Source organism: Nocardia sp. NPDC055029, assembly GCF_053608525.1.
In genome coordinates, this window is record NZ_JBSGVQ010000008.1 from 55,065 (window position 1) to 111,709 (window position 56,645).

Genomic DNA, 56,645 nt, shown 5'->3' on the forward strand with positions numbered 1-56,645 from the left:
ATGAGAGTCGGAATCGGCAGCGACGTGCACCCCATCGAGCCCGGCCGCCCCTGCTGGATGGCGGGCCTGTTGTTTCCCGATGCCGACGGTTGCGCCGGGCACTCCGACGGTGACGTCGCCGCGCACGCCCTCTGCGACGCCCTGCTGTCCGCCGCCGGTCTCGGCGATGTCGGCGCTGTCTTCGGCGTCGGCCGCCCGGAATGGGCCGGTGTCACCGGCGCCGCCATGCTCACCGAGGTCCGCAGGCTGCTGGCCGAGGAGGGCTTCGAGGTTGTCAACGCGGCGGTGCAGGTCATCGGCAATCGTCCGAAGATTGGACCGCGCCGCGTCGAGGCGCAAAAAGTGCTCGGTGAGCTGCTCGACGCCCCGGTCTCGGTTTCCGGCACCACCACGGACGGTCTCGGGTTGACCGGCCGTGGCGAAGGCGTCGCGGCCATCGCCACCTGTCTGATCGCGGCGTGTTCGTAGCCCTCACGGGCCCCGAAAATTTCCTGCCGCACCACGCGTTCTCGCCGCTTCGTTCCGCCGTCGTAGTACCACGGCGAGCCACGAACCGGCCGGTCATCTCCACCACCATCCCACCGACTAGGATCGAATGCCGTGACCTTGCGCCTTTTTGACACCGACACGCGGACCCTGCGGGAATTCACCCCGCTGGTCCCCGGCCGTGCCTCGGTGTATCTGTGTGGGGCCACCGTGCAGGGTCAGCCCCATATCGGGCATGTGCGCAGCGGCGTCGCCTTCGACGTGCTGCGCCGCTGGCTGCTCGCGCACGACTACGACGTGTGGTTCATCCGCAATGTCACCGATATCGACGACAAGATCCTGAACAAGGCGGCCGAGGCGGGCAGGCCGTGGTGGGAGTGGGCCGCCACGCACGAGCGCGCCTTCGACTCCGCCTACGAGGTGCTCGGTGTGCTGCCGCCCTCGGCCGAACCACGCGCCACCGGCCACATCACCCAGATGGTCGGGCTGATGGAGCGGCTGATCGAGCGCGGGCACGCCTATGCCGCCGACGGCGACGTCTACTTCGACGTGCTGAGCTGGCCCAGCTACGGCGAGCTGTCCGGCCACAAACTCGACGACGTGCACCAGGGTGAGACCCCCACCCGCGGCAAGCGCGACCCCCGCGACTTCACGCTGTGGAAGGCCGCCAAGCCGGGTGAGCCGAGCTGGCCGTCACCGTGGGGCCCCGGCCGCCCCGGCTGGCACCTGGAATGCTCCGCGATGGCCGAGTTCTATCTCGGCCCCGAATTCGATATCCACTGCGGTGGAATGGATTTGATTTTCCCGCACCACGAGAACGAGATCGCTCAGTCCAAAGCGTCCGGCGACGGATTCGCGCGTTACTGGCTGCACAACGGCTGGGTGACGATGGGCGGGGAGAAGATGTCGAAGTCGCTCGGCAATGTGCTCTCGGTGCCGAATGTGCTCAGCCGGGTCCGCCCGGTCGAATTGCGTTTCTACTTGGGCAGCGCGCATTACCGTTCGATGCTCGAATATTCCGACAAAGCGCTCGACGACGCGGTCGCCTCGTATCAGCGCATCGAAGCATTCGTCCATCGCGTGCTCGACCGGGTCGGCGAGGTCCCGGTCGGTAAATGGACCGACGGATTCGCCGCCGCGCTCGACGACGATCTGGCGATCCCGAAGGCGCTGGCCGAAATTCACCATGTGGTGCACGAGGGCAATCGCGCGCTGGAGGCGGGCGCGGTCGAGACGGCCGCCGAGCTGGCTGGCCAGGTCCGCGCGATGCTCGGCATCCTCGGCGCCGACCCGCTCGACGCGCACTGGTACACCCCCGCCGACAACTCGGCGGCGCTCGACGCGCTCGATGTGCTGGTCCGCTCCGAGCTGGATCGCCGGGCGAGCGCGCGGGCGGAGAAGAACTGGGCAGAAGCCGATGCCGCACGGGATCGGCTTGTCGCAGCGGGTATCGAGGTCACCGATACCCCGCAGGGGCCGGAATGGTCGCTGGGCGCATCGAGCGGAAAGGCGAACTGATGGCAGGCAATTCACAGCGACGCGGAGCGATCAGGAAGGGCGGCACCAAGAAGGGTGCCGTCGTCGGCTCCGGCGGCAAGCGCCGCCGCGGTCTGGAGGGCAGGGGCGCGACCCCGCCCGCCACGGAGCGCACCAAGCATCCCGCCGCCAAGCGCGCCGCGGCCGCGGCGAAAGCCAAAGCGGCGCAGTCGCGTCCGTCCGGCAAGGCCGGTGTGCCGCGGGTCGGCCGCAAGTCCGACGACGGTCCCGAGCTGGTGCTCGGCCGCAACCCGGTGCTCGAATGCCTGCGCGCCGAGGTCCCCGCGACCGCGCTGTACGTGGCCGTCGGCACCGAGAACGACGACCGGCTCTCCGAGAGCGTGCAGCGCGCCGCCGACCTCGGCATCTCGATCCTGGAGGTGCCGCGCACCGATCTGGATCGGTTGAGCGCCAACGGTTTGCACCAGGGCGTCGCTCTGCAGGTGCCGCCGTACCGCTACGCCCACCCCGACGACCTGATGGACCGGGTGAAGACCTCCGGCGAGCCAGGACTGCTCGTCGCCCTGGACAACATCTCCGATCCGCGTAACCTCGGCGCGGTCATCCGCTCGGTGGCCGCGTTCGGCGGTCAGGGCGTGGTGATTCCGCAGCGTCGCAGTGCCAGCGTGACCGCGGTGGCGTGGCGCACCAGCGCGGGCGCCGCGGCCCGGCTGCCCGTCGCCAGGGCGACCAACCTGACCCGCACGCTCAAGGACTGGGCCGCGCAGGGCTTCCAGATCGTCGGCCTGGACGCCGGTGGCGACACCCCCCTCGACGAATTCGACGGCAGCATGCCGACGGTCGTCGTCGTCGGCTCCGAGGGCAAGGGCCTGTCGCGCCTGGTTCGGGAGAACTGCGACTCGATCCTGAGCATCCCGATGGCCGGTCCGGTCGAGTCGCTCAACGCCTCGGTCGCCGCCGGTGTTGTCCTCGCCGACATCGCGAGACAGCGCCGTCTGGGCTGACTCCGCGCGGTTTCCGGGCAAATCCGCTCTGTCACCGTAGAATTCGGTGCGTGGCGATACCCAACCAGCCGATCGGTGAGACGGTCGAGCACCCGCAGGCGAACCTGATCCTCGTGCTCGGGCTGCTCAGCCCGTTCTGCTGCGGGATCTTCGGGCCGGTCGCGTGGGTGCTCGGCAAGCGGGCGCTCAACGAGATCGACGCGTCCTACGGCGCGCTGTCCGGGCGCTCCCAGGTGACGATCGGGTACATCGCGGGCATCATCGGCACCATCCTGATGGTGCTGTTCGCGTTGCTGTACCTGGCGGGCTCCTGCAACGGTAATTTCTGAGCGTCAGTCCAGGCTGGGACGTTCCGCGGGAACGTCCCAGGCAGGCCATTCGGTGCTGACGCGGCCCGTCCACTTCGGCTGACGCCGTTCCTTGAACGCGGCCATCGCCTCACCGCCGTCGATGCTCTTGGCGACGTGGGTGTTGAGCTCGGTTTCGAGCTGCCCGACGACGGCAGGCGTCATGCCGAGGCTCTCCCACAGCAGCCGCTTGGTCAGCGCGACCGGCAGCGGCGCCGGCCCGTTGGCGATGTCGTTGGCGACCGACAGCGCGGTCGGCAGCACCTCGCCCGCCGGCAGGCTGGCATTGGCCAGACCCATCGACTTGGCCTCGTCGCCGTCGAAGGTGCGCCCGGTCAGCATGATGTCGGCGGCGTTGGCCAGTCCGGCCAGCCGCGGCACCGTCCAGTGCGCGTAGCCGTCGGCGAGCACGCCACGGCGCACCTGGCTGAGCCCGTAGACGGCGTCGTCGGCGAAGTACCGCAGATCGCATTGCAGCGCCAGCGCCAGCCCGATCCCGACCGCGTGGCCGTTGACGGCGGCGATCACCGGCTTGCGGACCTGCCACGGCGGCGGGTCGAGGGTGGCGCTCACCTCGCCGGCCCTGGCCGACAGATCGGCGCCCGCGCAGAAGGCGGGCGCGGTGCCGGTGATGACGATGGCGCGGATCGCGTCCTCGATGTCGCAGCGGTGCAGCGCGGCGCTCAGTTCGGCCGCCATCGTCGGGGTGACGGCGTTCTGCTGCGCGGGACGGTTGAGCGTGAGCACGGCGACCCCGGCAGAGACATCGACGAGCAGTTCCGAACTCATGGGATCGAATGGTACTAGCGGCCGGGCGCCAGCGGCCGGAGACGGTAGCTTGCGTAGCCGCGGAGGCTGCCGACCGGCCGCTGGATCGAACACGGATCTACTCGCGGAGCAAGTGCCGCCCGATGGCGTATTTGTGGACTTCGGTCGGGCCGTCGTAGAGGCGGAACGCGCGCATGTCCCGGAACAGCATCTCCACAACCGTCTCGTCGCTGATCCCGATCCCGCCGAGCACCTGCACACAACGGTCGGTGACCTTGAACAGCTCCTCGGAGACATAGGACTTGGCCATCGACGATTCGTGCCTGGCCTGCTGGCCCTGATCCATCAGCCAGCAGCTGTGCCAGATGGTCAGCCTGCACTGGTGCAGCGCCACCTCGTTGTCGGCGAGCATGAACGACACGCCCTCGTGTTCGCCGATCGGCTTGCCGAAGGCGGTGCGGGTGCGCGCGTAGTCGAGGGCGATGCTCTGGGCGCGTTCGGCCGCGCCGAGCCAGCGCATGCAGTGGGTGAGCCGGGCGGGCGCCAGTCGCAGCTGGGCGTAGCGCAGGGCCTGCCCGGTGCGGCCGAGCACGGCGGACTGCGGCAGCGTGAGGTTCTCGAACCGCACCACCGCGTGCCCGCCGACGTAGTTGCGGTCCATCGTGTTCATGATCCGCTCGATGACGATGCCCTCGGCGTCGCCGTCGGTGAGGAACAGCGTCGGCCCGGCGGGCAGGTGCGGGTTCTCGGCAAGGCGCGCCATGATGATCCAGGTCTTGGCCCCGTCGGCGCCGGTGATCAGCCACTTGCGCCCGTTGACGACGAAGTTCTCCCCGTCGAACACCGCCTCGGTGCTCAGCTGCCCGGGATCCGACCCGGCCCCGCCGGGTTCGGTCATCGCGAACACCGAGCGCTGCTCACTCCGGATCACCGGCATCAGGTACCGGTCGACCTGGTCGGGGTCGGCGATCTTGCCGAGCAGGAACATATTGCCCTCGTCGGGCGCTGCGCAGTTCATCGCGACCGGGCCGAGCGTCGACCAGCCCGCCGCCTCGTAGACGAGCGCCTGCTCGACATGGGACAGCCCGAGACCGCCGTATTCGACCGGCGCCTGCACCGTGAGGAGCTTCTCCGCCCGCGCCAGTTCGACGAGTTCGGCGCGCAGTTCGTCGGTCGGCCCGTGCGCGGTCAGGCGCGGATCGCGTTCGAACGGCACGATCTGCTCGGCGACGAAGGCGCGAACCCGATCCCGCAGCGCGGCCAGATCGTCCGGAACACTGAAGTCGATCATGCTGTGTATTTTGCGCGCGTGCGTGCGTGGGTCGCGGCTCTTTGGGCCTATCGCCGGCGTCGGCCCGGAATCGAGACGCGTGGCGCCCAGCCTGCCGACGCCATGGCAGGGTCAGCGCGCGCCGGCCAGCTGCCGGTTGCGGTGTCCGACGAACCGGCACACCAGGTAGATGGTGAACGAGATCCCGGTGACGAAGGTCGACACCGGCACACCCGGCGCCAGCGACAACAGCAACCCGCCCACCGCGGACACCTCGGCGAAGATCACCGACAACACCGTCGCCCGCAACGGACTCGCGGTCAGCTGCGCGGCAGCGGCCGCCGGGGTGATCAGCAGCGCGAGCACCAGCAGCGCGCCGACGATCTGCACGCCGAACGCGGCGGTGATGCCGAGCAGCACCGCGAACACCACCGACAGCGCCCGCACCGGCACCCCGCGCGCGATCGCGACCTCGGGATCGGAGCTGGCGAACAGCAGCGGCCGGTAGACAACGGCCAGCACCGCGAGCACGGCCGCGGCGCAGGTGACCAGCAGTGCCAGCCCGTCGTAGCCGACGCTGGCGACCTGCCCGGTCAGCAGCGAGAACTTCGACCCGGCCCGGTCGGGCGCGAGCCACAGGAACAGCACCGACAGGCCGAGCCCGAACGAGAGCACCACCGCGATCACCGAATCACGCTCGCGCGCACGGGAGCCCAGCCAGCCGAACAGCACGGCCGCGACCACCGACCCGGCGATCGCGCCGATCCCGACCCCGACACCGGCCAGCAGCGCCGCCGACGCGCCGGTCAGCGAGAGCTCGCTGGTGCCGTGCACGGCGAACGACATCTGCCTGCTGACGATCAGTGGCCCGATCAGTCCGGCGAGCAGACCGAGCAGCGCGCTCGCCAGCAGCGCCTGCTGCACGAAGTCGTAGGTGAGCAGGTCGGCGGTGGTGCCGACGTCGAACATCTGATGCAGGACCTTGGTGAGCTTGTCCATCAGGCGGTACCACCGAGGGCGTCCATGTCGTCGCCGGTCCCGACGACGACCAGCCGGTCGCGCACCCGCAGGACCTCGACCTCGGTGCCGTAGAGCTCCGAGAGCGTCGCCGAGGTCATCACCTCGTCGGGTGCGCCGATCCGGAACTCGCCGTCGACGAGGTAGAGCACCCGGTCGACCAGCGGCAGGATCGGGTTGATCTCGTGGGTGACGAACAGGACCGCCGTGTCGTGCTCGCGGCGGCGCTTGTCGACGAGTTCGGCGACCAGCCGCTGATTGGCCAGGTCAAGGCTCAGCAGCGGCTCGTCGCACAGCAGCACCGACGGATCGCCGACGAGCGCCTGCGCGACCCGCAGCCGCTGCTGTTCACCACCGGAGAGCGTCTCGAGCGGCGCATGCGCGAAACTCTGCGCCCCGACCGCGGCGACGGCGGCCTCGACCTTGCGCGCCCGTTCACCGCGGCCACGCCAGCCAAGTCCCCAGCGATGCCCGTCGACACCGAGCCCGACGAGATCGACCCCGCGCAACTGCACACCGGCGTCGATGGTCTTCTGCTGCGGGACATAGCCGATGCCGGGATTGCCGACATCGGCCCGCTTGCCCGCGACCTCCGCGGTGCCCGCCGTCAGGCCGAGCTTGCCGAGCAGCACTCGCAGCAGCGAGGTCTTGCCGGAACCGTTGGGACCGAGGACGGCGATGAATTCCCCCGGCGCCACATCGAGGTCGAGGTCGCGCCAGAGGGTGCGCCCGCCGAAGGACAGGGTGGCCCCGCGCAGCCGGATGGCCGCGGTGGCGGACACCGCCGGTGCCGTGACGGTCAGCGCTGCTTCCTCGGTCGTGGACATGTCAGGGCCTCAGCGCAACGCCGCCGCGAGCGCCTTGGCGTTCGCGGTCTGCCACTGGACGTAATCCATTCCGGCAGGCAAGGTCTCGGTGACCTCGACCACGGCGATGCCCGCGGTCTGCGCGGTGGCGCGCAGGTCCTGGGTGATCTTGTCCTCGGTCTGGCTGTTGTAGATCAGCGCCTTGACCTGCTTGCCGGTGATCAGGTCGCGGGTGGCGGCGACGGCGGCCGGGGCCGGGTCGGTCTCCTGCTCGATCGCTTCCTGGAACTCGTGCGGGGTCTTGTCCTGCGCGGTCGCGGCCACCAGCAGGTAGTGCGCGAGCGGCTCGGACTGGGCGACCGGCGCGTTCGGATGCTGGGTGGCGATGGTCCCGGTGATGGTGCTGACGCCGATCAGCTGGTTCTTGAAGGTGGTCGCCCGCTCGGTATAGGCGGCGGCGTTGGCGCTGTCGAGCTCGCCGAGCTGGGCGGCGATCCGGTCGGCGACCGCGGCGACGGTGCTGACGTCGTACCAGACATGCTCGTTCTCGTCGCTCTTGTCGGCCCGCTGCTCGAACGCCTCGACAGTCCGCTTGTCCTTGCCGGAGATCGCCTTCTCGATGAACTCGTCGTAGTGCCCGCCGTTGAACACGACCAGATCGGCATCGCTGATCTTGGCGGTATCGGTGGCCGAGGTCTCGAACGAGTGCGGGTCGGCGGCGGGATCGCTGATGATCGAGGTGACCTGGACATCGGGCCCGGCGACAGCGGTCGCGATGGAGCCCCACACATTCGTGGAGGCCACGATCGACAGGCCATCGGAGTCCTTCGCGCCGTCGCCACAGGCGGTGAGCACGACCGCGGCCGCCACTCCCGCCGTGAGACCTGCACACACGCGGGCGAATCGACTGTTCACGCAGTACTCCTGGCCGTGCTCGATCAGGCAGGCTGTGCCCTAGATCATAATGGAAACCGTTACCGTTTTACTTTAGCAGGAACGAGTACCCGGTACGAACCACACCGAAAAGCCGGGCTCGAGTTCGAGCCCGGCTTGTCGTCAAACCGTCAGACCAGTACGTCGGCGGGTTGGCTCAGCAGCTGGGCGCAGCGCAGCAGGCCCAGGTGGCTGTAGGCCTGGGGATGGTTGCCCAGTGAGCGTTCGGCGACGGGGTCGTACTCCTCGCTCAGCAGGCCGGTCGGCCCCGCGGCCGCGACCAGCTGGGCGAACAGTGCCTCGGCGTCCGAGCGCCTGCCGATGAGCAGGTACGCCTCGACCAGCCACGCGGCGCACAGGTGGAACCCGCCCTCGCCGCCGGGCAGGCCGTCGTCGTGGTGGTAGCGGTAGACCGTCGCGCCGCTGCGCAATTCGGCCTCGGTCGCGATGACCGTCGCGGCGAATCGCGGGTCGGCCGGATCGATCAGCCCGCTCAGCCCGATGTGCAGGGTCGCGGCGTCGAGATCGGTGCCGTCGTAGGCGGCGGTGTAGGACTGCACTTCGTCGTTCCAGCCCTTGGCCTTCACCTCGTCGGCGATGGTGTCGCGCAGCAGCGCCCACTCGGGATCGGCCGGGCGGTCGAAGCGCTCGGCCAGGGTCAGCGCGCGATCGATCGTCAGCCAGCCCATCACCTTGGAGTACACGTGGTGACGCGGGTTGCCGCGGATCTCCCAGATGCCGTGGTCGGGCTCGGTCCAGCGCCGCTGCACCGCCGACACCATCGCGTGCACCAGCTCCCAGTCGGGGTCGGGCAGTGCCCTGGCCGGCTCGATGATGCCCTGGCGTTCCCGCTCGTGCGCCATCGACGTGATCAGGTCGACGATCGGCCCGAACACGTCGAGCTGCACCTGCATGTTCGCCGCGTTGCCGACGCGCACCGGCCGCGAGCCCGCGTAACCGGGCAGCAGGTCGATGACGGCTTCCGGCGGCAGCGTCTCGCCGTAGATCGTGTACAGCGGGTGCAGCCGCTCGGGGCCGGGGAGGGTGTCGAGGACCCGGTGCGTCCAGCCGAGGAACTCCTCGGCCTCGGTCAGCGAGCCCAGCGTCACCAGCGCCTGCGCGGTCAGCGACGCGTCGCGCAGCCAGCAGTACCGGTAGTCCCAGTTGCGCACGCCGCCGATGTCCTCTGGCAGCGAGGTCGTTGCCGCGGCCAGGATCGAGCCGGACGGGCGGTGCACGAGCCCGCGCAGGGTCAGCGCGGAGCGCTTCATCAGATCCGGCTTGAGCGGCGGCAGCTGGAGCCCGGCCGCCCACTGCGACCAGTACTGCTCGGCCAGCTGGCGGCGCTGGTGTTCCGGCGTCATCGACGGCGCGAGGTCTGCGGTGCCGCAGCGCAATTCGAGCACAACCGGTGCGCCGGACGGGTCGACCACCGCGCGCGCCTGCTCGTTGGTGCCGTCGGAGAGGATCTCCCACTGCACGCCGGGCGAGCGCAGCACCATCGGATCGTTGGTGCCGCTGACCCGCAGCCCGCTCGGCACGGATTCGATGCGCACCGGCACCTGGCCGAATTCCGGCCGCGGCGCGAAGGTGACGACGGCCTTCGCGTCACCGGTGATCACGCGGGTCAGGTCGGTGCGGTCGGGGGCGACGTCGTGCGGCAGGTAGTCGGTGACTTGCAAACTGGCCCAGCGGGTTTGGACGGTCATCGTGCCGTCCACGTACCGCTGCGACAGCGGCAGTCCCGCCCGCTCCGGCGCCACGGTGAAATGCCCGGCGTTGGCGCCGCCGAGCAGGTGCGCGAACACCGCCGCCGAATCCGGTTCGGGATGGCAGAACCAGGTGACCGTCGCGTCGGGGGTGAGCAGCGCGACCGAGCGCGGGCTCGCCAGCATGGACAGTCGCTCGATGCGCGGCGCGCTGGCGCCGGCCAGCCAGGTGCGGCGTTCCTCCACCAGGAAGGCCAGCGCCCGCGCCACGTCCTCGGTCGAATCGACCCGCAGCTTGGCCAGGCTCTCGCCGTCGCCGACCTTGATCCCGACATCGGGGCCGGACAGCACCCGGAAGGCCTTCTCGTCGGTGACGTCGTCGCCGAAGAACACGGCGGCCGACGAGCTCTCCTGGTGCCGGATGGTGTCGAGCGCGGTGCCCTTGTCGGTGGGGATCACGGCGAGCTCGATCACCGCCTTGCCCTCGGTCACCTGCACGCCGACCCAGCAGGCCGGGCCCTGACGCACGGAATTCAGTGCGCGCCTGCCGATCTCGGGGCTGGCGTTGCGCACGTGCAACGCGGCGCTCGCCGGTTTCATCTCGACGGCGACGCCGGGGTTCTCGGCGGCGATCTGGGCGAATGCGGAGTTGATCTCCGTCAGTAGCTGTTTGGCGTCGTTGTCGATCGCGTGCACGAAGCCGACGTCGAACTCCGAGCCGTGACTGCCGATCAGTTGCACCTCGACCGGCAGGCGCGACAGCGCCGCCAGATCACGTAGTGCCCGACCGGAAATCACCGCCGCCGTCGTGTTCGCCAACCCCGCCAGCGCGCGTAAGGCGCTCACCGATTCCCGTTGGGGAAACGCTTTGGCGGGGTCGGACACGATCGGGGCGATAGTCCCGTCGTAGTCCGAGGCAACCAAGAGCCGTGGCACGCGCGCAACCGACGCCAGTGCACGGCGGACTTCCAAGGGCAGATCCTGTGCGCTCACGCATCCAACCTAGTGATGGGAGGAGTTGATCAGGGGGCGCGAAAAACAATACTGCGTCAATTTTGCCGCGCTGGCGGCGCGGCGGGTTGTGCGCTCGGGTGTCGGCCGGTGACTCGCGACCATGTCGCTAATTCCGGGCCTTTCGCCCATCTGGGCATGCCCTGTTCGCCGAGCTCAGCATGCCCGCGGGCCCGATGGCGACGCCCGCGTGGCTGGTAGATGCATGGTTCCGCATATGCGACGTCGGCTATGCATCTTCCAAGGGGAAGACGCACAGCCGACGCGTGTCAACAGCTGTAGGGGATTTGTCGTCTATCCGCGATCGCCCAGCAACAGGTCGACGGTGAGCTCGAGTCGTTCCGTGACGTCGGTCGCCGACGCGCGCCGGGTGAGCCACGCGACCAGGTTCGACAGCCACACATCGGAGATGACCCTGGCGATGGCGAGCTGACGCTCGTCGGGCTCGCCGTCGCTCATCGCGCGGGCGAAGACGCGGTCCATCACCTTGCCGACGCGATCGACCTCGGCCGCGGCGGAGGCGTCGGCGAACATGAACGCGCGCGTCATGGCCTCGGTGAGCAGCGGGTCGCGCTGCATCATCCGGGTGATCTGGGTCAGCAGGCCGTGCATGCGCTCGGAAGGGCCGTCGCCGGGTAGCGGCCTGCGCTTGCCTTCGAACTGCTCGAATTCCCTGGCCAGCGCCGAGACGAGCAGGTGCACCTTGGACGGGAAGTAGCGGTACAGGGTGCCGACGGCGACATCGGCCCGCTCGGCGACCGCGCGCATCTGGACGGCGTCGTAGCCGCCCTTGGAAGCCAGCGACAGGGTGGCGTCGAGGATCCGCTTGCGGCGCTCCCGCTGAGCGTTGGAGCTCAGTTCGTCCTCCGACAGTGTCGTCACGGTGGGCGTGGGGGCCGGACTGTCCATCGTGGAAACCCTTTCACTGCGTGCGCCTGAAATGTCGGACCAGTGTAGGTCTCTTGACTTACACCCGGCCCGGATATTAGAACATGTTCTAGGAGTGGGAGCCACGCCGGAAGGGCGGTTTTTCTTGTGACCATCGCCACCACTGACGAGCATAAAGCCGCCGCGGAGTCGCTGCGGGGCTGGGCGAGTTCGGTCGCGCCGATTGCAACAATGCGGGCCGGCGGTGCCGGAAGCTGGCACCAGTACTGGCCCGCGCTGACCGAGTTCGGCCTCTTCGAGGTCGCGCTCGACGAGGAGCACGGCGGCTTGGGCGGCACCGTGGCCGACCTGGCCGTGCTGCTGGAACAGACCGCCGACGACCTGGTCGGCGGTCCGGTGCTGGCCACCGCGCTGGCCGGGCTGATCACCCAGGGCGCGGTGACCGGCGGTGCGCCGTGCGGTGTCGCCGTGCCGGGCGAGCGGCCGACCGCGACAGCGGTGGGTTCGGACGCCGACGGCTGGACCGTCACCGGCGCCTGGGAGTACGTCTACGGCGCCGACAAGGACACTCAGGTCCTGGTGCCGGCGAGCACGCCGGACGGCACGCGCTGGTTGCTGCTCTCGCCCACTGTGGTGACGATCACGCCGCTGCCGAACGCCGACCACACCGTGCCGCTGGCCAGGGTGGAGGCCGCCGGGGTCGCGGTGTCGTCGAGCTTCGCGCCCGAGGTCGACGTCACCGACCTGTTCGTCGCCCTCGCGGCGGCCGAGCTGGCGGGCATCGCGGGCTGGTGCCTGCGCACCGCGGTCGACTACGCCAAGGTCCGTGAGCAGTTCGGCAAGCCGATCGGCGGGTTCCAGGCGATCAAGCACATCTGCGCCTGGATGCTGTGCCGCACCGAGCTGATCCGTGCCGTCGCCGCCGACGCGGCCGCCGCCATCGATGAGGGCGGCGCCGAACTGCCGATCGCCGCCGCCGTCGCCGCGGCCGCCGCGCTCGACGCCGCGGTCGACACCGCCAAGGACGCCATCCAGGTGCTCGGTGGCATCGGCTTCACCTGGGAACACGACGCGCACTTCTACCTGCGCCGGGCCAGCTCGCTGCGCCAGCTGCTCGGTGGAACGGCGCGCTGGCGGGCCAGGGTCGCCGAACTCACCAGGGCCGGGCAGCGCCGCACCACCGGCGCCGAGCGCGTCCTCGGTGACGCCGCGGGCGATTCCGCGCTGACCGCCGAGATCGCCGCCATCGCCGCGCTGGCGCCCGCCGAGCAGCAGCGCGCGCTGGTCGAGGGCGGCTTCGTGATGCCGCACTGGCCGAAACCGTATGGGCGCGAAGCCGATCCGATGACCTGCCTGCAGATCGCCGAACAGCTGCGCCGCGCCGACCTGGAGACCCCCGACCTGGCCGTCGCGGGCTGGGCGGTGCCGACCCTGCTGCGCTTCGGCACGCCGGAGCAGATCGAGCGCTTCGTCTGGCCGACCCTGCACGGCGAGGTGACCTGGTGCCAGCTGTTCAGCGAACCGGGCGCAGGCTCGGACCTCGCGGCCCTGCGCACCACGGCCGAGAAGGTCGACGGCGGCTGGGTGCTGCGCGGCCAGAAGGTGTGGACGTCGCTGGGGACGATCGCGAACTGGGGCATCTGCCTGGCTCGCACCGATCCCGCCGCGGCCAAGCACCGCGGGATCAGCTACTTCCTCGTCGACATGCGCGCCGCGGGCGTGCAGGTACGCCCGCTGGTCACGATCACCGGTGAGGAACGCTTCAGCGAGGTCTTCCTCGACGACGTCTTCGTCCCCGACGACGGCCTGGTCGGCGCGCTCAACAACGGCTGGAAGATCGCGCGCACCACCCTGTCGGCCGAGCGGGTCGCCATGGGCGGCGGCGGAATCGGCGGCGCGCTGGAGGCGCTGCTCGACCGTTTCCCGGTCGGCGGATGGGGAACTGAACTGCGTGAGGACCGCTTCGGCGACCTGATCACCTCCTCGATCGCGGGCTCCTTGCTGGAGCAGCGGATCGCGGTGGCGACCATGGCCGGAGTCGACGCGGGCGCCCAAGCCAGCGTCCGCAAACTCGTCGGTGTCCGGCACCGGCAGGACCTGGCGGAGTACGCCCTGGAGCTTTCTGAACAAGAAGGCTCCCTGGAAAACGAAGCCCTGAAAGAATTCTTGCTCACACGCTGTCTCTCCATCGCGGGCGGTACCGAGCAGATCCTGTTGACCGTGGCCGCCGAACGGATTCTCGGCCTGCCGCGCGATGCGGACAGTTAGCTCGATGAGGGAGGACGCCGTGGACTTCACCCGCGACGAAAGCGCCGACGCCGTAGCCGAGGTGGTCGTGAGCCTGCTCGAACGTGAGCAGGCCCGAGATATGGAATTGTGGCCGAGCCTGATCGACTCCGGCCTGCTCGCGGTCGCCGTGCCCGAGCAGTTCGGCGGCGACGGCATGGGCCTGCTGGAGGTGTCGGCTCTGCTCATGGAGCTGGCCACCGACGCGGTGGCGGTGCCCGCGCTGCCGACCTTCGGGTTCGGCGTGCTGCCGCTGCTGCCCTCGCTGTCGGAGGAGCTCGCCGGGCGCGTGGTCGCCGAGGTCGGCAAGGGCACCGTGCTCACCGCCGCGCTCAGCGAGCCGGGTGCGCCGTTCACGACCGCGCCGAGCACCAAGGCGGTCCGCGACGGTGACACCGTGCGGATCACCGGCCGCAAGGTCGGCGTGATCTACGCCGAGCAGGCGCGCTGGATCCTGGTGCCCACCGACGCGGGTGTCGCGCTGGTGGAATCGGTCGCGCCGGGGCTCCGGATCATCCCGGTCGCCGGTTCGGCGGGCATCCCGGAGGCGACGCTGGTCCTCGACGAGGTCGAGATCCCGGCCGATCAGCTGCTGCCCGCCGAGGTGCTGCCCCGGCTGCACCGGCACGCGCTGGCCACCATCGGCGCGGTCGCCGACGGCCTGCTCAAGGGCGCGCTCACGCTGACCGCCGAGCACGTGCGCACGCGTGAGCAGTTCGGCAGGCCGCTGGCCGAGTTCCAGGCCGTGGCCCAGCAGATCGCCGACCTGTACGTGGTCTCGCGGACACTGCACGTGGCCGCCGAATCGGCGTGCTGGGCACTGGCCCAGGACGATTCGTCGCCCGAGCATCAGAGCCGTGTCGACGAGGACCTCGAGGTGCTCGCCTACTGGGCGGCCGCCGAAGTTCCGCGCGCCATGCAGAAATGTCATCACCTGCACGGTGGACTGGGCGTGGATATCACCCACCCGATGCACCGCTACTACTCACAGGCCAAAGACCTCGCCCGTCTGCTCGGCGGCGCGGGCCTGCGCCTCGACCTTCTGGGAGCAAGATGTTCATCGATCTGACCGCCGAGCAGCGGCGGTTGCGCGAAGAATTGCGTTCCTATTTCGCCGATCTCGTCACTCCGGAGGAACACGCCGAGATGGCGGTCAACCGGCACGGCGACGCCTACCGCGAGGTGGTGCGCCGGATGGGCCGCGACGGCTGGCTCGGCGTCGGCTGGCCGAAGGAATTCGGCGGCCAGGGCTTCGGCCCGATGGAACAGCAGATCTTCTTCAACGAGGCGGTGCGCGCCGATGTGCCGCTGCCGCTGGTGACGCTGCTGACCGTCGGCCCGACGCTGCAGAAGTACGGCACCGACGCGCAGAAGCAGAAGTTCCTGCCCGGAATCCTGTCCGGTGACATCCATTTCGCGATCGGCTACTCCGAACCCGAAGCGGGCACCGACCTCGCCGCGCTGCGCACCACCGCGGTGCGCGACGACAGCGGCGACTGGATCGTCAACGGCCAGAAGATCTTCACCACCGGCGCGCACGAGGCCGACTACGTCTGGCTGGCCTGCCGCACCGGTTCGGTGGAGTCGCGGCACCGCGGCATCACCATCCTGATCGTCGACACCAAGGACCCCGGCTACTCCTGGACCCCGATCATCACCTGCGACGGGGCCCACCACACCAACGCCACCTACTTCGACGACGTGCGGGTGCCTGCGGAGATGCTGGTCGGCGAGGAGAACCGCGGCTGGCGCCTGATCACCACCCAGCTCAACCACGAGCGGGTCAGCCTCGGCCCGTCGGGCAAGATCGAGCAGCTCTACGACCGCCTGCACGACTGGTCGGCGCAGCACCAGCTGCTCGGTGAGCCCGAGGTGCGCCGCGCGCTGGGCCGGGTACGCACCATGGTGCGGCTCAACGAGTTGCTGAACTGGCAGGTCGCCGCCGCCGACCCGGCCGCCGCGCAGAACACCGTGATCGCCGACGCCTCGGCCACCAAGATCTTCTCCACCGAATCGCTACAGGAAGCGGGCCGGGTGGTCGAGGAGATCGTCGGCCGCTACGGCGATCCCGCCGAGCCCGGCACCGCCGAACTGCTCGGCTGGCTGGACCGGCGCACCAAGCAGAACCTCGTCGTCACCTTCGGCGGCGGCGTCAACGAGATCATGCGCGAACTGGTCGCCTCCGCCGGCCTGGAACTGCCGCGCGTCCCCCGATGAGCAAGGAGCAGGGCGTGCAGGAAGCACTGTCGAAACTGGCCGCGGCGGGCGAGTCCGCGCCGCGGGCCGGGCGCGACCCGGTGAACCAGCCGATGATCAACAACTGGGTCGAGGCGATCGGCGACACCAACCCGATCTACGTCGACGAGGCCGCCGCCAAGGCCGCCGGTCACCCCGGCATCGTCGCCCCGCCCGCCATGGCCCAGGTGTGGACGATGAACGGTCTGCACGGCGTGCGCACCGCCGACGACCCGCTCGGCCTGGCCACGCAGCTGCTCGACGACGCGGGCTTCACCTCCGTCGTCGGCACCAACTGCGAGCAGACCTACCACCGCTACCTGCGGCCGGGGGAGGAGGTGACCGTCTCCAGCCGGCTCTCGGAGTTCAAGGGCCCCAAGCGCACCGGGCTCGGCGACGGCTGGTTCCTCACCTTCACCACCACCTGGTCGGTCGGTGACGAGGTGGTCACCGAAATGCTGTTCCGCATCCTGAAATTCGTGCCCGCCGCGAAGGAAGCGCCCGAGGCATCCGATATCGCCCTCGCGCCCGCCGACCGCGTCGGCCCGGTCATCTCCAAGGACACCGAATTCTTCTGGGCCGGTACCGAAATCGGTGAGCTGCGCATCCAGCGGCTGCCCGACGGTTCGCTGCGGCATCCACCGATCCCCGCCCTGTGGCAGGACAAAGCCGAGACCACCGATTACGTGGTCGCCGCGGGCACCGGCACGGTGTTCAGCTTCGTCGTGCACCACGCGCCGAAGGTGCCCGGCCGTGAGTTGCCGTTCGTCGTCGCCCTCGTCGAGCTCGACGAAGGGGTGCGCATGCTCGGTGAGCTGCGCGGCATCGATCCGGCCGAGGTCGCTGTCGGCGTGCCCGTCCGGGTCGCCTTCGAAAAGCTCGCCGACGGAACCGTTCTGCCCTACTGGGAGGCCGCGCAGTGACCGCCACGACCGAACCCACCGCCGTCGCGGTGGGCGACACGCTACCCGCGCTGGTGATCCACGCCGATCCCACCTTCGTGATCAGTACGGCCTTGGCCACCAGGGACTTCCAGGACGTACACCACGACCGCGACAAGGCGGTCGAGCGCGGTTCCAGCGACATCTTCGTCAATATCCTCACCGACACCGGCCTGGTGCAGCGCTTCGTCACCGACTGGGCGGGGCCGCGCGCGCTGGTGAAGTCCATCGCCCTGCGCCTCGGTGTGCCGCTGTATGCCGGTGACACGCTGACCCTTTCGGGCACGGTCACCGACGTGTCCGGCGCGCTGGTCACGCTCGATGTGCGCGGTCGCGACAGCCTCGGCGAGCACATCACGGCCACCGCGGTGATCGCCCTTCCTTCTTTGGAGAACTCATGACGGGCCTGTCCGGGCAAGCCGCGATCGTCGGCATCGGCGCCACCGATTTCTCGAAGGACTCCGGCCGCAGCGAATTGCGTTTGGCCGCGGAGGCCGTCAGCGCCGCGCTGGCCGACGCGGGCCTCACCCCCGCCGACGTCGACGGCCTGACCACCTTCACGATGGACACCAATACCCAGGCCGCCGTGGCCAGGGCGGTCGGCATCCCGAGCCTGAAGTTCTTCAGCCACATCGGTTATGGCGGTGGCGCCGCCTGCGCGACCGTGCAGCAGGCCGCCATGGCGGTGGCCACCGGCGTCGCCGACGTGGTGGTCGCCTACCGCGCGTTCAACGAGCGCTCCGGTGCCAGGTTCGGGCAGTTCTCGCCCGCGCTGGCGGCCGCGCCGACGTCATCGGGCATCGACGCGGGCTGGGCCTACCCGCAGGGTCTCGGCACGCCCGCCGCGCAGGTCGCCATGGTCGCGCGCCGGTACATGCACGTCACCGGCGCGACAAGTGCCGACTTCGGCGCCGTCGCGGTGGCCGACCGCAAGCACGCCGCGGTGAACCCGAACGCCTTCTTCTACGGCAAGCCGATCACCCTGGAACAGCACCAGGATTCACGCTGGATCGCCGAACCGCTGCACCTGCTCGACTGCTGCCAGGAGTCCGACGGCGGCGTCGCCATCGTGGTCACCAGCGCCGAACGCGCCCGCGATCTCCCGCAGCGCCCCGCGATCATCGCGGCCGCCGCCCAGGGCAGCGGCGCCGACCAGTACGTGATGACCAGCTACTACCGCGACGCCATGACCGGCCTGCCGGAAATGGGCCTCGTCGGTGACCAGCTGTGGGCCCAGAGCGGCCTGACCGCCGCCGACATGCAGGCCGCGATCCTCTACGACCACTTCACCCCGTTCGTGCTCATGCAGCTCGAGGAGCTGGGTTTCTGTGGTCGTGGCGAGGCCAAGGACTTCATCGCCGACGGCGCCATCGAGATCGGCGGCAGGCTCCCGCTCAACACCCACGGCGGCCAGCTGGGCGAGGCCTACATCCACGGCATGAACGGCATCGCCGAAGCCGTCCGCCAGATCCGCGGCACCTCGGTCAACCAGGTCGACGAGCTCGAACGCATCCTCGTCACCGCCGGTACCGGCGTCCCCACCTCGGGCCTGGTGCTCACCGCCTGAACCGGCTACCAGCTGCGGTGCACGGCGCCTTTGGGGCCGGTCACCAGGCTCGCCGCGGGCACGTCGTCGGCCACGACGGCGCCCGCGGCGATCACGGCGTCGCGTCCGATGCGCACCCCGGGCAGAATCGTCGCGCCCGCGCCGATCCACACGTTCTCCGCGACGTCGATCGGCCCGCCCGTGAGGTACTTGCGCCGCTCCCCTGGGTCGACCGGATGGCTCATGGTGATCAGCGTGGCCTTCGGGCCGATCATCACGCCCCGGCCCAGCCGGATGCCCGCGTAGTCGAGGAACGTGCACCCCTGGTTGACGAACACCCGTTCCGCCAGCTCCAGATTCAGCCCGTGATCGGTGTAGAAGGGTGGGTAGATGGTGACGCCCGCCGGAAGCGGTCGGCCGAGGATCTGCTCGAAGAGCGCGGCCTTCGCCGTCTCGTCCTCGAAGGGCGTGATGTTGAGGCGGGAGGTCAGTGCGGTCACCGCAAGCACCCGCTCGTGCATCGCGGTGAACTCGGCGCCGAGCACCCGTTCGCCACGGGCCAGTCGTTCGGGATCGTGGATCAGCATGAGGTTCTCGCTCGGCATCCACCGATTCTCACCCACCCCGGGCACGCCGGTTTCGTAGGCTCTGCACGGTGATCGCACGCCACCTGGTCGATGTCCACATCCTGCTGATCCGCGACGATCGGATCCTGCTGAGCCTGCGCCGTAGCGGCGACAAGTACGACAACCGCTGGCATCTGCCCTCCGGCAAGCTCGAAGCGGGCGAGTCCGCAGCGGTGGGCGCGGTTCGCGAAGCCATGGAGGAGATCGGGGTCGAGCTGGAGCCCGCCGCTCTTCGGCTCGTCCACGTCGCCCATGTGACCGCCCCTGGGCGCGATTCACGGCTCGGCCTGTTCTTTCGCGCCGAGCGCTGGCGGGGTGAGCCTTTCAATAGGGAACCCGACAAATGCTATGCGCTGCAATGGTTTCCACTGAGTGATCTCCCCGCCGATCTGATCGAATATTCGGCGCTCGGAATTGCCGCGCTCAATTCCGCGGTGCCCTATTCGGAAATGGGCTGGGAATAGTCACAACTCGCGTTCGCCAGAAACTGTGAGAGTGGACGGGCGAGCTGCTCGACGGTCGCGGGCTGATCCGCGCGCGGACCGGCGAAGCGGTCGAAGACCAGCCCCTCCAGCAGGGCGAGGAAGTCTCCTGCCGCGCCGGCGGGGTCGGCGGCGCCGAGTGCGGTGAACAGCTCGGTGGCCCGCTCCAGGGAGAACAAACTGCCCGCCAGGCGGGCGTGCAGGTCGGGGTCGGAGAGCACCTCGATGATCAGGGCGTGCCGGGCGATCAGCTCGTTGCGGCGATGTTTCAGCAGGTGAGCGAGCCAGGCTGCGATGTCGCGGGCAATATCGGCCGTCGGATCGTGCTGTGCGGCGGGGAAGTCGTGCGTGATGTCGGCCGTGCGTTCCGGCGGTCCGGTGGTGACGCCGGGCGTGACGTCGGTCGCGGGGCCCGGCTGTCTGGCGGCGATGGTGAGCGCGACATCAGTCGTGTGTCCGCGCTGTGCTGCGGCGAAGTCGGCGCGGGAGCGGGCGGTGATGCCGTCGGCGACCGCCTCGATCAGGGCGTGCCTGGTGCGGAAGTAGTAGGACGTCGAGCCCGCCGGCAGCTCGAGCCGGGTATCGACCGCACGGTGGGTGAGCGCGCGGATGCCGCGGGTCGCGATGAGATCGATTGCGCCGGCCACGATCTGGCCGCGCCGTTCTGTGGACATCGTCACCTTCTCTGGTCTGCTGCCGCCTCAGCCTCTACAACTGTAGAGGACGAGGAGGTTGCGATGAATTCCGGCACGGTGGTTCTGGACCCAGCCCAGGTGGCGGCGGCCGACGCGCTCGCCGCCCTGCTCGACCGGCACGCCCGCCCACGCAAGCGGCACCGGGGCATCTACCTGCACGGCAGGCCCGGACGCGGCAAGACGATGGTGATGGACCGCTTCTTCGCGAGCGTCGGTTCCGACCACAAGCGCCGGTTCCATTTCCACAGTTTCTTCGCCGCCCTGCACACGGCGGCCCATGAGCTCGGCTCGATCGAACGGGCCGTCGCAGCCCTGCTGGCCGACGCCGACCTGGTGTGCTTCGACGAGTTCCACGTCAACGACATCGGCGACGCCATGCTCGTGGCCCGCCTGCTCGACACCCTGTTCGCCCAGCACCGCACGCTGGTGGTCACCTCGAACTACGCGCCCCGCGACCTGCTGCCGAACCCGCTGTTCCACGACCGTTTCGTGCCGGCCATCGAGCGCATCCTGGCCAACCTCGACGTCGTCACCCTCGACGGTCCACTGGACTACCGGACCGTCGGCACCCGCCGCGACAGCGGTTTCGTCTCGGGCCGCTACCTCCTCGAGCCGTCCGACATCGATGCCGGACACCGGTCCGGCAACGACGTCGGCACAGCGCACCAGACCGGCATCGAGGTGGAGGATGGGACCGGCGTCGACCTGTCTGTCGGGAACGGTCGCACCGTGCGGGCACACGCCGTCGACGGCGACGCGGTGACCTTCGATTTCGAGCAACTGTGCGGCGCACCGACCAGCGCGGCCGACTACCTCGCCCTGACCAGCCGATTCCACCGCTGGACCCTGCGCGCGGTGCCGCCCCTGCGCGAGGTGCCACCGGACTGGACCATGCGTCTGGTGAACCTCGTCGATGTCCTCTACGACGCCGACTTACCTTGCACGATCCACGCTCCCGAACTGGTAACCGAGCTGACCGCGGGTGTTCCCGCGATCCCCGACCTGGCCCGGACCGCGAGCAGGCTCGGTGAGTTGCCCCTGGTCGACGCCGCGATGGTTCGCACCGCGTAACAAGCCACGGAATTCGGGGGGACAATAAAAGGGGAGGTTATCCAAAGTATCGATTTCCTCCCGAGCGAACCACTCGGCGTGTAACTATGTGGCTGTTTTGTGCAGGCTCTGGGGTTTGGTGGTACAGCTGTGATCGGGGTGAGTCAGCCCATTCCGCGGGCGATCGTCGTGATCGCACTGCTTGTCGCTGCGACGATCGCGTTGCAGGGTTATCTCCCCGGTGCGGCCGAATCGTCGGCCAGCGCGCCGTCGCCACTGCTGGTGGCGGTGATGCCGGTGCTGCTGCTGGTGTCCATCGTCATCCTGATCGCGGGAGTGATCGCCAGTCAGCATCGTCTCCCGCTGGCCATGCCGCAAGCCGAACGCGACGCGACACCCCGCTTCCCATGGCGTCGGCTGGCACTGCTCGGCCCGCTCGTCCTGGCTGTGCTCGCGCTGGTCTTCGCCGGCGGTGTGACCGCGCTGTTCCTGCTGCCGGGAGCCCGGCCGATGCACCCGGCCTCGGAGACCTTGCCCGAAGGCTCCGGCCCGGTCCCGACCCCGACCGACGCGCCTGCCCCCGACCCCGGCACCGGCGGCGCCGAACTGACCGGCACCGCGCTGGTGATCGCGGGCGTGCTTGCCCTCGTGCTGATCGCGCTGGCGCTGCTCGGACTCATCGTCGTCGCGCTGGCCTCGCGCCGCGAACCCGTGCCCGCCGCCCCCGCTCTGCCCGACACCGCGCCGAGCGCCGTCGACTCGCTCACCAGGGCCGCCGAGATGGGCCTTGCCGCGATGAACGCGCCCGGCCAGGACCCGCGCACCGCGATCATCGCCTGCTACGTGGCCATGGAGCGTGGCCTGTCCAGCGACAGCGCCGCCCGCCCGCAGGCATCGGACACCCCGATGGAAGTCCTGGCCCGCGCGTTCGAAAGCGGTGTGCTGCACGATGCTTCGGCGCGTGAGCTGGTCGCGCTGTTCGAGGAGGCGCGGTTCAGCCCGCACTCGATGCTCGAATGGCAGCGCATGCGCGCCGAACAGCTGCTGCGCATCGTGCTGTCGGATCTGCAGAGAAGGCTGGTCGCGGCATGAGAGGTCAGCGCCCGGAGGCAGCAGCTTGCGTGACCACGCAGGGCGCCCGAGCATGCCGGGAGGACACAGCATGAGCGGCCGGCGCTGGGACACGCCATCGTGGCTGGTCGCCCGAACAGGCCAGGGGGTCGCGGCATGAATCGATCGTCCGTGATCGCGGCCGCGGTCGTCGTCGTGCTGCTGATCGAAGTGGCGCTGGTGCGGGTGGCCCGCGACGCGGTGCTGCTCGCCGTCGCGCTGCCGGTCGCGATCGCGCTGGCGACACTGCTCTGGTCGATGCGGCATCGCGTGGTGCGCGAGGAACCGCTGACCGAGTACATCGACAACGGCCCGGCCGAGATGCTCGGCCGCTGGCACGCGCGCGCCGAGATGCTGACCGCGCGCGCCGACGGTACGCGCGCCGACTGGGACCGCCACCTGCGTCCGTTGCTGGCCAAGGAGTTCGAACTGTCCACCGGCCTGCGGGTCGCCAAGAATCGAAGGGCCACCGAAGCTGCCGGTCAACTGCAGTTCGGACCCGAGTTGTGGCGCTGGGTCGATCCGGCGAACTCGGCATTGCGCGACCAGACCGGTCGCGCACCGGGTAGGGAGGCGCTGGACGAGATCCTGCGCCGATTGCAGACGATGTGAGGGGTTAAGGCCACCGATGACCATGCCGTTGAACGTGACCGTCCAGCGCTCCGACGCCGTGCTGCGTGAGCTGGGCCGAGTCGTGGTCGGCAAGCGAGATGAGTTGCAGCTCATCATGATCGCCGTGCTGTCCGGAGGACATGTCCTCATCGAGGATCTGCCAGGGCTGGGCAAGACGCTGATCGCGCGGTCCTTCGCGGCCGCGCTCGGCCTGGATTTCACCCGCGTGCAGTTCACGCCTGATTTACTGCCCGCTGATCTGCTCGGCTCGACGATCTACGACATGTCGTCGGGCCGTTTCAATTTCCGTCGCGGTCCGGTTTTCACGAATGTCCTGCTCGCCGACGAGATCAACCGCACCCCGCCCAAGACGCAGGCGGCGCTGCTGGAGGCCATGGCCGAGGGGCAGGTGAGCATCGACGGCGAAACCTTCCTGCTCCCACAGCCTTTCATCGTGCTGGCCACCGACAACCCGATCGAGTACGAGGGCACGTACCCGCTGCCGGAGGCCCAGCTCGACCGCTTCGCCATCCAGCTGCGCCTCGGCTATCTCTCCGAGCAGGACGAGACCCAGATGATCCGGCGCAGGCTAGAGCGCGGCGCGACGCCGCCGCAGGTCGGCCAGGTCGTCGACGCGCAGGGTCTGATGGAGATGCGCCAGTCGGTCGAGTTCGTCACCGTGCATCCCGATGTCGTGAACTACGTGGTCGCGCTCGCCTCGGCGACGCGCAGCCACCCGCAGGTCGAGGTCGGCGCCAGCCCGCGCGCCGAACTCGATCTGGTGCAGATGTCGCGAGCCAGGGCTCTGCTGCTCGGCCGCGACTATGTGATCCCCGAGGACGTGAAGGCGCTGGCGGTGCCCGCGATGGCACACCGCATCACCCTGCGTCCGGAGATGTGGGTGCGCCGCATCCGGGGTGAGGACGTCATCACCGAATTGCTGCGCCGGCTACCGGTGCCCCGCGCCACCAGCACATGAAGCACCGCGACGAATCCAGGACGGTCGAGGTCGACCTGCGCTGGCGGCCGGCGCCGCTGGTGTTCATCCTCGCCGGGTGCGCCGCGGCGGCGCTGGTCGTCGCGGTATTGCGCGGACAGTGGCAGCTGGTGGTCTTCGCGGCGCCGATGCTCGGCGTGCTCGCCACCGCGCCGTGGCAGCAGAACCCGACCAGGATCCAGGTCGACGGCAGCGGCACCGTGCGCTGCTTCGAGGGCGAGGTGGTCGGCTGCAATGCCGCCGCTTTCGTCGACAGCGGGCACGCGCTGCTGCGGATGACATCGGTGCCGCTGGCCGGTCTCGAAGTCGAGGTCGAGGAGTCGCACGATTCCGGCGGTGCGCCCGCCGGCATGCAGCTGGCGCTCTCGGCGGCGCGCTGGGGCCGATATCCGGTGCAGGTCAAGGTGTCCGCGCTGAGCCCGGCCGGGCTCGCGATCGCCACCGCCGAGCTGCCCGCGGCCAAGCTGTACGTGTACCCGATCGCCGATCCGCAGCGAATGCGCCTGCCGCGCACCGAACTGCCCGATCGGATCGGCACCCACCTGACCCGCAAGCACGGTCCCGGTGTCGAATACGCCGACATTCGCGCCTACGCGCCCGGCGACCAGCTGCGCACCGTCAACTGGCCGGTGAGCGCGCGCCGCGGCAGGCTCTACGTCACCGAACGCTTCACCAACCGCTCCGCCGACGTGGTCGTCCTGGTCGACACCTCCCAGCAGGCGCCCGGCCCAGCCACCGCCTCGCTGGAACTGTCGGTGCGCGGCGCCGCGCAGGTGGTGCAGTCCACCCTGCAAGCCGGTGACCGCACCGCCGTCGTCTGCCTGGGTGACTCGCCGCGCTGGCTGCGCCCCGATATCGGCCGCAGGCAGTTCTACCGGATCGTCGACACCGTGCTCGGCGTCGGCGACGAGCACGTCGAGACCACCGGCACGCTCGCGCCGCACGCCGCGGTGCCGATCGGCGCGATCGTCGTCGCCTTCTCCACGCTGCTCGACACCCAGTTCGCGCTGGCCCTGATCGACCTGCGCAAACGCGGACACGTGGTGATCGCGGTCGACGTCCTGCGCGGCACGCCGTTCGAAGCGGGCCTCGACCCGACCATGGCCAAGATGTGGCAGCTCGAGCGCGCCTCGATGTATCGCGACATGGGCACCGTCGGCGTCGACATCATCGCCTGGCCCGCCGACACCAGGCTCGATCAGGCCATGCGCCTGCTGCCCGACCATCGCCGAACAGTGCGGGTGCGCCGATGACCAGATTCCTTGCCCTGCTCGCCGGCCTGCTGCTGGTCGCCGCGGTCGCGTTGATCAACCCGTTCGCCGGGGTCGCCGCGCTCGCGCTGGTCGTGGTGAGCTGGTGGTGGCGGCCCGCCGCGGTCGGCGCGGTACTGGTGGCGATCGCGGCGCTCGCGTTCTCCGATGTCGGCGTGATCACCGCCGCCGCGACGGGGCTGGTGGCGACCACCTACCTGCTCAACGCGGCCGTCCTGCACGCACCCGAAGGTGTTGTGCCGACGACGATTCCGTCGGTCGGCGGCGCGGTGCTGTTCACCATCGCCGCGGCCACCGCCGCTCTGGTCCCGGTGGAGTTGGTCTGGGCGCCGCTGGCCGCACCGGTGCTGATCATGCTGATCTACGCGCTGCTGGTCGGCGGGCTGGTCGGCAACGGTACGACCGCCGAAGAGGCACGGACGGACTGACCCGCGGGGCATACCTCCCCGCCCAGGCAGGACCGCTGGTCCGGCGGGCGAAACGAGAAATGCCCGCCGGACGCGATGACCGGCGGGCATTCGGTGTCGAATCAGGCGATGCGCAGGGCGATATCGCCGAGCACCGGCGCGTCCTCGCGTTCGACCACGGTGGCGGCGCCGATCAGCTCGTCACCTTCGCGCCACACCTTGATGCGCAGCGTCTCCCCCGGGTACAGCACCCCGGCGAACTTGGCCCGGAAGCCGCCGACCCGGCCTGCGTCGCCGTCGAGCAGGCTGTCGGTGAGGGCCTTGCAGACCACACCGTAGGTGCACAGGCCATGCAGAATCGGCGCGGGAAAGCCCGCGCCCTTGGCGAATTCGGGATCCGAGTGCAAGGGGTTGCGGTCACCGCAGAGGCGGTAGAGCAGGGCCTGCTGCGGCAGCGTCGGAGTCAGGATCTCGGCGTCGGGCGTCCGATCGGGCAGCGCGGCTTTGGCGCTCGGCCCGCGCTCGCCGCCGAAGCCGCCCTCGCCCTTGGCGAAGATCGAGGAGCGGACGGTCCACAGCGGCTCACCGTCGGAGCCGACCACGGTGTTCTCCTGGACGATCACCGCGTTGGCGCCCTTGTCCCAGATCTCGCTGATCCGGCCGGTGCTGGTCGCCTTGCCCGCGGCCGGAATCGGCCGGTGCACCACCACTTCCTGGTGGCCGTGCACCACCTTGGCCAGGTCGATCTCGATGCCGGGGAAACTCACCTTCGGCGCTTCGGTCTCGCCGAGGGTCGGTGCCACCGTCGCGAAGGTGGGCAGCACCTGGGGTGCCTGGTCGTCGAGGTAGGTCAGCTCGACCGGGTCGAGCGGGTGCGCGCCCGCGCCGAGGCCCAGGTGGTAGAGCTGCACGTCGGTGGGCGTCCAGCTGAACTCCCGCGCCGGGAGCGGCGCGCCGAGCGCGGTCTGGAGGTCGATGGGCATTGCTTACTCCTGCGGGGTCGGGGTGTGGTCGATCGTCACGCGGCGGCTTTCGCCTTCTTCGCGGCGACGATGTCGAGCACCGCGAGGTAGGCGAAGGTGATCGCGGGGCCGATGGTGGCGCCGGGACCGGCGTAGGTGTGGCCCATCACCGGCGCGCTGGAGTTGCCCGCGGCGTAGAGGCCATCGATCACCGAATCGTCTTCGCGCAGTACGCGACCGGCGGTGTCGGTGACCAGGCCGCCCTTGGTGCCGAGGTCGCCGGGCACCATCTTGGCCGCGTAGTACGGGCCCTGCGACAGTTCGGCCAGGCACGGGTTGGGCTTCACGGTCGGGTCGCCGTAGTAGCGGTCGTAGTGGCTGTTGCCGCGACCGAAGTCCTCGTCCTTGCCCGCGGCGGCGAAGCCGTTGAACCGTTCCACGGTGGCGGTGAGGTTCTCGGCAGGGACGCCGATCTTGTTGGCCAGTTCCTCGATGGTGTCGGCCTTGACGATGTTGTCGTTCTCCAGCCAGCGCGACGGGAAACGCTGACCCGGCTGCAGACCGGCGAAGATGTAGCGGTTGCGGTAGCGCTGGTCGAACACCAGCCAGGCCGGGATGTTCTCGCCGGGGCCTGCGCCCTGGCCGTACTCGCCGCCGTACATGGTGTGCACCGCCTCGACGTACGGTGCCGACTCGTTGCCGAACCGCTCGCCCCGGTCGTTGACCATGATGGTGCCGGGCAGATTGCGCTCGGCCAGCGCGAACCAGGGCTTGCCGCCCTTGAAGATGGTCGGACCCCACCAGGCGTCCTCCATGAATCCGACCGTCGCTCCCACTGCCATGCCCGCGACGATGCCATCGCCGGTGTTGGCCGCGGCGCCCGTTGTCCACTCAGTGGTTATCGGCTGTCGCTGGTACTTGGCGCGCATGTCGGCGTTGTGCTCGAACCCGCCGCTGCCGAGGACGACGCCGTAGCGCGCGGTGAAGGTGACGGACTCGCCGTCGACGGTCGCCTTGACCCCGGTGATCCGGCCATCGGTGACCACCAGATCGGTGAGCGGGGTGTTGAGCAGCACCGGCACACCGGCGTCGAGCAGGCCCTTGCGCATGGCGGCGATGATCGCCTGGCCCATGCCGAGCAGGTGCTTGCCGGTGAACTTGGCCAGATAGGTGCGGGCGCCGACGCGCAGTGCCCGCATCAAGCCCTTGGGGTGGCGCTTGATCAGATTGAGCCGCACGAAGTCGGCCTGCATGACGACCACGTTCAGCGGCGCCTTCGCATACGGCGGTTCGAGGTTGGCCAGTTCCGCGCCGAGCACCTTGCCGTTGAACGGCGTCGGCTCGCACGAACGTCCCTGGCCGAGCCCGCCCGGTGCCTCCGGGTAGTAGTCGGAGTAGCCGGGAACCCACTTCATCTTCAGCGGGGTGTGATCGAGGACGAAGTCGAAGGCCTCGGCGCCGCGATCGAGGTAGGTGTCGATCTTCTCGGCGGGCACCACGTCGCCGATGATGCTGTGCAGGTAGGTGCGCGCGTCCTCGCGGTCGTCGGGCCGGCCGGAGGCCTTCAGCGCCTTGTTGCCCGGAATCCAGACGCCACCGCCGGATCGGGCGGTCGACCCACCGTAGTGCGCGGCCTTCTCCAGCAGCACAACGCTCAGTCCGTTGTGGGCCGCGGCGAGCGCGGCCGTCATCCCGGCGGCGCCGCTACCGACGACCACCACATCGTATTCCCGATCACTCATGTGCAACACGTTATAGAAGCGTTTGGCGGTTTGACAGTCCAAACTGGAACTTGTTCCAGTAGCCCCGGCGTTTCCCCTCCACATACTGGAACGTGTTATAGAAATCACCGGGAGTGGCATTGTATTGTCAGGTGAACGGCTGACGATGCTCCGGGAAACCGGTTACAGTTTTGACGTCGTGATCCATCCCGCCCGTGCTGCCTAGGAGGTCCGCGTGCTGCCCGACGCGGTACGAACTCAACTCGCCGACGAACTGTCCCGCGCCGAGGACGAGCGGGTCGCCGTGTCGCCGCTCGTCGACCGGTTTCCCGACATCGATGTTGTCGATGCCTACGAGATTCAGCTGCTCAACATTCAGCGCCGGCTGAAGTCGGGCGCCAAGGTCGTCGGCCACAAGGTCGGGCTGTCGTCGAAGGCGATGCAGGAGATGATGGGTGTCGACGAGCCCGACTACGGTCACCTGCTCGCCGAGATGGAGGTCTTCGAAGACGTCCCGGTCGACACCGCCAAATACCTGCTGCCGCGGGTGGAGGTCGAGGTCGGGTTCGTGCTCGGCGCCGACCTGCCCGGCCAGGACTGCACCGAAGCCGACGTGCTGGCCGCGACCGTCGCCTACGCGCCCTCGATCGAACTGATCGACTCGCGGATCAAGGACTGGAAGATCGGGCTGACCGACACCATCTCCGACAACGCCTCTTCGGCTGGTTTCGTGCTCGGCAAGCAGCGCGTCGCGCCCGCCGACATCGACATCAAAGCCATCGATGCCGTGCTCACCCGCAACGGTGAGGTCATCGCCGAGGGCCGCAGCGACGCCGTGCTCGGTGATCCGGTGATCGCGGTCGCGTGGCTGGCGCGCAAGGTCGCGACCTTCGGGGTGCGGTTGCGCAAGGGCGACATCGTGCTGCCCGGTTCCTGCACCCGCGCCATCGACGCCCGCCCCGGTGACGACTTCCTCGCCGAGTTCACCGGACTCGGTTCCGTCCGTTTGCGTTTCCGCTGAACCAGACTTCCCAAGGAGTACACCGTGACCAGCAAAGTCACCGCCGCGATCGTGGGGTCCGGCAACATCAGCACCGATCTGCTCTACAAGCTGCTGCGCTCGGACAAGATCGAGCCGCGCTGGATGATCGGCATCGACCCTGATTCGGAAGGGCTCAAGCGGGCACGCGGGCTGGGTCTGGAAACCTCCGCCGAGGGCGCGGACTGGCTGCTGGCCCTCGAGGAGAAGCCGGATCTGCTGTTCGAGGCCACCTCCGCCTACGTGCACCGCGCGTACGCGCCGAAATACGAAGCCGCCGGCATCCGCGCCGTCGACCTCACCCCGGCCGCGGTCGGCCCGGCCGTGATCCCCCCGGTGAACCTGGATACGCTGCGCGACGCCCCGAACGTCAACATGATCACCTGTGGTGGCCAGGCCACCATTCCCATGGTCGCTGCCGTGTCGCGGGTCGTGCCGGTGGCCTACGCCGAGATCGTGGCGTCGGTGTCCTCGGTCTCGGCCGGACCGGGAACCCGCGCGAACATCGACGAGTTCACCAAGACCACCTCCAAAGGCGTCGAGACCATCGGCGGCGCGCGGCGGGGCAAGGCCATCATCATCCTGAACCCGGCCGAGCCGCCGATGATCATGCGCGACACCATCTTCTGCGCCATTCCCGAGGACGCCGATCGCGATGCCATCGCCGAGAGCATCTTCGGCATGGAGAAGTCGATCCAGGAGTACGTGCCCGGCTACCGGCTGCTCAACGATCCGCAGTTCGACGACCCGTCGGTCATCTCCGGTGGCATGGCGAAGGTGTCGATCTTCGTCGAGGTCGAGGGCGCCGGTGACTTCCTGCCCCCGTACGCGGGCAATCTCGACATCATGACCGCCGCCGCCACCCGCGTGGGTGACGTGCTGGCCGACCAGATCATCTCGGCTCGGGTGTAAGGAGTTTCGACCATGAGCAATATCCTGAAGCCCTTCTCGGGCGAACTCGATGTGCGTGTCACCGACACCTCGCTGCGCGACGGCTCACATCACAAGCGCCACCAGTTCACCGTGGACGAGGTGCGCAACATCGTTGCCGCCCTCGACGGTTCGGGCGTCCCGGTCATCGAGGTGACCCACGGCGACGGCCTCGGTGGTTCCTCGTTCAACTACGGGTTCTCGAAAACCCCTGAGCAGGAGCTGATCAAGGCCGCGGCCGAGACCGCCAAGCAGGCCAAGATCGCCTTCCTCATGCTGCCTGGCGTCGGCGTCAAGGAAGACATCAAGATCTCCCAGGACAACGGCGCGTCCATCTGCCGTATCGCCACCCACTGCACCGAGGCCGATGTCTCGATCCAGCACTTCGGTCTCGCGCGCGAACTCGGCCTGGAGACCGTCGGCTTCCTCATGATGGCCCACTCCACCACGCCGGAGAACCTGGCCAAGCAGGCCCGCATCATGGCCGACGCGGGCTGCCAGTGCGTCTATGTCGTCGACTCCGCGGGTGCCCTTGTCCTGGAACAGGTCTCGGACCGGGTGTCCGCGCTCGTCGCCGAGCTCGGCACCGACGCGCAGGTGGGTTTCCACGGCCACGAGAATCTCGGCCTCGCCGTGGCGAACTCGGTCTACGCCGTGCGCGCCGGCGCCACCCAGATCGACGGCTCGGCTCGCCGCTTCGGCGCGGGCGCGGGCAACCTGCCGGTCGAAGCCTTCATCGGCGTCTGCGACAAGCTCGGTATCAAGACCGGCGTCGACTTCTTCGCCGTCACCGACGCCGCCGAAGACGTCGTCCGCCCGGCCATGCCGTCGGAGTGCCTGCTCGACCGCCAGGCCCTGATGATGGGCTACGCGGGCGTCTACTCCAGCTTCCTGCGCCACGCCGAACGCCAAGCCGAACGCTACGGCGTCTCCGCCGCCGAAATGCTCGTCCGCGCAGGCAAGCGCAAGCTCGTCGGCGGCCAGGAAGACCAGCTCATCGACATCGCCCTGGAACTCCAGCGCGAAGCCTCGGTCACCACTTCGGCCTGACCAACCACCCCGAAACGGCGTGACCCGAACCCTCGGGCCACGCCGTTTCGGCGTCTCAGGGCAACTCTGGTCCGCCGTCGCCGCGTAGGCGTCAGGGCGCTGTCGCCGTGGTGTGAGCGTCGTCCAAGCTTGTCGGGAGGCCGGTGTCGTAGATCGACAGGATGTCCGTTGTGCTGCTGAGGGCATGGACGACTGAGGGGGCGGGGGAGATCAGTAGCTGTGGGTAGTCGACCTCGCCGAGAGTGGGATCGACCGGCCATGCCAGTTGTTCGTCGGTCAGGGAGAACTCGGCCGTGACGCCTTCCTTGTTGCCCCGCGGGTCCTGGCGATGCCAGCCGCCGTCCAGGTACACGGCCACCAGGCCGTGGAGGACGTGGCTGTCGCCGTGGGCGAAGCGCTGGTAGCACAGCGCGGTCGGGATGCCGCCGGCCCGTAGCAGGGCGGCGAGGAGATGGGATTTCGCGTAGCAGAGGCCGACTCGCTCTCGAAGCACCTCGCCGGCGGTCAAGGTCACCCGGCTGTCCTGAACGTCGTAGGAATGCCCTACTTCGTCCCGCACCCAGTGGAAGGCCGCACGGGCGAACTCGATGTCATCGGGCGCGCTTCGCCGCAGCTCATGGACGAGCGAGAGCACCGCACTGTCGTCGATTTGGACGATGGAGTCACCGCGTAGGTACGCCGTCGGATGCTGTGCCTGGGGCACGAAGGATTGGTTTGCCACACAGGACAATCTAATCTCCGCGGGAGCTTCGAAGGTCGGCAACAGCCGGTCGGACCGGCACTGTCGGAACCACCCGGGTTCGCGAAAATCGCTGGACAAGGGGGATATAAGTGGCTCATGAGCGAAGACGTGGGGACGTTGTTCTGTGGGGTCCAGCTGGCGGCTCGGGTCGAGCGGCTGGAGGTCGATGCCATTGCCGGGGCGACCCGGGTGGCGACGGGGCGGGGGTCGGGTGGGTTCGTGCGGGAGTTCGGGGGTGGGGCGGCGTGTTTCGCGGAGGTGGGGTCGCCGTTGAACAAGGTGGCGGGGGTCGGGTTCGGTGGGGTGCCGTCGGCGGGGGAGTGGGCTGAGGTGGAGGCCGCGTATGCGGCGGTGGGGGTGCCGGTGCAGGTGGAGCTGGCGCAGTTGGCGGATCCGCGGATCGGGGCGGAGTTGACCGGGCGGGGATATCGGTTGATGTCGTTCGAGAACGTGCTGGGGATGGACTTGGCTGGGCGACGGTGGGCGGGGCCCACGGAGGTCGAGGTGCGGCGGGACGAGGGGGACGGGCTAGATCGGTGGCTCGATGTCGTCGTCGACGGGTTCGCGCATCCGGATGACGAGGGTGTCCCGTCACATGAGGAGTTTCCGCGGGAAGCGCTCGCCGCGGTGATGCGAGATATGGCTGCCGCCAATGACACCCGTCGCTACCTCGCCTATCGGGACGGCGTGCCGGCCGGTGCGGCGAGCATGCGCACCGACGGCGGCGTCGCCGCGCTCGCGGGTGCCGCGACACTGACCGCGCATCGCAGGCACGGGGTGCAGACCGCACTGCTGTCGGCTCGCCTGACCGAGGCCGCGGCAGCGGGGTGCGACCTCGCGGTGATCACCACCCAGCCCGGCTCGAAGTCGCAGCGGAACGCGCAGGGCCGAGGGTTCTCGCTGCTCTACACCCGCGCGGTATTGGTCAAAGAGGTCTGAGCTACAAGGCGTTGACAGCCTGGGCAACTCGCGTCGAACGGTCGGCCGGGGTCGTCGCCTTGAGGATCGGCAGGAACAGCCGGTACTGGTCGGACCGGCCGAGCGCGGCGTAGGCGGCTTGTGCCTCGGGTGCGTCGGCGAGCGCGGCGACGAGCTCGGCGGGCGTCTCGGCGGTGCGCTGACGTTCGTACGCACCCGCCCAGCGTCCATCGGCGACGGCTTCCTCGATCGCCGCGAACCCGGCCGACCGCATCCGCCCGGCCGCGATGAGCGCCTCGGCCTTGGCCACATTGACCTGCGACCACGGGCTGCGGGCCCGGCGCGGCGAGTAGCGCTGCAGGTAGTGATGGGCATCGAGGCCACGCCGATGGCTGTCGATCCAGCCGTAGCAGAGCGCGCCGTCGAGGGTCTCGGTGATCGTCACCGACGGTTCGGGGGCGCCTTTCTTGGCGATCCGCACCCAGACCTCACCCGCGGTGTCGTGATGGGTGGCCAGCCACGATTCCCAGTCGCTCGCTTCGGCGCAGGTGATGTAGTCGATGGTCATACGAACCATGATCCGCCACAAAGTGCTCACCGAATGAGCACTTAAAAACGAAAGAAACGGGTGCGGCCGCGCATTGTGTGGGCGGCCGCACCCGTGGGACTCACAGCCAGGTGTCGAGGCTGGTGGTCGTGAGGAAATGGTCCAGATCCGCGCGCCAGGGCGCGGGGGTGGTCTTGTCGGGTTCGATGCCGGTGTACTGGCCGCGGTAGAACAGCAGCGGACGACCGTTGGTGGTCGCCGATTCCGCGAGCGCCTGGACCCGCCCGATGACGATGTAGTGGTCACCGCCGTCGACGACGGAGTCGACGGTGCATTCGATGGTCGCCAGCGAATCGTCGAGCACCGGCACACCCAATTCCGAGGTGTGCCAGGAGACTCCGGCGAACTTGTCGGTCTCGCGCGAGCCGAAGCGCGCGCAGGTCGGCTGCTGTTCCTCGGCGAGCACGTTCACGCAGAACTTGCCCGCCGCCTCGATCGCCGCCCAGGAGCGCGACCCCTTGGTGGGGCAGAACAGCACCAGCGGCGGATCGAGGGAGAGGGCGGCGAAGGACTGGCAGGCGAAGCCGATCGGCTCACCCGCCGGATCGAGCGCGGTGATCACGGTGATGCCGGTGCAGAACTGCCCCAGCACATTACGGAATTGCCGGCCGTCGATCGCCGGTATCTGTTCGGTCATGTCCCTCGCCGCCATTTCCTATTGCTGCTTGAATCCGACGGTGAAGTCGTGACCCCACAGGCTGACCGCGGTGGATTCGCGGGCGATCCAGTCGTCGTCGTCGACTTCCAGTCCCTCACAGCCGAATTCGATGTCGAATCCGCCCGGAGTCTTCATGTAGAAGGACAGCATCTTGTCGTTGATGTGCCGGCCGAGGGTGGCCGACATCTTCACCTTCTTGCGGTAGGCGCGGTCCAGGCAGAGGCCGACGTCGTCGGAGTTCTCCACCTCGACCATGAGGTGCACGATGCCGGTCGGATTCGGCAGCGGCAGGAACGCCAGCGCGTGGTGGCGCGGGTTGCAGCCGTAGAAGCGCAGCCAGGCCGGGTCGCCGTCGGCGGGACGGCCGACCATCTGCGGTGGCAACCGCATGGAGTCGCGCAGCCGGAAGCCGAGGACGTCCTGGTAGAAGGCCTGCGCGGCGGCGTCGTCGGTGCAGGTCAGCACCACGTGACCCAGACCTTGCTCGGCGGTGACGAACTTGTGGCCGTAAGGGCTGACGAAGCGGCGGCCCAGGTACTGCGCGCCGTAGAACGCCTCGAGGGTGTTGCCGGACGGATCCTGGAACCGGATCATGCCCTCGACGCGGCGCTCACCCAGCTCTTCCTTGGTGCCCTCGGTGAAGGCGACCCCGGCCTTGTCCAGGGTCTCCCGCAGCTGCTGCAGGCCGGGGCCGTCGGTGACCTCCCAGCCAGAGACCAGCAGCCGGTCCTGCTCACCGGGAACGATCACCAGGCGTGCGGCGAAATCGTCCATGCGCAGATAGAGCGCGTCGGGGTTGAGTCCGGTGCCCTCCATCATGCCGAGCACCTTGAGGCCGTACTCGCGCCAGGCCGCCATGTCGGTGGCCTCGATGCGCATGTAGCCAAGGGCACGAATACTCATTGCTTCTCCTCGAGGAAATCGACCGTGAGCCGGTTGAATTCGTCGAACTTCTCCAGCTGTGCCCAGTGCCCGCAGCCACCGAACACGTGCAGTTGCACGCGCGGGATGACCTTGGTCGCGACCAGCGCGCCGTCGAGCGGGTTCACCCGGTCTTCACGACCCCAGATGAGCAGCACCGGCTGACGCAGCTTGTACGCGTCACGCCACAGCATGCCCTTCTCGAAGTCGGCGCCGGCGAAGGACTTGCCCATCGCGCGGACGGCGGCCAGCGATTCGGGTGTGCTCGCCAGGGCGAACCGCTCGTCGATCAGTTCCTCGGTGATCAGCGACTGGTCGAAGACCATGATCCGCAGGAACTTCTCCAGGTTCTCCCTGGTCGGCGCGTAGCTGAACGCCGAGAGCAGCTTGACGCCCTCGGTCGGGTCGGGCGCGAACAGGTTGGTGCTCAGCCCGCCGGGACCCATCAGCACGAGCTTGCCCGCGCGCTTGGGGTTGTCCAGGGCGAAGCGCACCGAGGTGCCGCCGCCGAGCGAGTTGCCCAGCAGGTGCACCCGCTCGGTGATCTGCAGGTGGTCCAGCAGCGCGAGCAGGGCGGTGGACGCGTGCACGAAGTACTGCGGGTGGTCGACCGGCTTGTCGGACTTGCCGAAACCGGGCTGGTCGAGCGCGATCACGTGGAAGTTCTCGGCCAGTACCGGGATGTTGCGGGCGAAGTTCGACCACGCCGAGGCGCCGGGCCCGCCGCCGTGCAGCAGCACGATCGTGGGGCCGTTGCCGACACCCGCCTCGTGGTAGTGCAGCTTCAGCTCGGGGGTGACCTGCGCGTAGCGGGAGGTCGATTCGTAGGTGATCTCAGCGGTTTGAGTCATCGGCTACACCATGGCGTCGGTGACGGGCAGGCCGAACTCGTGCGTGCCGTACATGACGTAGGCGCGCTCGGGATCGTTGGCCGCGTGCACGCGCCCGGCGTGCGCGTCACGCCAGAAGCGCTGCAGCGGAGTGCCGTTGGCCAGGGCGGTCGCGCCCGAGGACTCGAAGAGCTTGTCGATCGAGGCGATCACGCGACCGGTCGCGCGCACCTGGTCGCGACGGGCGCGCACGCGCAGATCGAACGGCACCTCCTCGCCCGCCACCAGCAGCGCGTACTCCTCGGCGACATTGCCCGAGAGCTGACGCCACGCGGCGTCGATGTCGCTGGCCGCCTCGGCGACGCGCACCTTGGCGAACGGATCGTCCTTGGCGTTCTCGCCGGCGAAGGCCGCGCGCACGCGCTTGCCCTGGTGCTCGACGTGCGCCTCGTAGGCGCCGTAGCCCATGCCGACGATCGGCGCGGAGATGGTGGTGGGGTGGACGGTGCCCCACGGCATCTTGTAGACGGCGTCGGTGTTCTGCTCGAGGCCGGGCGCGCGGCCCTCACTCATCGCGCGGAAGCTCAGGAAGCGGTGCGACGGGACGAAGACGTCCTCGACGACCACGGTGTTGGAGCCGGTGCCGCGCAGGCCGACGACGTTCCAGACGTCGTCGATGCGGTAGTCCGAGCGCGGGATCAGGAAGCTGCCGAAGTCGACCGGCTTGCCGTTCTTGATCACCGGGCCGCCGAGGACGGCCCAGGTGGCGTGGTCGGAACCCGAGGACCAGGCCCACGAGCCGCGCACGATGTAGCCACCGTCGACGGCCTGGCCCGCGCCCATCGGGGCGTAGGAGGACGAGATCCGCACATCGGTGTCCTCGCCCCAGACGTCTTCCTGGGCCTGCTGGTCGAACAGCGCGAGGTGCCAGTTGTGCACGCCGATGATGCCGGCCACCCAGCCGGTGGACCCGCAGGCGCTGGCGATCTTGCGCACGGTGTCGTAGAAGACGACCGGGTCGGCGGCGTGCCCGCCCCACTGCTTGGGCTGGAGCAGCCGGAAGAAGCCGGTCTCCTGCAGCGCCTTCATGGATTCGTCGGGAATGCGGCGCAGGTCCTCGGCCTCTTGCGCACGTTCACGCAGTGTCGGCAGCAGTGCCTCGACCCGTTCGGTCACTTCTTGCGTCATTTCGGAGCCCGCTCCTGCCTTGTCGGATCGACAACCGGTTCTTGTTCGACTCTGAGATTAGAACAGGTTCTCATTTCTGTCGAGAAGATCGCCCTACCTCGGATATAACAGGGGCGTGGAGCGAAGTTCGCTGGACAGCTGGCGTGAAGCGGCCTCGTTTTGTAACGTGTTCTAGTGAACAAGGAGGGTTCGGGATGGCAGTCAACCCCAAGGTGAGGGAACTCGATGTCGGCACAACGCCGACGAGGTTTGCGCGCGGCTGGCACTGTGTCGGCCTGGCCTCGACGTTCCGCGACGGCAAGCCGCACGCGATCGAGATCTTCGGGACCAAGCTCGTGGTGTGGACCGACACCAATGACGAGATCCGTGTGCTCGATGCCTACTGCAGGCATATGGGCGGCGACCTGAGCATGGGCACGGTCAAGGGCGACGACATCGCCTGCCCGTTCCACGACTGGCGCTGGGGCGCCAGCGGCAAATGCACGTCGATTCCCTACGCGCGCCGCGTTCCGCCGCTGGCCCGCACCAGGAAGTGGACAACGCTCGAACGCAACGGTCAGCTGTTCATCTGGCACGACCACGAGGGCAACGAGCCGCCCGCCGAGGTCACGATCCCGCACATCGAGGGCCCCTACACCGACACCGAGGGCAACCCCAGCGAGGATCATGACAGCGGCTGGACGTCGTGGACGTGGAACACGATGCGCATCGAGGGCTCCAACTGCCGCGAGATCATCGACAACGTCGTTGACATGGCGCACTTCTTCTACATCCACTATGCCTTCCCGACGTACTTCAAGAACGTCTTCGAGGGTCACGTGGCGACGCAGTTCCTCGAGACCAAGGGCCGTCCCGATATCGGCATGGCGGCCAAGTACGGCGGTGAGACGCTGCTGAAGTCGGAGGCGTCCTACTTCGGGCCGTCCTACATGATCAATCCGCTGGTCAACATCTACGGCGGGTACGAGATCAAGGTCGTGCTGATCAACTGCCACTACCCGGTCAGCCAGGACGAGTTCGTGCTCCAATACGGCCTGACCGTCGAGAAGCCCAAGGGCATCGACGACGCGACCGCCGAGAAGCTGGCGGCCTCGATGACCGAGTTCTTCGGCGACGGCTTCCTGCAGGACGTCGAGATCTGGAAGCACAAGTCCAAGGTCGAGAATCCGCTGCTGTGCGAGGAGGACGGCCCGGTCTACCAGCTGCGCCGCTGGTACGAGCAGTTCTACGTCGACGCCGCCGACGTCACCGAGAAGATGACCCAGCGCTTCGAGTTCGAGGTCGACACCACCAAGGCCAACCAGGCCTGGGAGGCCGAGGTGGCGGAGAACCTGCGCCGCAAGGCCGAGGCAGAAGCCGAAGCGGGCGTGTAACCATGTCCCCGACCTGGGCCAAGGCACCCGACTTCGCCGATCAGCCCGTGCGGCAGGCCGCGGTGCGGGCCCAGACCACGGTCGACAAACAGCGCTACCTGGACGAGGGCCTGACACCGGTGCGGTGTCAGGCCTGCCAGGCCGAGGTCCTGGTGCGCAAGTCCAGCGCGCACCAGACCTCGGTGCAGTGGACCGAACGGCCGGACACACACTGCCCGGTCTTCGCCCAGCTCAGTGCGCACGGCGCGCGGCCGGGCAGGCCGGAATCGTGTCCGTCGCTGGAGAAGTCCATCAAATGGGCGGTCGACGAGGGCTTGCTCGACGTGCCCGAGTAGTCAGCTGAACGGGGTGTGCGGGCGGTCCTGGAGGACGCCGTCGAGGTAGATGTCGACCTTCTCGTTGTAGAAGCAGGCCAGGCCCGCGATCTTCTGGCTCTCCGGCAGCGGGGTGCGGTAGATCCACACGATGTCGGCGTGTTCGGTGCCGTCGACCTGGACGTTCCAGTAGTCGGCCGTGCCCTTGTACGGGCAGCTGGAGTGCGAGTCGGAGGCGGTCAGCAGGTCCATCCGGACATCGGGTAGCGGCAGGTAATACCGTGCGGGCAAGCCGGTTTCGAAGAGGATGCGCGGCGAGGACGAGTCGGCGACGGTGACGCCGTCGACCTCCACCCGCACATTGCGCGAACTGCCCAGGATGTCGACCCGGGAATACGGGTCACGGGGGTGGACGAAGATCGGTTCGTCCTCCTCGAACCAGTCGAAGGTCGCGAAGTCGAGGCGGACAGCGTCTTTCAGGTCCGGCAGCGGCGAGTCGAGGTAGCGCAATGCCGCACCTTCGGCGCGCAGGCCGCCGACCATGACGTCGTAGCCGGTGCCCTCGCCACGGCTGGGGGAGTGCTCGTCGACCCCGTTCGGTTCCAGATCCGCTCTGACATCGGTCAGCGGGATGTAGTAGGTCGGGTAGTAGGGGACCTCCCAGACCAAGAGGGGCCGCAGCGTGTCGGCCACCAGTCTGCCGTCGAGATAAGCCCGCACGCGCTTGTGTGCCGGCTCGACCCTGACCCGTCCGCGCTTGTCGTCGCTCATGTGCTCGACGCTACGCCGGGCCACCGACTTCTTCCCGAACGCGAGCCGCCCCCGCCGCTCGTGGCAGCAGGGGCGGCTTCGAGTCACCGGGCGGGTCAGTCGCCGACGGTGATGGCCTGTGCTTCCTCGATGCTGTGCGGGGCCGGGTCGTGGTCGTCGATGTGGGCCAGCGCGCCCCGGCCGAGGAACAGGACCGCGACCGCGGCGGCGGTGAAGGCGGCGCCGAGCCAGAACGGCAGCGAGACGCTGTGCTCACCGAGCTTGCCCGCCACCCACGGCGCCGCGGCGCCACCGGCGAACCGGACGAAGCTGTAGGCCGCCGAGGCGGTGGAGCGCTCGACCGGCGCGGAGATCATCACGGCCTCGGTGATCAGCGTGTTGTTCACGCCGAGGAACAGGCCGGCGATGACGACACCGACGATCAGCACGATCTTGTGCTCGGCGAACATGCCCATCACCGCCAGATCCGCGGCGAACAGGCCGAGCGAGAGCGCCATCATCGGCAGGGTGCCGAAGCGCGCCTGCAGTTTCGGTGCGAGGAACACCGAGGCCAGCGCGAGCAGGATGCCCCAGCCGCAGAAGATGAAGCCGATCGCGTAGGTGCCCATGTCCAGGGGGAACGGGGTGTAGGCGAGCAGGGTGAAGAAGCCGAAGTTGTACAGCAGCGCGGTGATGCTCACCGTCAGCAGGCCCTTGTGCCGCAATGCCTTGAACGGCGCGGTGATCGAGGTCGGCTTGGCCGGCTTGGGCATCTCGGGCAGCAGCACGACGATCGCGACGAAGGCGAAGGTCATCAGCACCGACACACCGAAGAACGGACCGCGCCAGCTGATGCCGCCGAGCAGACCACCCAGCAGCGGGCCGGTCGCGATGCCGATGCCGAGCGCGGCCTCGTAGAGGATGATCGCCTTGGCGACGCCGCCGGTGGCCGCGCCGACGATGGTGGCCAGCGCCGTCGCGATGAACAGCGCATTGCCGAGACCCCAGCCGGCGCGGAAGCCGATGATCTCGCCGATCGTGCTCGACATGCCTGCCAGCGCGGCGAACACCACGATGATCGCCAGGCCGGACAGCAGCGTCTTCTTCGCGCCGAAACGGCTGGAGATGACGCCGGTGATCAGCATGGCGACGCCGGTGACGGCCATGTAGCTGGTGAACAGCAGCGAGACCTGCGACGGACTCGCGTTCAGCTGTTCGCCGATCGGCTTGAGAATGGGATCGACCAGGCCGATGCCCATGAACGCGATCACGCTCGCGAAGGCGACGGCCCAGACGGCTTTGGGTTGTCCGGACGGGGTGGTGGCTGCGGCGGCGGTGTCGTCGGCGCGAGTCAACTGAGGGATGCTCACTGACGCTCCTGGTTGCTTCACTGATGACCGCGGGCAACCGCACGCAGGGCTGTCAGCAGGTCGTTCATGTCGGTGTCGAGCCGGATCAGCCGATCGAGATCGAAATCGGCGAGTCCGGGAGCCACGGCGGCCGCGAAGGCGCGCCTTGCCTCGGTGAGGCGGGTCCGGCCCGCCGGGGTGAGCTCGACGAGAACCGCCCGCGAATCCTGCGGGTCCTTGGTGCGGGTGGCGAATCCGTCGGCGACGAGCCTGCCGATCAGCGCCGTTGCCGCCGGCTGGGAACATCGATCGATCCGGGCGAACTCGCTGACCCGCAGGCCGCCGTGCTCGTCGAGCACGGCGAGGGACCGCAGGATCGCGCGGGGCATGTCGTCGTCGCTGATCGCCCCGGCGAGCCGGGTGAGCCGACCGGCAGTGACCAACAGGTCGACCACGATGTCGTCCGGGGATGGCTGCTCTGTCTGCTGCACGTGCAATATTATTGCATAAGCTAACTATCTAAATCGAGCCCGCTTGGTGGCCCGGGTCGGTGAGATGTCGCACAGCACGCCGAAGCCCCGGCCGCGCGTGGCGGCCGGGGCTTCGACGACGACCTGGCCAGATGCCGGTTTGGTCGGATACAACACACCGCCGACACGACAGGGTGGCAGCTTCGTCGGTAGCGCCGAGGCGCTGACCAGGTCGCGACAGCGCGCACGCGACCGATGCCGGGGTCGGTCGCGACGCTGCTAGGCGGCCGCGACCGGGCGAGGGCCGGTGCCGAACAGTTCGCTGGTGGCGTGGGCCCGCTTGAAGTACAGGTGGGCGTCGTGTTCCCAGGTGATGGCGATGCCGCCGTGCAACTGGATCGTCTCTGCGGCCACGTGCGAGAAGGCTTCGGTGCAGTGCTTGCGGGCGACGTAGACGTCCTCGGCGGTCGAGGCACTGTTCTCGGCCACGGCCTGCGCCGCCGCCAGCGCGGTCGATTCGGCCGACTCCACCAGCACGTACATATCGGCCATCCGGTGCTTGAGTGCCTGGAAGCTGCCGATCGGCCTGCCGAACTGCACGCGCGAGGCCGTGTATTCGACGGTCATCTCCAGGCAGTGCCTGGCCGCGCCGACCTGCTCTGCTGCGAGGGCGGCCCAGGCGATCTCGCGCAGGCGGGTGCGCAGGGCGGCCGGGTCGCCGGTGCCGATCCGCGTCGCCGGGGCGTCGGTGAAGGTGATGACGGCCAGCTTGCGGGTGGGGTCGAGGCCCGGCGTCGGGGCGACGACGACGCCGGGCGCCTCGGCCGTTGTCTCGAACAGGCCGTCGTCGGTGAGCACGAGCAGCAGATCAGCCTGGGCGCCGTGCAGCACGTAATGCGCCGCGCCGTTGAGCGTCCCGTCGCTCGCGCGCACGCCCGCGGAGTCCCAGCCGGTGGCGTCGGCCCAGCACAGCGCCGCCGTGCGCGAGCCCTCGGCCAGGTCCGGCAGCAGCCGGGCGCAGGCCTGCTCGTCGCCCGAGAGCAGGATCGCCTGCACGCCGAGAACCGCGGAGCCGAGCATCGGTACCCCGGCCAGTGTCCGGCCCAATTCGCCCACCACCATCAGCGATTCGACCAGTCCGGCGCCCGCGCCGCCCCACTCCTCCGGCACCGCGAGCGCGGCCACCCCGACCTGCTCGCACAGCATGGTCCACAACTTCGGGTCGTACCCGAGGTCGGTATCCATGGCGGCGCGCAGCGCGGCGGGCGTGGCGTGCTTGGCCAGCAGGGCGCGGACGGAGGTGCGGAATTCGAGCAGTTCACTTGATGACATGGGTTTCCTCGGCAAAGTCGGTGATGGTCACCGCGTCGGTGGGTACAGGGGAGCGGCGGTGTCGATCGATGCAACGCCGGAGGCGCGAATCGTGGCCTTCGGCGGCGTTCGCGTGGCCGAGCCCGCTGCGTCGGCGATCGGCGGTGCGCCGGAGGTGTGGGCCGTGGCCGGGTGGTGGCAGTCGATCCGCGCCCTCAGGGGTAGTCGCGTGCAACAGTGCGCTGCTGCGGCGATCATCGGTGCGCCGAAGACACGGATCGTGGTCCGGGTGGTGGCGGTCGACCCGCGCCTTCGGTGGCATCTGTGTTCCTCAGACCATCGCGGGGGTACGCAGCGCGGCCGCGATGCGTGCGCGGTGGAAGTCGGCTGTGCCCCACGCGGTGCGCAGCGCAGCGACCTTGGTGATCCACAGCGACAGGTCGCATTCGGCGGTGTAACCGATGGCGCCGTGCACCTGTAGGCCCGCACGCGAGGCGCGGTGGGCGGCATCGCCGCAGGCCACGATGGCTGCCGAGACGTCGCGAGCGCGATCCTCGGAGTCCAGCGTGAGGGCGGCGCGGTACAGCAGCGGTTCGGCCAGATCCAGCGCGATCAGCACGTCGGCGAGTTGCTGCTTCACGGCCTGGAATTCGCCGATGGCGCGGCCGAACTGCTTGCGCTGCTTGGCGTAGGTGGTGGTCTGGTCGAGCAGCGCGCGGCCCGCGCCGAGCAGCTGGGCGGCACAGGCCAGGACGCCGAGATCGAAGGCGTAGTCGATGGCGTCCTGAACGCCGTCGGCCACGCTCTCGTCGGCCTCGACCTGGAACAGCTTGCGTGCCGGATCGATCGAGGCGATGGGCCCGACCTGCGATCGGCTCGCATCGGCCGACTGCTCGTCGCCCGACGGGGTGCGACGCCCGATGGCCAGCTGTCCGTCGTCCGCGACCAGCACCAGATCGGCGACGTCGGCATCGAGTGCGATGCCGCGCTGCGGACTGCCGAAGCTGACAGTGCCGAGCAGCGCACCACCCGCGAGCGCGGGCAGCCAGCGCTGCGCGGGCTCGGCGTTCGGAAGACGCTGCAACAGTGCCGGAATCACCGCGGTCGATTCGATCACCGGACCCGGCGCCGCGGCCCGGCCCAGCTCGACCAGGGCGACGATGAGATCGACCGGTGTGGCTTCTGCGCCGTCGTACTGCTCGTCCACGATCAGGCCGAACACACCCATCTCGGCCACCTGCCGAAGCAGCGTGCGCCCCTTGGCGGTGTCGCCCTCGGCCCACGCGCGAACGGCTGCGGGCGTCTGCCCGGCGTCGAGGATCTTGCGCAGCTCGGTGGCGAAATCGAGTTGTTCGGTGCTGAGGGCGAATCTCATCGCTTGCTCTCCCTTGGCAGGCCGAGGATGCGCTCGGCGATGATGTTGCGCTGGATCTCGTTGGTCCCCGCGTAGATCGGGCCGGACAGCGAGAACAGGTAGCCGTCGGTCCACTTGCTCTGCTGCTCGGCGGCGGTGCCGAGCAGGTCCAACGCCGTCTGGTGCATGGCGATGTCGAGTTCGGACCAGTAGACCTTGGTGATCGAGGACTCCGCGCCGAGCTGGCCGCCGTCGGTCAGCCGGGTGACGGTGCCGAAGGTGTGCAGGCGGTAGGCCTCGGCGCCGATCCAGGCGTCCACCACGGCATTGCGCGCGGCGGTGTCCGCGAGTTCGGTCGTCTCGGTCCACAGGTCGATCAGCCGCTGGGCGGTCGCGCTGAACCGGCCGGGGCTGCGCAGCGACAGGCCGCGCTCGTTGCTAGAGGTCGCCATCGCGACCCGCCAGCCCTCGTTCGGCGCGCCGATCACGTCGCGATCGGGGACGAAGACATCATCGAGGAAGATCTCGGCGAAGCCGGGCTCGCCGTCGAGCTGCGGGATCGGCCGCACGCTCACGCCGTCGGCCGAGAGCGGGAACATCACGTAGGTCAGGCCGTGATGACGCTGCGCCTCGGGATCGCTGCGGAACAGGCCGAAGGCCCAGTCGGCGTAGGTGGCGCGCGAGCTCCAGGTCTTCTGGCCGTTGAGGATCCAGCCGCCCTCGGTGCGCCGCGCGGTCGAGCGCAGGCTCGCCAGGTCGCTGCCCGATTCGGGCTCCGACCAGGCCTGCGCCCAGATGTCGTCTCCGCGCGCCATCCGCGGCAGGATCCGGGCCAGCTGTTCTTCGGTGCCGTGCTCGAACAGGGTCGGCGCGAGTAGGAAGATGCCGTTCTGGGCGACGCGCCCCGGCGCACCCGCCGCGTAGTACTCCTGCTCGAACAGGACCCACTCGAGGATGGAGGCATCGCGCCCGCCGTACTCGACCGGCCAGGACACCGCCGACAGGCGGGCATCGGCGAGCTTGGCCTCCCAAGCGCGGTGGGCTTCGAATCCCGCCGCCGTGTCCATCGATGGCAGCGGCTCGCTGGGCACGTTGGCGGCGAGGAACTCGCGCACCTCCAGCTGGAACTCCCGGACTGCCGGGTCGATCTCGAGATTCACGCTTTCTCCTTCATCGAGCGGGCATTCATCCCGCCCAGCGAATCGGCGCCGACTTCGGCATTGTGGGCGTGCGCGAAATGGTGCAGCCCGAAGACCGAGTCCATTCCGCTGCGCATTCCCATCAGGTCTTCGGCCTGGTTGACGGCCTTCTTGGTGAGCGCGAGCCCGAATTGCGGCATGGCGGAGATCTTCTCGGCCAGCGCCATCACCTCGGACTCGAGTTCCTCGCGCGGCACGACCCGGTTGACCATGCCCCACTCCTTGGCCTGGTCGGCGCCGAACCGGTCACCGGTGAACAGGAACTCCTTGGCCGCGCGCGGACCCATCACCCACGGATGCGCGAAGTACTCCACACCCGGAATGCCCATCCGGACAACGGGATCGGAGAAGAACGCGTCATCCGAGCAGACGATCAGATCGCACACCCAGGCGAGCATCAGCCCGCCCGCGATGCAGGCGCCCTGCACCATCGCGACGGTCGGCTTGGGGATCTCCCGCCAGCGGCGGCACATACCCAGGTACACCTCGGACTCGCGGGCGAAGCGCTGGTCGCCGCCGGCGCGGTCGACGTGGTCCCACCACAGCGCGGCCTTGTTCTCGTAGTGCGCGTCGTGGTCGCGACCCGGCGTGCCGATGTCGTGGCCCGCGCTGAAGTGCTTCCCGTTGCCCGCCAGCACGATCACCTTGACCTCGGGGTCCTCGACGGCCCGCACGAACGCGGCGTCGAGGGCGTAGGTCATCTTCGAGTTCTGCGCGTTACGGAACTCGGGCCGGTTCATGGTGACGACGGCGACCGGCCCGCGCACCTCGTAGGTGACGACCTCGGTTTCGGTTTCGGGACTCACGACTTCTCCTCACGTAGCTCACGCTTGAGCACCTTGCCCGCCGCGCTGTAGGGCAGCTGGTCGCGGAACTCCACGAGCCGGGGCACTTTGAAATTGGCCAATGTGCTCGCGGCGTAGGCGATCACCTCGTCCGCGGTCAGCGTCGATCCGGCCCTGCGGACGACGACGGCCTTGCCGACCTCGCCCATCCGCTCGTCCGGCACGCCGAAGACCGCCGATTCGGCGACGCCGTCGAGCCGGGCCAGGGTCTGCTCGATCTCGGCGGGGTACACGTTGAACCCGCCGGTGATGTACATGTCCTTGAGCCGGTCGGTGATCTTCAGGTAGCCGCGCTCGTCGACGATGCCGATATCGCCGGTGTGCAGCCAGCCGTCGGCGTCGATCGCCTCGGCGGTGGCCACGGGATCGTCGAGATAACCGAGCATCACGTTGGGGCCGCGCAGCAGCACCTCACCGGCCTCGGACAGGCGCAGTTCGAAGTCGGCGATCGGCCCGCCACAGGTGTTGGCGATGGTGGCCGCGTCGTCGTCGGGGCGGCACATGGTGCCGAAACCGGCCGACTCGGACAGGCCGTAGGCGGTAATGACCACCTCGAAGGCGAGATCGTCGCGCATCCGCTCGATCAGCACCACCGGCACGGTCGCCGCGCCGGTCACCGCCACCCGCAGCGAGGACAGGTCGCGCTCGGCGCGCTGGGGATGCTCGAGGATGGTCTGGTAGATCGTCGGCGGACCGGTCAGCACGGTGATCCGCTCGGACTCGATCAGCGCCAGCGCGGCGGGCACGTCGAAGGTGGCCTGCGGGACGATCGTGGCCCCGGTGACCAGGCACGCGAGGATGCCCGCCTTGTAACCGAAGTTGTGGAAGAACGGCGGGATCATCAGGTAGCGGTCGCCCGCGCGCAGGGTCGAGCACTCGACCCACCCGCGCACCACGCCGAGCGCCTGCCGGTGCGCGACGAGGGTGCCCTTGCTGCGGCCGGTGGTGCCGGAGGTGAACAGGATGTCGGCGATGTCGTCGGGGGAGACCTGCGCCGCCCGCCGCTCGCCCTCCTCGGCGGAGACAGCCGCCGCGCGGTCGAGCAGTTCGTCCCAGGTCAGCACGGCTGCCGTTTGTGTGCCCTGGTCCGCATCGGCGCGCAACGTGGTCGAGGACGCGGCGCCGTCCTCGACCGGAATCACCACCACGGTCCCGATACCGAGCGCCGAGGAGCCCGCAAGCAGCTCGGCGGCCCGGTCGCGGCCGAGGAACGGGCCTGCGACGAACAACGCCTTCGCGTCGACGCGCTCGAGCACATCGATCGCCTCGGCCGCCACATAGCGGGTATTGAGCGGTACCAGCGCGGCACCGACCGAGTGCGCGGCCAGCGCCGCGACCACCCAGTGATGGGTATTGGGCGCCCACATCGCGACCCGGTCACCGGGGGCGATGCCGCGGGCGATCAGCGCGCGCGCCGCGATCCGTACCTGGTCGAGTAGCTCGGGCCAGGTCAGGCGGGTCGCGCCGTCGATCAGGGCCGGCTCGTGCGGATGCGCCGCGGCGACGTCTCGCAGTGCCTGCGGGGTGGTCTGTGCAGGGGTTGTCACGGGGTCCTCACCAATCGGCTAACAAAGCAAGTGCTTGGTAGGTTATCCTACCGACGTGGGCGTGATCCAGACCTCAGATTCCGATACCGCGACCTCCGACGCGGAGTTTTGCGCGGAAATACGCGACTGGCTGGCCGAAAACCTGGCCGGGGAGTTCCGTGACCTGCGTGGCACCGGCGGGCCGGGGCGCGAGCACGAGTTCTTCGAAGAGCGGCTTGCCTGGGACCGGCACCTCGCCGCGGCGGGCTGGACCTGCCTCGGCTGGCCGGTCGAATACGGCGGCCGCGGTGCCAGCGTGCGCCAGCAGGTCATCTTCCACGAGGAGTACGCGAAGGCCGACGCGCCGGCGCGGGTCTCGCACGTGGGTGAGGAACTGCTCGGCCCGACGTTGCTTGCCTTCGGTACCGACGAACAGAAGAAGCGCTTCCTGCCGGGCGTGCGCTCGGTGAGCGAGCTGTGGTGCCAGGGCTACTCCGAGCCCGGCGCGGGTTCGGACCTCGCCGCGGTGAGCACCACCGCGCGCCTGGACGGCGACCGCTGGGTGATCAACGGCCAGAAGATCTGGACCTCGCTCGCGCACGTCGCCGACTGGTGCTTCGTCATCGCGCGCACCGAGAAGGGGTCGAGCAGGCACAAGGGCCTGTCCTACCTGCTGGTGCCGATGAATCAGCCGGGCATCGAGGTGCGCCCGATCGAACAGCTCACCGGCACCTCCGAATTCAACGAGGTGTTCTTCGACGACGCCGTCACCGAGGCGGGCCTGGTCGTCGGCGAGCCGGGCGACGGCTGGCGCATCGCGATGGGCACGCTGACCTTCGAGCGTGGTATCTCCACGCTCGGCCAGCAGATCCGCTTCGCCCGCGAACTCGCCGATATCGAGGCGCTGGCCCGGCGGACCGGCGCGGCCGACGACCCGCTGATCGCCGAGCGCATCGACAACGCCTGGGTCGGCCTGCGGGTCCTGCGCGCGCACGCGCTGCGGACCATGAGCGAGGACGTCGACGATGCCGGTGGCGCGTCGGTCTCGAAGTTGTTGTGGGGTAACTGGCATCGCGGACTCGGCGAACTCGCCATGGCGGTGCAGGGCGCCGCCGGGCTGGTCCTCGGTCCCGAAGACAACCCAGACATGACCGCATGGCAGCGGCTGTACCTGTTCAGCCGTGCCGACACGATCTATGGAGGTTCGAACGAAGTGCAGCGCAACATCATCGCCGAGCGTGTGCTCGGCCTGCCGCGGGAGGCCCGCCCGTGACCGGCCCGCTCTCCGTCCCGCCCCCGTCCATCCCCGGCCACGGCCTGCTGACCGGCCGCAAGGCCGTCATCACCGCCGCGGCGGGCACCGGCATCGGCTCGGCCACCGCGCGCAGGCTGCTGGAAGAGGGCGCTGACGTCGTCGTCTCCGACTGGCACGAGCGCAGGCTCACCGAGACCGCCGAGCTGCTGGCCAAGGAGTTCCCCGAGCGCAAGGTCGGCGCGGTGGTCTGCGATGTCCGCGACACAGCGCAGGTCAACCAGCTGCTCACCGATGCCGCCGCCGAACTCGGCCGGATCGATGTCATGGTCAACAACGCGGGCCTCGGTGGCGAGACGCCCGTGGTGGACATGACCGACGAGCAGTGGGATCAGGTCCTCGACATCACCCTGACCGGCACCTTCCGCTGCACCCGTGCCGCGCTCGGTTACTTCCGGTCGGCGGGCCACGGCGGCGTGATCGTCAACAACGCCAGCGTCCTCGGCTGGCGCGCCCAGCACGGCCAGGCGCACTACGCCGCGGCCAAGGCGGGCGTGATGGCGCTGACCAGGTGCAGCGCGGTGGAAGCCGCCGAGTTCGGGGTGCGGATCAACGCCGTCGCGCCGAGCATCGCGCGTCATCCGTTCCTGGACAAGGTCAGTTCCTCGGAGCTGCTCGACGCGCTCAGCGAACGCGAAGCCTTCGGCCGGGCCGCCGAGCCTTGGGAAGTAGCGGCGACGATCGCCATGCTGGCCAGTGACTACACCTCGTACCTGACCGGTGAGGTGGTCTCGGTGAGCAGTCAGCGCGCATGATGAGCGGGCGCGAGAGTGCGGAGTTTCCGGAAACCAAGCAAATGCTTGGCCTTAGGATGACGTTGTGACCGCATCCGACACCGTGAAACGTACTCGCCGCGACGAACTCCTCGATCTCGCCGCGAACCTGTTCGCCGAACGTGGACTGCGTGCCACCACCGTGCGTGACATCGCCGACTCGGCGGGGATCCTCTCCGGCAGCCTCTACCACCACTTCGACTCCAAGGAGTCGATGGTCGACGAGATCCTGCGCGGCTTCCTCGACGACCTGTTCGGCCGCTATCGCGAGATCGCGGCCGCCGGGCTCAGCTCGCGAGAGACCCTGGAAGCCCTGGTGATCGCCTCCTACGAGGCCTTCGACCGGCATCACGCCGCGGTCGCCATCTACCAGGCCGAGGCCAAGAACCTGCGCGATGCCGAACGTTTCGGCTACATCCGCGACTTCAACACCGAGTTCCGCGACCTGTGGCACAAGGTCCTCACCGCGGGCGTGGCCGACGGCAGCTTCCGGCCCGAACTCGACGTGGAACTGGCGTTCCGCTTCCTGCGCGACACCGTGTGGGTCGCGGTCCGCTGGTACACCCCCGGTGGCCCGATCACCGTGCAAAGCCTTGCCCAGCAATATCTGACCATCGTGCTCGACGGGCTCACCGTGCCCGGGAGCAGTCCGAAGTAGGAGTTCCCCATGACCGCACCCGCCGAGCGCCGCCCGTACACCCCGCTGCGGCAGGCCTATGTGATCGATGCGGTGCGTACCGCGGTCGGCAAGCGCAATGGCGCGCTGGCCGGCGTGCACCCCGCCGACCTCGGCGCCGCCGCCCTGCGCGGCCTGATCGAGCGCACCGGCATCGATCCGGCCGTCGTCGACGACGTGATCGTCGGCTGTGTCGACAACATCGGCCCGCAGGCGGGCAATATCGGCCGCACCATGTGGCTGACCGCCGGTTTCCCCGAAGAGGTTCCCGGCGTCACCGTCGACCGGCAGTGCGGTTCCAGCCAGCAGGCGATCAACTTCGCCGCCCAGGCCATCATGAGCGGCACGGCCGAGGTCGTCGTCGCCGGCGGCGTGCAGAACATGAGCGCCATCCCGATCTCCGCGGCCATGCTCGCCGGCAAGGAGTACGGCTTCGAGTCGCCGTTCGTCGGTGCCACCGGCTGGGATTCCCGCTACGGCACCGGCGAGGTCTCGCAGTTCCGCGGCGCCGAGCTGATCGCCGAGAAGTGGGGCATCACCCGCGAGGACATGGAGCACTGGGCGCTGCGCAGCCACGAACGCGCCCGCGCCGCCATTGCCGAGGGCCGCTTCGAGGCCGAGATCGTGCCGGTCGGTGACTTCACCGTCGACCAGGGCCCGCGCGAGACCAGCCTGGAGAAGATGGCGAGCCTGCAGCCGCTCGGCGAGGGCAGCCCGCTGACCGCCGCGGTCGCCAGCCAGATCTCCGACGGCGCCAGCGCCACCCTGCTCGCCTCCGAGTGGGCGGTGCAGGAATACGGCCTGACCCCGCGTGCCCGCATCCATCACGTCAGCGCGCGTGGCGCCGACCCGATCTTCATGCTGAGCGCGCCGATCCCGGCGACGCAGTGGGCGCTGGAGAAGACCGGCCTGACCATCGACGACATCGACGTCATCGAGATCAACGAGGCCTTCGCGCCGGTGGTGCTGGCCTGGATCAAGGAGATCGGCGCCGATCCGGCGAAGGTGAACGTCAACGGTGGCGCGATCGCACTGGGTCACCCGCTCGGCGCTACCGGCGCCAAGCTGTTCGCGACCCTGCTGCACGAACTCGAGCGGGTGAACGGCCGCTACGGTCTGCTCACCATCTGTGAGGGTGGCGGCACGGCGAACGTGACCATCATCGAGCGGCTGGACGCGTAGTACGAACCGGCGTGAACGTGCGATCGGGCGTCGCTCAGTCAGAAATCTGACTGCATCGCACCGTTTTGCACGTTTACGCCGGGCTCTACCGAGCATTGGAGTGGTCCTAGCGCACGCGCCATCCGCGCCTACGATGGACCGGGTGAAGGTGCTCGGCGCGTGCCCGCTCGACTGCCCCGACGCGTGCTCGTGGGTGGTGACCGTCGAGGACGGGAAAGCCACCGGGCTGCGGGGCAACAAGGACCATCCGGTGACCCGTGGCGCGCTGTGCGTCAAGGTGAATCGGTATCTCGAGCAGCTCGGGTCACCGGACCGGCTGCGCTATCCGCTGCGCCGGGTCGGGCCGAAGGGCTCCGGCCGATTCGAGCGGATCAGCTGGGATGAGGCGCTCGACGAAATCGCCACCCGGCTAACCGGCATCATCGACGAGTTCGGCGCCGAGGCGATCTGGCCGTTCCACGGCACCGGCAGCCTCGGTTACCTCCAGGGCTTGGAGGGCTATCCGGGCCGCCGGATGTTCAACGTGCTCGGCGCCTCCCACCACGCGGCGACGATCTGCTCGGTCGCGGGCGGCACCGGCCTGCGCTACACGCTCGGCACCTCCGGTGGCATGGATCCCGAGGATTTCGCGAAGTCGGAACTGATCCTGCTGTGGGGCACCAACCCGCTCACCTCCGGGCACCACCTGTGGAAATTCGTGCAGGACAGCGGCGCCTACCTGGTCTCGATCGACCCGGTGCGCACCAAGACCTCCGAACGCTGCGACGAGCACATCGCCCCGCTGCCCGGCACCGACGCCGCGCTGGCACTCGGTCTGCTGCATGTCATCGTCTCGCTCGGCGCGCAGGACGAGCGGTTCATCGCCGAGCACACCGAGGGCTGGCCCGAATTCCGCGACCGCGTCACGGAATTCACCCCGGAGCGCACCGCCGCGATCACCGGCGTACCGCGGGAGCGGATCGTCGCGCTCGGTGAGCGGATCGCCCGCACCAGGCCGACCGCGATCCGCGCCTCCCAGGGCATGCAGCGCCATGCGGGCGGCGGAATGGCGCTGCGGGTACTCGCCTGCCTGCCGGGCGTCACCGGCGACTGGGCGATTCCCGGTGGGGGCCTGCACTATTCGACGAGTGGTCACTTCCGGCTCGACGACGCGGCGCTGGTCCGCGACGATCTCCTGCCGCACCCGGTCCGCACGCTGTCGATGACCCGTCTCGGCGAAGCCCTGCTCGAGACCGAGGATCCGCCGGTCAAGGCTCTGTTCGTGATCGGGGCCAACCCCGTCGGCTCGAACCCCGACCAGCGCAGGGTGATCGAAGGCCTCTCCCGCGACGACTTGTTCACCGTGGTGCTCGAGCATTTCGCCACCGACACCGTCGACTACGCCGACATCGTGCTACCCGCCACCATGCAGCCCGAACACCTCGACGTCATCGCCGGCTACGGTCACCTCTACCTGGTCTGGAACGAGCCCGCCGTCGAGCCGCCGGGCGAATGCTTGTCCACCACCGAGACTTTCCGCAGACTCTCTCATCGCCTCGGCCTCACCGAACCCGCGCTCTACGACTCCGACGAGGAACTAGCCAGGCAGCTGCTGAAGGGCCACGACCTCGACCGGCTCAGGGCCGACGGGTTCCTGAAGATCCAGCCCGGTTCGGTCCCGGCGGACAAACTCCAATTCGTCTCCACGCGAGCCGAACTGGCCGGACACGATCCGTTGCCCGACTACACGCCACCCGCCGACGAGGGTGACGGGCTGGTGCTGATCTCCGCCGCCTCGCACTATTTCCTCAACACCTCTTTCGGCAGCAACCCCGAATTGCGCCGCCGAGCAGGCGATTCCACGATCACCCTGCACCCCGACGACGCCGCCACCCGCGACATCACCGACGGTGCCGCGGTGCTGGTGTCCAACGCGCGCGGCGCATTCGAGGCGGTGGCCGAGGTATCGGACCGGGTCAGGCCGGGCGTCGCCGCGACGACCAAGGGCCGCTGGGCCAAGTTCACCGACGGCGCCACCGTCAACGCGACCATCGCCGAACGGGATTCGGACTACGGCGGCGGCGCGGTGTTCCACGACAACCGTGTCGAGGTGCGCCCGCGCTGATCACCCCCGCCCGGGCCGCTCAGAACTCGACGGCGTCGCGGATCAGCGGGCAGGTCATGCAGTGTCCGCCGCCGCGGCCGCGGCCCAATTCGGCGCCGACGATGCTGATCACCTCGACGCCTTCCTTGCGCAGGGCCGAATTGGTGTGGGTGTTGCGGTCGTAGGCGAAAACGACACCGGGTTCGACAGCGACCAGGTTGTTGCCGCTGTCCCACTGCTGTCGTTCGTTGGCGTAGTAGCCGCCGCCGGTCTCCACCACCCGCAGCTTCGGCAGGTTCAGCGATTCGGCCACCACATCGAGGAACGGTGCGGTCTCCTCGATCACCTCGACGCCGGGTGCGCGGTCGCTGGGCCGCAGGGAGAACGGGTGGATGCCGTAGACGATGTCGGGGTACACCGTGACCAGGTCGCGGTCGGCGAAGGTGAACACGGTGTCGAGATGCATCGCCGAGCGCAGCTTCGGCATTCCGGCCACGATCACCCGCTCGGCGGCACCTGCCTCGAACAGCGACGCGGCGACCTGGGTGATCGCCTGCCGGGACGTCCGTTCGCTCATCCCGATCAGGACCACCCCGTTGCCGACCGGCATCACGTCGCCGCCCTCGAAAGTGGCCAGCCCCCAATCCTGTTCGGGATCGCCCCACCAGACCTTCGCGCCGGTGAAGTCGGGATGGAACGCGTAGATCGCGCCCATCAGCAGGGTCTCGTCGTGCCGGGCGGGCCAGTACAGCGGATTGAGCGTGACGCCGCCGTAGAGCCAGCAGGTGGTGTCGCGGGTGTAGAGAGTGTTCGGCAGCGGCGGCATCAGATACTCGCGGACCCCGGTCTGCTCGCGCGCCAGAGCCAGGTAACCGGAACGGAATTCGGCGGGCAGGTCCGCGGTCGCGAGTCCGCCGAGAAGGTAGGTCGCCAGGGTGCGGTCGTCCACCGAGTCCAGGTAGGCCCTGGTGCCGTCGATCAGCCCGAGCCCGACCTCGTTGGCCACGATCTTGCGATCGAGAATCCAGTCCTTCGCGCCGGGCACGGCGAGGGTTTCGGCGAGCAGATTGTGGAGCTCGACCACCTCGACGCCGCGGTCGCGCATCTTCGTCATGAAGTCGAAGTGGTCGCGTTTGGCGTTCTGCACCCACAGCACATCGTCGAAGAGCAGATCATCGCAATTGGTCGGAGTGAGCCGCTCGTGTGCCAGGCCGGGCGCGCACACCAGGACTTTGCGCAGCGTGCCGACTTCGGAGTGGACGCCGAACGCGGTGGCGGGGGTTCCGGTCATTTCTGCTCCTCAGATCGGGCGGACTCAGATCGAGATGGCTCCGGTCGCCAGGCCGGCGATGCCGACGACGGCGCCGAGGGCGACGGCACCGAACAGGACCGCCTCCCAGGGCGAGAAGACCCGCCTGCCCGCCTCGCGACGGGTCAGGGCGAACAAGATGGTGCCGGGCGCGTAGATGATGCACGACAGCAGCAGGAATTCGAGTCCGGCCGCGACGAGCATGAACGCGGTGTAGAAGGTGGCGACGAAGGCGATGACGAGCTCTGTGGCGCGGTTGTCCGGTTCGATCTGCTCGTAGGTCTCCCTGGTGTAGGCGAGTTTGAGAGCGTAGGCCGCGGCAAGCAGGTATGGCACCAGCGACAGCGAACTGCACAGCTTGAGGGTGAAGGTGAAGGCGTCGTCCGAGAACAGGGTGGTGATCAGCACGATCTGGATAAGCACGCTGGTGAAGATCAGCGCCACCACCGGTACCTCGGCGTTGTTGACCCGGGTCAGGAACGACGGCATGTCCCGGTCCTTCGCCGCCACGAACAACACCTCGGCGGCCATCAGTGTCCAGGCCAGGTAGGCGCCGAGGACCGAGATGATCAGTCCGATGCTGATGAACCAGGCGCCCCAGGTGCCGACGGCGGATTCGAACACCGGCGACATCGACGGCTGCTGCGCCGCGGCGAGTTCGGCACGCGGCATGATGCCGAACGACACCATGGTCACCGACGCGAAAATGGCGAGCACGCTGAGGAATCCGAGCACGGTGGCGCGGCCGATGTCCTCGCGCTTGCGCGCGTACCTGGAATACACGCTCGCGCCCTCGATGCCGAGGAACACGAAGACCGTCACCAGCATCGTCGAACGCACCTGTGCGACCAGCGATTCGGAATACGCCTCGCCGCCCCAGAAGTTGTCCGCGAAGACACCGGGGTCGAAGAAGAACAGCAGCACCACGATGAACACCAGGATCGGCACCAGCTTGGCCACGGTGACGATCTGGTTGATGGCGGCGGCCTCCTGGACCCCGCGCAGCACCATGAAATGGAACGCCCAGATGCACACCGTCGACAGCAGCACCGCGGGAACGGTGTTGCCCTCGCCGAAGATGGGCAGCACCTGCCCGAGGGTGGACTTGATCAGCACCCAGTAGCTGACATTGCCGACACAGGCGCTGGCCCAGTACCCGAACGCGGAGAAGAAGCCGAGGTACTCACCGAAGCCGGCCTTGGCGTAGGCGTAGACACCGGCGTCGAGGTCTGGTTTGCGCACGGCCAGCGTCTGGAAGA

The 56,645-nt window shown here is 68.9% G+C and carries 55 protein-coding genes (1 of these 55 only partly in view); 28 read left to right on the top strand and 27 right to left on the bottom strand.

What is annotated here, in order from left to right; all coding sequences use genetic code 11:
* The 4 genes from ispF to ACWF9G_RS10075 all read left to right on the top strand — a co-directional run bounded on the left by ispF (position 1) and on the right by ACWF9G_RS10075 (position 3,316).
* The gene (gene ispF, locus ACWF9G_RS10060; RefSeq protein WP_379309722.1) at positions 1-468 is read left to right on the top strand and encodes a 2-C-methyl-D-erythritol 2,4-cyclodiphosphate synthase; all 468 of its coding nucleotides are present in this window, start codon (positions 1-3) and stop codon (positions 466-468) included.
* 132 nt (positions 469-600) lie between these two features.
* Entirely contained in the window at positions 601-2,004 is a 1,404-nt protein-coding gene (cysS, locus tag ACWF9G_RS10065; RefSeq protein WP_379309723.1) for a cysteine--tRNA ligase, read from the top strand.
* Positions 2,004-2,987 (top strand): 23S rRNA (guanosine(2251)-2'-O)-methyltransferase RlmB, encoded by a 984-nt coding sequence (gene rlmB / locus ACWF9G_RS10070; RefSeq protein WP_379309724.1) that lies wholly within the window; start codon positions 2,004-2,006, stop codon positions 2,985-2,987. Before cysS ends, rlmB begins: the two co-directional genes overlap by 1 nt.
* A 50-nt stretch (positions 2,988-3,037) precedes the next feature.
* The gene (locus ACWF9G_RS10075) at positions 3,038-3,316 is read left to right on the top strand and encodes a DUF4190 domain-containing protein (RefSeq protein ID WP_378846185.1); all 279 of its coding nucleotides are present in this window, start codon (positions 3,038-3,040) and stop codon (positions 3,314-3,316) included.
* 3 nt (positions 3,317-3,319) lie between these two features.
* Here the strand turns inward: ACWF9G_RS10075 and ACWF9G_RS10080 are convergent, their stop codons facing one another.
* The 7 genes from ACWF9G_RS10080 to kstR all read right to left on the bottom strand — a co-directional run bounded on the left by ACWF9G_RS10080 (position 3,320) and on the right by kstR (position 11,757).
* Entirely contained in the window at positions 3,320-4,123 is an 804-nt protein-coding gene (locus tag ACWF9G_RS10080) for an enoyl-CoA hydratase/isomerase family protein (protein ID WP_452514786.1), read from the bottom strand.
* A gap of 97 nt (positions 4,124-4,220) precedes the next feature.
* Positions 4,221-5,393: an acyl-CoA dehydrogenase family protein gene (locus ACWF9G_RS10085; protein WP_452514787.1), complete on the bottom strand. Its 1,173-nt coding sequence runs from the start codon at positions 5,391-5,393 to the stop codon at positions 4,221-4,223.
* A 111-nt stretch (positions 5,394-5,504) separates the two neighbouring features.
* Complete coding sequence (locus tag ACWF9G_RS10090; RefSeq protein WP_452514860.1) at positions 5,505-6,374, bottom strand: metal ABC transporter permease; 870 nt, start codon at positions 6,372-6,374, stop codon at positions 5,505-5,507.
* Complete coding sequence (locus ACWF9G_RS10095; RefSeq protein WP_452514788.1) at positions 6,371-7,216, bottom strand: metal ABC transporter ATP-binding protein; 846 nt, start codon at positions 7,214-7,216, stop codon at positions 6,371-6,373. Before ACWF9G_RS10095 ends, ACWF9G_RS10090 begins: the two co-directional genes overlap by 4 nt.
* Positions 7,217-7,225: 9 nt before the next feature.
* Positions 7,226-8,110, bottom strand: coding sequence for a metal ABC transporter solute-binding protein, Zn/Mn family (locus tag ACWF9G_RS10100; protein ID WP_379309729.1), 885 nt, complete (start codon positions 8,108-8,110; stop codon positions 7,226-7,228).
* Between the two features lie 149 nt (positions 8,111-8,259).
* Positions 8,260-10,830: a trehalose-phosphatase gene (gene otsB, locus ACWF9G_RS10105; protein ID WP_379309732.1), complete on the bottom strand. Its 2,571-nt coding sequence runs from the start codon at positions 10,828-10,830 to the stop codon at positions 8,260-8,262.
* 312 nt (positions 10,831-11,142) lie between these two features.
* Positions 11,143-11,757 (bottom strand): cholesterol catabolism transcriptional regulator KstR, encoded by a 615-nt coding sequence (gene kstR, locus ACWF9G_RS10110; protein ID WP_218720591.1) that lies wholly within the window; start codon positions 11,755-11,757, stop codon positions 11,143-11,145.
* A gap of 126 nt (positions 11,758-11,883) precedes the next feature.
* Between kstR and ACWF9G_RS10115 the strand changes: the two genes are divergently transcribed.
* From ACWF9G_RS10115 to ACWF9G_RS10140, 6 genes are read left to right on the top strand one after another with little or no spacing between them, the layout of a single operon-like run.
* Positions 11,884-14,004: an acyl-CoA dehydrogenase family protein gene (locus ACWF9G_RS10115; protein ID WP_452514789.1), complete on the top strand. Its 2,121-nt coding sequence runs from the start codon at positions 11,884-11,886 to the stop codon at positions 14,002-14,004.
* Positions 14,005-14,008: 4 nt separating this feature from the next.
* Positions 14,009-15,091: an acyl-CoA dehydrogenase family protein gene (locus ACWF9G_RS10120; RefSeq protein WP_452514790.1), complete on the top strand. Its 1,083-nt coding sequence runs from the start codon at positions 14,009-14,011 to the stop codon at positions 15,089-15,091.
* The gene (locus ACWF9G_RS10125) at positions 15,076-16,239 is read left to right on the top strand and encodes an acyl-CoA dehydrogenase family protein (RefSeq protein ID WP_379309735.1); all 1,164 of its coding nucleotides are present in this window, start codon (positions 15,076-15,078) and stop codon (positions 16,237-16,239) included. Before ACWF9G_RS10120 ends, ACWF9G_RS10125 begins: the two co-directional genes overlap by 16 nt.
* A complete protein-coding gene (locus ACWF9G_RS10130) occupies positions 16,236-17,180 on the top strand; it encodes a bifunctional MaoC family dehydratase N-terminal/OB-fold nucleic acid binding domain-containing protein (protein ID WP_379309737.1) in 945 nt (314 codons plus the stop codon). Before ACWF9G_RS10125 ends, ACWF9G_RS10130 begins: the two co-directional genes overlap by 4 nt.
* Positions 17,177-17,599: a MaoC family dehydratase gene (locus ACWF9G_RS10135; RefSeq protein WP_452514791.1), complete on the top strand. Its 423-nt coding sequence runs from the start codon at positions 17,177-17,179 to the stop codon at positions 17,597-17,599. Before ACWF9G_RS10130 ends, ACWF9G_RS10135 begins: the two co-directional genes overlap by 4 nt.
* Complete coding sequence (locus ACWF9G_RS10140) at positions 17,596-18,765, top strand: lipid-transfer protein (protein WP_189029764.1); 1,170 nt, start codon at positions 17,596-17,598, stop codon at positions 18,763-18,765. The genes ACWF9G_RS10135 and ACWF9G_RS10140 overlap by 4 nt, the downstream gene beginning before the upstream one ends.
* Before the next feature lie 5 nt (positions 18,766-18,770).
* Here the strand turns inward: ACWF9G_RS10140 and ACWF9G_RS10145 are convergent, their stop codons facing one another.
* Positions 18,771-19,349, bottom strand: coding sequence for a DapH/DapD/GlmU-related protein (locus ACWF9G_RS10145; RefSeq protein ID WP_452514792.1), 579 nt, complete (start codon positions 19,347-19,349; stop codon positions 18,771-18,773).
* Positions 19,350-19,399: 50 nt separating this feature from the next.
* Here ACWF9G_RS10145 and ACWF9G_RS10150 point away from each other — a divergent pair, with 50 nt between their 5' ends.
* Positions 19,400-19,834 carry an NUDIX hydrolase gene (locus ACWF9G_RS10150; protein WP_452514793.1) on the top strand — a complete coding sequence of 145 codons (435 nt, stop codon included), beginning with the start codon at positions 19,400-19,402 and terminating at the stop codon, positions 19,832-19,834.
* Here ACWF9G_RS10150 and ACWF9G_RS10155 read toward each other — a convergent pair.
* Positions 19,810-20,526, bottom strand: a complete 717-nt coding sequence (locus tag ACWF9G_RS10155; protein WP_452514794.1) for a TetR/AcrR family transcriptional regulator — start codon at positions 20,524-20,526, stop codon at positions 19,810-19,812. The genes ACWF9G_RS10150 and ACWF9G_RS10155 overlap by 25 nt on opposite strands.
* A 63-nt stretch (positions 20,527-20,589) precedes the next feature.
* Between ACWF9G_RS10155 and zapE the strand changes: the two genes are divergently transcribed.
* The 6 genes from zapE (at position 20,590) to ACWF9G_RS10185 (ending at position 26,015) form a co-directional block, all read left to right on the top strand.
* A complete protein-coding gene (gene zapE / locus ACWF9G_RS10160) occupies positions 20,590-21,618 on the top strand; it encodes a cell division protein ZapE (protein ID WP_452514795.1) in 1,029 nt (342 codons plus the stop codon).
* Between the two features lie 138 nt (positions 21,619-21,756).
* A complete protein-coding gene (locus tag ACWF9G_RS10165; RefSeq protein WP_452514796.1) occupies positions 21,757-22,689 on the top strand; it encodes a DUF4129 domain-containing protein in 933 nt (310 codons plus the stop codon).
* A 135-nt stretch (positions 22,690-22,824) separates the two neighbouring features.
* Positions 22,825-23,319 (top strand): hypothetical protein, encoded by a 495-nt coding sequence (locus ACWF9G_RS10170; RefSeq protein WP_379309745.1) that lies wholly within the window; start codon positions 22,825-22,827, stop codon positions 23,317-23,319.
* 16 nt (positions 23,320-23,335) lie between these two features.
* The gene (locus tag ACWF9G_RS10175; protein WP_379309746.1) at positions 23,336-24,298 is read left to right on the top strand and encodes an AAA family ATPase; all 963 of its coding nucleotides are present in this window, start codon (positions 23,336-23,338) and stop codon (positions 24,296-24,298) included.
* Positions 24,295-25,569 (top strand): DUF58 domain-containing protein, encoded by a 1,275-nt coding sequence (locus ACWF9G_RS10180; RefSeq protein WP_379309747.1) that lies wholly within the window; start codon positions 24,295-24,297, stop codon positions 25,567-25,569. The genes ACWF9G_RS10175 and ACWF9G_RS10180 overlap by 4 nt, the downstream gene beginning before the upstream one ends.
* On the top strand, positions 25,566-26,015 hold the full coding sequence (locus ACWF9G_RS10185) for a hypothetical protein (RefSeq protein ID WP_379309748.1): 450 nt from the start codon (positions 25,566-25,568) through the stop codon (positions 26,013-26,015). Before ACWF9G_RS10180 ends, ACWF9G_RS10185 begins: the two co-directional genes overlap by 4 nt.
* Before the next feature lie 101 nt (positions 26,016-26,116).
* Here ACWF9G_RS10185 and ACWF9G_RS10190 read toward each other — a convergent pair whose 3' ends face one another.
* Both ACWF9G_RS10190 and kstD read right to left on the bottom strand, forming a co-directional pair.
* Positions 26,117-26,977, bottom strand: a complete 861-nt coding sequence (locus ACWF9G_RS10190; protein ID WP_452514797.1) for a MaoC/PaaZ C-terminal domain-containing protein — start codon at positions 26,975-26,977, stop codon at positions 26,117-26,119.
* A gap of 35 nt (positions 26,978-27,012) precedes the next feature.
* Entirely contained in the window at positions 27,013-28,698 is a 1,686-nt protein-coding gene (gene kstD / locus ACWF9G_RS10195) for a 3-oxosteroid 1-dehydrogenase (protein ID WP_452514798.1), read from the bottom strand.
* Positions 28,699-28,912: 214 nt separating this feature from the next.
* On the opposite strand from kstD, the gene ACWF9G_RS10200 reads away from it, so the two are divergent.
* From ACWF9G_RS10200 to dmpG, 3 genes are read left to right on the top strand one after another with little or no spacing between them, the layout of a single operon-like run.
* Positions 28,913-29,698, top strand: a complete 786-nt coding sequence (locus tag ACWF9G_RS10200; protein ID WP_452514799.1) for a 2-keto-4-pentenoate hydratase — start codon at positions 28,913-28,915, stop codon at positions 29,696-29,698.
* Between the two features lie 24 nt (positions 29,699-29,722).
* Positions 29,723-30,628, top strand: a complete 906-nt coding sequence (locus tag ACWF9G_RS10205; RefSeq protein ID WP_452514800.1) for an acetaldehyde dehydrogenase (acetylating) — start codon at positions 29,723-29,725, stop codon at positions 30,626-30,628.
* Between the two features lie 12 nt (positions 30,629-30,640).
* A complete protein-coding gene (dmpG, locus tag ACWF9G_RS10210) occupies positions 30,641-31,696 on the top strand; it encodes a 4-hydroxy-2-oxovalerate aldolase (RefSeq protein WP_452514801.1) in 1,056 nt (351 codons plus the stop codon).
* Positions 31,697-31,787: 91 nt separating this feature from the next.
* Here the strand turns inward: dmpG and ACWF9G_RS10215 are convergent, their stop codons facing one another.
* Positions 31,788-32,417, bottom strand: coding sequence for a transglutaminase-like domain-containing protein (locus ACWF9G_RS10215; RefSeq protein WP_452514802.1), 630 nt, complete (start codon positions 32,415-32,417; stop codon positions 31,788-31,790).
* A gap of 138 nt (positions 32,418-32,555) precedes the next feature.
* On the opposite strand from ACWF9G_RS10215, the gene ACWF9G_RS10220 reads away from it, so the two are divergent.
* Positions 32,556-33,377, top strand: a complete 822-nt coding sequence (locus tag ACWF9G_RS10220; protein WP_452514861.1) for a GNAT family N-acetyltransferase — start codon at positions 32,556-32,558, stop codon at positions 33,375-33,377.
* 1 nt (position 33,378) lies between these two features.
* Here ACWF9G_RS10220 and ACWF9G_RS10225 read toward each other — a convergent pair whose 3' ends face one another.
* The 5 genes from ACWF9G_RS10225 to hsaA form a co-directional block, all read right to left on the bottom strand.
* Positions 33,379-33,924, bottom strand: a complete 546-nt coding sequence (locus ACWF9G_RS10225) for a YdeI/OmpD-associated family protein (protein WP_452514803.1) — start codon at positions 33,922-33,924, stop codon at positions 33,379-33,381.
* Between the two features lie 100 nt (positions 33,925-34,024).
* Positions 34,025-34,600, bottom strand: a complete 576-nt coding sequence (gene hsaB, locus ACWF9G_RS10230; RefSeq protein WP_379309814.1) for a 3-hydroxy-9,10-secoandrosta-1,3,5(10)-triene-9,17-dione monooxygenase reductase subunit — start codon at positions 34,598-34,600, stop codon at positions 34,025-34,027.
* A gap of 18 nt (positions 34,601-34,618) precedes the next feature.
* Positions 34,619-35,524 (bottom strand): iron-dependent extradiol dioxygenase HsaC, encoded by a 906-nt coding sequence (hsaC, locus tag ACWF9G_RS10235; protein WP_379309813.1) that lies wholly within the window; start codon positions 35,522-35,524, stop codon positions 34,619-34,621.
* Positions 35,521-36,393 carry a 4,5:9,10-diseco-3-hydroxy-5,9,17-trioxoandrosta-1(10),2-diene-4-oate hydrolase gene (gene hsaD / locus ACWF9G_RS10240; protein WP_218716592.1) on the bottom strand — a complete coding sequence of 291 codons (873 nt, stop codon included), beginning with the start codon at positions 36,391-36,393 and terminating at the stop codon, positions 35,521-35,523. The genes hsaC and hsaD overlap by 4 nt, the downstream gene beginning before the upstream one ends.
* Positions 36,394-36,396: 3 nt before the next feature.
* On the bottom strand, positions 36,397-37,560 hold the full coding sequence (hsaA, locus tag ACWF9G_RS10245) for a 3-hydroxy-9,10-secoandrosta-1,3,5(10)-triene-9,17-dione monooxygenase oxygenase subunit (protein ID WP_379309812.1): 1,164 nt from the start codon (positions 37,558-37,560) through the stop codon (positions 36,397-36,399).
* Between the two features lie 194 nt (positions 37,561-37,754).
* Between hsaA and ACWF9G_RS10250 the strand changes: the two genes are divergently transcribed.
* Together ACWF9G_RS10250 and ACWF9G_RS10255 are read left to right on the top strand one after the other, a co-directional pair.
* Positions 37,755-38,933, top strand: a complete 1,179-nt coding sequence (locus ACWF9G_RS10250) for a Rieske 2Fe-2S domain-containing protein (RefSeq protein WP_379309811.1) — start codon at positions 37,755-37,757, stop codon at positions 38,931-38,933.
* A gap of 2 nt (positions 38,934-38,935) precedes the next feature.
* Positions 38,936-39,268 (top strand): hypothetical protein, encoded by a 333-nt coding sequence (locus tag ACWF9G_RS10255; RefSeq protein WP_452514804.1) that lies wholly within the window; start codon positions 38,936-38,938, stop codon positions 39,266-39,268.
* On the opposite strand, the gene ACWF9G_RS10260 is transcribed toward ACWF9G_RS10255, so the two are convergent.
* From ACWF9G_RS10260 to ACWF9G_RS10295, 8 genes are all read right to left on the bottom strand, one after another.
* Positions 39,269-40,018, bottom strand: coding sequence for a DUF427 domain-containing protein (locus ACWF9G_RS10260; protein WP_379309809.1), 750 nt, complete (start codon positions 40,016-40,018; stop codon positions 39,269-39,271).
* Between the two features lie 95 nt (positions 40,019-40,113).
* Positions 40,114-41,361, bottom strand: a complete 1,248-nt coding sequence (locus ACWF9G_RS10265; protein WP_452514862.1) for an MFS transporter — start codon at positions 41,359-41,361, stop codon at positions 40,114-40,116.
* Between the two features lie 23 nt (positions 41,362-41,384).
* A complete protein-coding gene (locus tag ACWF9G_RS10270) occupies positions 41,385-41,837 on the bottom strand; it encodes a MarR family winged helix-turn-helix transcriptional regulator (protein ID WP_452514805.1) in 453 nt (150 codons plus the stop codon).
* Positions 41,838-42,095: 258 nt separating this feature from the next.
* A complete protein-coding gene (locus ACWF9G_RS10275; RefSeq protein WP_379309806.1) occupies positions 42,096-43,148 on the bottom strand; it encodes an acyl-CoA dehydrogenase family protein in 1,053 nt (350 codons plus the stop codon).
* A gap of 310 nt (positions 43,149-43,458) precedes the next feature.
* On the bottom strand, positions 43,459-44,502 hold the full coding sequence (locus tag ACWF9G_RS10280; RefSeq protein WP_452514806.1) for an acyl-CoA dehydrogenase family protein: 1,044 nt from the start codon (positions 44,500-44,502) through the stop codon (positions 43,459-43,461).
* Entirely contained in the window at positions 44,499-45,641 is a 1,143-nt protein-coding gene (locus tag ACWF9G_RS10285; protein WP_452514807.1) for an acyl-CoA dehydrogenase family protein, read from the bottom strand. Before ACWF9G_RS10285 ends, ACWF9G_RS10280 begins: the two co-directional genes overlap by 4 nt.
* Positions 45,638-46,486 carry an enoyl-CoA hydratase gene (locus ACWF9G_RS10290; RefSeq protein ID WP_379309802.1) on the bottom strand — a complete coding sequence of 283 codons (849 nt, stop codon included), beginning with the start codon at positions 46,484-46,486 and terminating at the stop codon, positions 45,638-45,640. Before ACWF9G_RS10290 ends, ACWF9G_RS10285 begins: the two co-directional genes overlap by 4 nt.
* Complete coding sequence (locus ACWF9G_RS10295) at positions 46,483-48,072, bottom strand: FadD3 family acyl-CoA ligase (protein ID WP_452514808.1); 1,590 nt, start codon at positions 48,070-48,072, stop codon at positions 46,483-46,485. Before ACWF9G_RS10295 ends, ACWF9G_RS10290 begins: the two co-directional genes overlap by 4 nt.
* A 55-nt stretch (positions 48,073-48,127) precedes the next feature.
* Between ACWF9G_RS10295 and ACWF9G_RS10300 the strand changes: the two genes are divergently transcribed.
* The 5 genes from ACWF9G_RS10300 to ACWF9G_RS10320 all read left to right on the top strand — a co-directional run bounded on the left by ACWF9G_RS10300 (position 48,128) and on the right by ACWF9G_RS10320 (position 54,098).
* Positions 48,128-49,324 carry an acyl-CoA dehydrogenase family protein gene (locus tag ACWF9G_RS10300; RefSeq protein WP_379309799.1) on the top strand — a complete coding sequence of 399 codons (1,197 nt, stop codon included), beginning with the start codon at positions 48,128-48,130 and terminating at the stop codon, positions 49,322-49,324.
* The gene (locus tag ACWF9G_RS10305) at positions 49,321-50,118 is read left to right on the top strand and encodes an SDR family oxidoreductase (RefSeq protein ID WP_365010086.1); all 798 of its coding nucleotides are present in this window, start codon (positions 49,321-49,323) and stop codon (positions 50,116-50,118) included. Before ACWF9G_RS10300 ends, ACWF9G_RS10305 begins: the two co-directional genes overlap by 4 nt.
* A gap of 64 nt (positions 50,119-50,182) precedes the next feature.
* On the top strand, positions 50,183-50,794 hold the full coding sequence (locus ACWF9G_RS10310; protein ID WP_452514809.1) for a TetR/AcrR family transcriptional regulator: 612 nt from the start codon (positions 50,183-50,185) through the stop codon (positions 50,792-50,794).
* 9 nt (positions 50,795-50,803) lie between these two features.
* Positions 50,804-51,994 (top strand): acetyl-CoA C-acetyltransferase, encoded by a 1,191-nt coding sequence (locus ACWF9G_RS10315; RefSeq protein ID WP_379309797.1) that lies wholly within the window; start codon positions 50,804-50,806, stop codon positions 51,992-51,994.
* Positions 51,995-52,127: 133 nt separating this feature from the next.
* Positions 52,128-54,098 (top strand): molybdopterin-containing oxidoreductase family protein, encoded by a 1,971-nt coding sequence (locus ACWF9G_RS10320; protein ID WP_452514810.1) that lies wholly within the window; start codon positions 52,128-52,130, stop codon positions 54,096-54,098.
* A 19-nt stretch (positions 54,099-54,117) separates the two neighbouring features.
* Here the strand turns inward: ACWF9G_RS10320 and ACWF9G_RS10325 are convergent, their stop codons facing one another.
* Both ACWF9G_RS10325 and ACWF9G_RS10330 read right to left on the bottom strand, forming a co-directional pair.
* Complete coding sequence (locus ACWF9G_RS10325) at positions 54,118-55,368, bottom strand: arginine deiminase (RefSeq protein WP_379309795.1); 1,251 nt, start codon at positions 55,366-55,368, stop codon at positions 54,118-54,120.
* 24 nt (positions 55,369-55,392) lie between these two features.
* Positions 55,393-56,645 carry the 3' portion of a basic amino acid/polyamine antiporter gene (locus ACWF9G_RS10330; protein WP_452514811.1) on the bottom strand. The gene runs 187 nt beyond the window's last position, so the window shows 1,253 of its 1,440 coding nt (coding positions 188-1,440); the start codon falls outside the window, past its right edge; it ends in the stop codon at positions 55,393-55,395.

Coding starts and splice junctions, on each gene's coding strand:
- ispF (WP_379309722.1), top strand. CDS start 1: ATGAGAGTCGGAATCGGCAGCGACGTGCACCCCATCGAGCCCGGCCGC.
- rlmB (WP_379309724.1), top strand. CDS start 2,004: ATGGCAGGCAATTCACAGCGACGCGGAGCGATCAGGAAGGGCGGCACC.
- ACWF9G_RS10080 (WP_452514786.1), bottom strand. CDS start 4,123: ATGAGTTCGGAACTGCTCGTCGATGTCTCTGCCGGGGTCGCCGTGCTC.
- ACWF9G_RS10085 (WP_452514787.1), bottom strand. CDS start 5,393: ATGATCGACTTCAGTGTTCCGGACGATCTGGCCGCGCTGCGGGATCGG.
- ACWF9G_RS10095 (WP_452514788.1), bottom strand. CDS start 7,216: ATGTCCACGACCGAGGAAGCAGCGCTGACCGTCACGGCACCGGCGGTG.
- kstR (WP_218720591.1), bottom strand. CDS start 11,757: ATGGACAGTCCGGCCCCCACGCCCACCGTGACGACACTGTCGGAGGAC.
- ACWF9G_RS10120 (WP_452514790.1), top strand. CDS start 14,009: ATGAGGGAGGACGCCGTGGACTTCACCCGCGACGAAAGCGCCGACGCC.
- ACWF9G_RS10125 (WP_379309735.1), top strand. CDS start 15,076: ATGTTCATCGATCTGACCGCCGAGCAGCGGCGGTTGCGCGAAGAATTG.
- ACWF9G_RS10130 (WP_379309737.1), top strand. CDS start 16,236: ATGAGCAAGGAGCAGGGCGTGCAGGAAGCACTGTCGAAACTGGCCGCG.
- ACWF9G_RS10140 (WP_189029764.1), top strand. CDS start 17,596: ATGACGGGCCTGTCCGGGCAAGCCGCGATCGTCGGCATCGGCGCCACC.
- ACWF9G_RS10145 (WP_452514792.1), bottom strand. CDS start 19,349: ATGCCGAGCGAGAACCTCATGCTGATCCACGATCCCGAACGACTGGCC.
- ACWF9G_RS10155 (WP_452514794.1), bottom strand. CDS start 20,526: ATGTCCACAGAACGGCGCGGCCAGATCGTGGCCGGCGCAATCGATCTC.
- zapE (WP_452514795.1), top strand. CDS start 20,590: ATGAATTCCGGCACGGTGGTTCTGGACCCAGCCCAGGTGGCGGCGGCC.
- ACWF9G_RS10170 (WP_379309745.1), top strand. CDS start 22,825: ATGAATCGATCGTCCGTGATCGCGGCCGCGGTCGTCGTCGTGCTGCTG.
- ACWF9G_RS10175 (WP_379309746.1), top strand. CDS start 23,336: ATGACCATGCCGTTGAACGTGACCGTCCAGCGCTCCGACGCCGTGCTG.
- ACWF9G_RS10180 (WP_379309747.1), top strand. CDS start 24,295: ATGAAGCACCGCGACGAATCCAGGACGGTCGAGGTCGACCTGCGCTGG.
- ACWF9G_RS10185 (WP_379309748.1), top strand. CDS start 25,566: ATGACCAGATTCCTTGCCCTGCTCGCCGGCCTGCTGCTGGTCGCCGCG.
- ACWF9G_RS10190 (WP_452514797.1), bottom strand. CDS start 26,977: ATGCCCATCGACCTCCAGACCGCGCTCGGCGCGCCGCTCCCGGCGCGG.
- kstD (WP_452514798.1), bottom strand. CDS start 28,698: ATGAGTGATCGGGAATACGATGTGGTGGTCGTCGGTAGCGGCGCCGCC.
- dmpG (WP_452514801.1), top strand. CDS start 30,641: ATGAGCAATATCCTGAAGCCCTTCTCGGGCGAACTCGATGTGCGTGTC.
- ACWF9G_RS10225 (WP_452514803.1), bottom strand. CDS start 33,924: ATGACCATCGACTACATCACCTGCGCCGAAGCGAGCGACTGGGAATCG.
- hsaB (WP_379309814.1), bottom strand. CDS start 34,600: ATGACCGAACAGATACCGGCGATCGACGGCCGGCAATTCCGTAATGTG.
- hsaC (WP_379309813.1), bottom strand. CDS start 35,524: ATGAGTATTCGTGCCCTTGGCTACATGCGCATCGAGGCCACCGACATG.
- hsaD (WP_218716592.1), bottom strand. CDS start 36,393: ATGACTCAAACCGCTGAGATCACCTACGAATCGACCTCCCGCTACGCG.
- hsaA (WP_379309812.1), bottom strand. CDS start 37,560: ATGACGCAAGAAGTGACCGAACGGGTCGAGGCACTGCTGCCGACACTG.
- ACWF9G_RS10250 (WP_379309811.1), top strand. CDS start 37,755: ATGGCAGTCAACCCCAAGGTGAGGGAACTCGATGTCGGCACAACGCCG.
- ACWF9G_RS10255 (WP_452514804.1), top strand. CDS start 38,936: ATGTCCCCGACCTGGGCCAAGGCACCCGACTTCGCCGATCAGCCCGTG.
- ACWF9G_RS10260 (WP_379309809.1), bottom strand. CDS start 40,018: ATGAGCGACGACAAGCGCGGACGGGTCAGGGTCGAGCCGGCACACAAG.
- ACWF9G_RS10275 (WP_379309806.1), bottom strand. CDS start 43,148: ATGTCATCAAGTGAACTGCTCGAATTCCGCACCTCCGTCCGCGCCCTG.
- ACWF9G_RS10280 (WP_452514806.1), bottom strand. CDS start 44,502: ATGAGATTCGCCCTCAGCACCGAACAACTCGATTTCGCCACCGAGCTG.
- ACWF9G_RS10315 (WP_379309797.1), top strand. CDS start 50,804: ATGACCGCACCCGCCGAGCGCCGCCCGTACACCCCGCTGCGGCAGGCC.
- ACWF9G_RS10320 (WP_452514810.1), top strand. CDS start 52,128: ATGGACCGGGTGAAGGTGCTCGGCGCGTGCCCGCTCGACTGCCCCGAC.
- ACWF9G_RS10325 (WP_379309795.1), bottom strand. CDS start 55,368: ATGACCGGAACCCCCGCCACCGCGTTCGGCGTCCACTCCGAAGTCGGC.